Here is a 56,694-nt window from a genome sequence, read left to right as displayed (position 1 = left end):
CCCGGGGCTGTCTGGGCTCGGCGGCATGCAGAGCCTCGGAGCATTCCTCAGGAGCCGGCGCGACCGGGTCACCCCCGACCGGATCGGACTGCGCACGTACGGGACCGCCCGCCGGGTCCCGGGGCTGCGCCGCGAGGAGCTCGCCCATCTGGCGGGGGTCAGCGCCGGCTACTACACGCGCCTTGAGCAGGGACTGGCCGAGACCGCCTCCGAGCAGGTGCTCGGCGCCCTCGCCCGCGTACTGGAACTGGACGAGGTGGAGACCGCGCACCTGCACGACCTCGCCCGGCAGCCCTCCCGTCCCGCCCTGGCCGAGCCGCCGCGGGAGGAGCCCCATCCCCGCGTCCTCTCCCTCCTCGCGTCGCTGGCGGAGGCGACCCCGGCGGTCGTGCTCGGCAGGCGCGGGGACGTGCTCGCCTGGAACCGTACGGGCCACGCCCTGTTCGCGGAGCACGTCGACTTCGCCGCGCCCCACCGTCAGGACACCCGTCCCTCGGTTCCGAGGATGTTCTTCCTCGACCCCGGCCCGGGACCTGTACCGCAACCGGGAGGAGCTCGCCCGTGTCCACGTCGCCTACCTCCGGCTCACGGCCGGACGGTTCCCGACCGACGCGCGCCTGGCGCATCTCGTCGGTGAGCTGACCATGCGCAGTGACGCGTTCGCCACGATGTGGGCGAGCGGGGAGGTCGCCGACTGCACCATCGGCGACATGCGTCTGCTGCACCCGACCGTCGGCGCCCTGAGCGTCTCGTACCAGGTCTGGCTCCAGCCCGACAGCCCCGACCACCGCCTGGAGATCTACACGCCCCACGACGCCCCGTCCGCCGACGCGCTGCAGCTTCTCGGCCGCGGGCGAGACGGTGCGTCAGCTCGTCAGGAGCGAACAGCGGTTAACAGTGCGCTAAGATCACGTATGGCGTAATGGAAGTCAACGCCTGTGCAGAACCGCGGAATTCGGACCCGTCGTGCCTTCGCCGTCGGTCCGCCGTGTGTGTCCGCACTGCCCCGCCGGGCGCGCCCGCTCTCCGGTTGTCCCAGAGCGACTTCTTCCACCAGTGCGCTACCGGCCGGCATCGATCCGCACTGCCCGTACGAGCCCCGTCGGTCCGCCGTTGCCCGACGCGCAGGCTCCTTGCTGGAGACGATGTGAAAATCCTTCCCGAGATCTCTCGTACGCTGAGTGAGTACCTCCTCATTCCCGGCCTGACCACGGAAGACTGCACACCCGACCATGTGGATCTCGGCGCGGCGCTGGTGCGTCACCGGGTCGGCGAGGAGGCGGGAATCCGGATCGCCACCCCGATGGTGAGCGCCATCATGCAGGCGGTGTCGTCGCCGACGCTGGCGGTGGCGCTCGCGCAGGTCGGCGGTCTTTCGTTCATCCATCAGAACCAGCGGATCGAGGAGCAGGCCGCGGACGTGCTGGCCGTGAAGCGGCACAAGGCCGGCTTCCGGACCAGCGAGGTCACCGTGGCGCCGACGACGCCGCTCGGCGAGGTCTCCCGGCAGCTGACCGACACCGAGCAGGGCGTGGCCGTGGTCACGCGGAGCGGGGAGCCGGACGGCGCGTTCCTCGGGATCATCAGCCTCGACGACTTCCATCTGGAGCGCCACGGGGCCTACGAGACCGCCGGCAACCGGATGCGGGGCCGCGACAACCTGGTCACCGCGCCGGCCACGGTCTCCCTGTCCGAGGCGAACGAGCTGATCTGGCAGCACCATCTGGACGTCCTCCCGGTGATCGAGGACGACCGGGTCGTCTCCCTGGTCCTCAAGCGGGACTACCAGGCCCACAAGACGTACCACCGGGCGACCGTGGACGGCGAGAAGCGGCTGCGGGTCGGCGCCGGCATCAACTCCCGTGACTTCAAGGACCGCATCCCCGCCCTGGTGGAGGCCGGTGCGGACGTGCTGTGCCTGGACTCCTCCGACGGCTATTCCGTGTACCAGGCGCGGACCGTGGAGTTCGCCCGGGAGACGTACGGGGACGACGTGTACGTCGGCGCGGGGAACGTCGTCGACGGTCGGGCCTTCCGTTACCTGGCCGACGCGGGCGCGGCGTTCGTGAAGGTCGGGATCGGCGGCGGGGCCATCTGCACCACCCGGGCCCAGAAGGGCATCGGCCGCGGGCAGGCCTCCGCGCTGCTCGACGTGGTCGAGGCCCGCGACGCGTACGCGCAGGAGACCGGGGTGTACGTGCCGCTGTGCTGCGACGGCGGTCTGCTCAACGACTCGCACATGGCGATGGCCCTGGCGATGGGCGCGGACTTCATCATGCTCGGCCGCTACTTCGCCCGGCTCGACGAGAGCCCGTCGCGGAAGATGCAGATCGGCGGCCAGTGGTACAAGGAGTACTGGGGCGAGGGCTCGCGGCGCGCGCAGAACGCGGCCCGGTACGGCCAGCGCGGCCAGATGGTCTTCGAGGAGGGCGTCGACGGCTACGTGCCCTACGCGGGCAGCCTGTACGACAACGTGGAGCGGACCCGGGCGAAGCTCACGTCGACGATGATCAGCTGCGGGTCGACGAACCTGCGGGACTTCCACCGTGACGCGGTGCTCGTCCCGGTGTCGGCGGAGTCCTTCAAGCAGACCGGCGCCGAGGTGCAGTTGCGCCGGCCGACCATCGACTCCGGCGAGTGATCTGACCGGACCGTGCCCCGTGCCCCGGCCCCGGTGAGGGCCGGGGCACGGGGCCGCCCGGCCGGGTGTCGGCGTCCGCCGGGCAGGATGGTGTCCATGAGCCCCTTCTTCGAAGCGTCCCGGCCCCGGCAGGTGCCTCTCGGTGAGTACCCGCTGTGGGACGAGGCCCTCGCCCTCGTCAACCGGGATCTCGCGGCGACCCTGCCGGACCGGAAACCCCTGCGCCTGCTGGGACTTCCCGCGGACGACGGTGACGAGACCGAGTACGTCTACGTCGCCATGCCGAACGGCGAGTGGCAGGGCAACTCCCTGGATCCGTGGACGGCGGACGACCCCGCTCAGGCCCTGGCGGCCGTCGCCGACGCGGCACAGGAGACGGTGACCGAGCTCCTCTGGCAGGCGTGGCCGCTCTGCGGGGAGCACGGCATCGGCATGCATCCGCACGAGGCGGACGGGCAGGTGTCCTGGTGGTGCGCGGGCGGGAGGGTCCCGCGCGAACCGGCCCACGTCCACGCGGCGGTGGGCGGTCTCGACGCCTTCGTCCGCCCGCGCCGGCCGAACCGCAAGCATCGGCGTCAGGACTGATCCACGCGCGTCCGCCCTGCCGGGCACCTCACGGCCGGCCTCGCCCCGGGGTGGATAGGCTGACGATCATGACTTCGGCCCTCCCCCATGACGCCACCGCTCAGCCCGTCGTCCTCGATGCCCTGGGCCTCGCGTCCGATCCGGATCTGCACGAGCGCTTCGCGGACTCGGCCCACCGGATCCTGGCGGACCTGGTGGGCCGAGGCGCGGCGCTCGGCTGGGTCGAGCCGCCCTCGCGGGACGAGGTGGCCGAGATTCTGGAGCACGTCGCCTCCGCCGTACGCGCCGGGGACGCGGCCCTCCGCGTCGCCTACCTCGACCGCCGGCTCGTGGGCCTGGGGTACTGGCTCCGCTACGCCCGGCCGACCCATCGGCCGCACGCCGACCTCGAAAAGGTGGCGGTGGACGCCTCCGCCCAGGGTCTCGGTGTCGGCCGGGCGCTGACGGCCGCCCTGATCGAGGACGCTCGGGAGGCGGGGATCGAGGTCCTCACCCTGGACGCCCGGGGCGACAACACCCACGCCCTGCGCCTCTACCGGTCGCTGGGCTTCACCGAGTACGGCCGTCTGCCCGACTTCGTCGCCGTCGGCGAACGCCGCTACGACAAGGTCTTCTGCATGCTCGACCTCCGCCACCGGGACTGACCCCCTACTCGGGTACGGGGTCGTCCTGGCACCGTGGTGTGACGTGCCGGACGACATCTCCTCCCTACCGTTCCGGGCGTCGGCAACGGCCGGCGTTCACGAGAACGGGGACGGTCATGTCCTTCCTCGCGTCACGGCGCGCCCACGACGAACGGCCTCCGGGTTCCGGTTCCCCTGCCCTCCCCTCGCGGTTCGCGAGCCGGGTCGGGTACGCCGCCGCGCTGCTGCCGGCCGCCGTGCTGACGCTGGGGGCGGTCGCGGTCGGGCGTACGGACAGGGCACTTGCCTGGTGGGCGCGCGCCGGTGAGCAGGAACCGGCAGCGCGCTCGTCGCCCCGGCAGCCCGGCGCGTGGCGACTCCTTGCGCACGCCCTGTGGTGCGTGCCGCTCGGCCTGGTGGCCCTGATCCCCGTGGGCATCGAGGTGCTGTTCGTCCTCCGCGGCGCGCTCTACCCCCTCGTCGACCACGGCCCCTACGACCATTCCTGGGGCGGCCCGAGCCGGGGCGGGGCGTGGCTCGTGCACTTCCTCGTCGCCCTGCCGTTCGCGGCCGCCGCCCTGGGAGCCCTCTGGCTGCTGAACCGGCTGCACGCCCGCCTGGCGGGCGGGATGTGGGGCCGCGGGGTGGGGCCGTGGCCCGTCCTGGCCCTGCTGGGTTCCTCCGTGGCCGGCACCGTGTTCGTCATCTCCTGGATCCACCAGTGGTGAATCCCCCCGGGGGCCGGCCCGGCGTCGTGGTCAGTCCTTCACGCGCAGCAGCAGCTTGCCCGTGGAGCTGCGGCCGCCCAGGAGCTCGTGGGCTCCGGCCGCTTCGGACAGGGGGAACTCGGCGGTGACGGGGAGGGTCACCGCGCCCTCGGAGACCGTGCGCAGGGCGCGTTCGGTCAGGGCGCGCGCGGCGTCGGGGGCCGTCTGGGCGAGGGACAGGACCGAGAAGCCCGTCACGGAGTGGCCCTGGCCGTACAGTTCGGCCTGGCCGACCTGCCAGGGTGTGCCTCCGCCGGCGTTGCCGAAGGAGACCAGGCGCCCGAAGACGGCGAGGGCGCCGAGGCCGCGGCGCAGCGTGTCACCGCCCAAGGGGTCGAGGACGAGGTCGACCCCCCGGCCGCCGGTGGCCCGCCGGACGTCCTCGTCGAAGGTGTCGGGCCGGAAGACCTCGTCGTAGCCGTACTTCAGGGCGTACGCGGCCTTCGCCTCGGTGGAGGCCACTCCGTAGACGGCTCCCGCGCCCGCCGCCCGGGCCAGTTGGCCGACCGCCGTGCCGATGCCTCCCGCCGCCCCGTGCACCAGCACGGTCTCCCCCGCCCGCAGCCGTCCCACCTCGTGGATCAGGGCGTGTGCGGTCGGCAGGACGGTGGGGAGGGTGGCCGCGGTCCGCAGGTCAAGGCCCTCGGGGAGGGGGAACACGGCCGAGGCCTCGGCGAGGACCACCTCGGCGTATCCGCCGCCGGCGACGAGGGCGGCGACCTCCTGGCCCACTTCGAGACCGCCGACCCCCTCGCCGAGGGCCCGGACGTGGCCGGAGACCTCCAGGCCGGGGCGGTAGGGCAGTTCGCCGACCCGGTATCCCTCCGCCCGCGCCTTGACGTCGGCGAAGTTCACCCCGGCCCAGGCGACGTCGATGGCCACCTGGCCCGGTCCCGGCCGAGGCGCCGTGACCTCGACGAGTCGCAGGACCTCGGGAGCGCCGTACTCGTGGAACTCGATCGCGCGCATGGACGAACCACCCTTCGAGGAGGGCTCGGACGGGGAGCCCGGACGGAGTGTTCAACGGGAAGCGAACACTCGCACTGTATGATGGTCATCGAACAATGGGCAAGCGGATCTCGGCGGAGGAGTGGACGGAATGCCGGAGCAGACCGGGAGCACGGGGCACCGTCCGGCCCCCGTGCACACGCACCCCGACGACGTCGCCCTCCTCACCGCGCTCTCCGCGCTCGCGGACCCCGTGCGCATCCAGCTGATCCGCGAACTGGCCGCCCAGCCCGACTGGACGCTCAGCTGCAGCAACTTCGACGTGCCCGTCGGCAGGGCCGCCAAGAGCCACCACTTCGCCGTCCTGCGCGGCGCCGGCCTCGTCGAACAGCGCGACCAGGGGCCGAAGCGGCTCAACCGCCTGCGCCGCGAGGAATTCACCGCCCGCTTCCCCGGCCTCCTCGAACTCACCCTGCGCGCCGACGCGTCGTGACAGCCCCTCAGACCTTCACCCCCGTGAGCCCGTGGAGGTTGCGCACGCGGTAGACGGCCGTCACGACGCCGTCGCGGACCTCGATCGAGGCCACCCGGTCGAACACGTCGCCGATGAGCACGGCCGGCGACCGCAGCGCCTCCTGGGGCTGGAGGATCACGGCGGCGAGGGCCGCGCGGACGGTCTCCGGCCGGCTGTCGAGACAGCGCTCGGCCCGACCCGGTTCCATCGCCAGGCGGACAAGGCGCCGCTGGGGCCGTCGTGGACGTCGCGTTCGAGGGGGCGCAGCGTGGCCGCCTCGGCCGTGACGGCGGCGAGGGTCCGCGCCCGGGTCGTGTCCCGCTCCTGTTCGAGCCCGCTGACGCGTCGGAGAGCAGCACGAGGCCGACGGCGGTTCCGAAGACGGCGTGGGCCGCTTCGCATCACGCACCGCGCGCGGGCCCCTTCAGGGCTCCCTTCCGGCTCCTCGCCCAGGGCCACCGGACGCACCTGGGCGATGCGCCGTCGTTCCGGGTCGGCGCACCACCGTGCCGGGGCCGGCGCGCGGGCCACGATCGGTGGACCGCCGGGCAGCAGCAGACCGACCGTGGCGGCGAACGGTCCGCCGAGTGCCGGCAGGAGTCCGGCCGCGGCGGTCACGGGGGGGGCGGGCGGCGTCAGCCGACCCGGTCGGTCGCCGTGACCCGGTGGGCCTCCAGGCCGGGCGCGGCGAGCAGGTCGGCGATCAGTTCCTCGGATCCGCAGACGTAGGTGCTCGCCAGGTCGGTGTCGCCGCCCACGCACCAGGCGCGGTCCTGCGGCCACCACAGGTCGGGGAGTTCGGCGAACTCTTCCAGGAGTTCCGGGGACACGACGTCGGCCAGCGTTCCGGACAGCAGGATCTCCTCCCTCTCGGGAGTCGGGAAGGTGGGGACCCCGTGCCAGTCCCAGCGCCCGTACCCCTCCCACAGCCCGAACCAGCACCGTTCCGGCGTGGTCGTGTGCCGCGCGAGGACGGGGATCAGGGCACGCGCGACGCCGCCGGGCGTGGGGCCTTCGCCGGGGTGCTCGTCCCATACGCCGGGCAGGCCGTAGTACCCCAGGTTCTGCTGGAACCGCTCCGCGCCGATCACCTCGTGCCAGTCCGTCAGCGCCTCGACCTGCCGCCCGTAGGCGGTGGCGACGGTGTCCCAGCGGACCGGGGCCTCGTCGAGAGCCGCGGGATGCAGGACGCGCGCGTACGCCGGGAAGCCGGGGGCGGCGACACCGGCGACGGTACCGAAGTCACCGTGACCGGGATGGCGTTCGGCGAGCCAGCGCGCCGGCCCGAGGCCCTCGGTCTCGACGCGCAGGCGTCCGTACAGTGCGGGACCGGGTTCCGTGCCCGATCGGGTCCATCCGTCCATGCGTACAGTCTGCCCCGGCGTTGGTCCGGGACGGTCGATGACCCGATCGCGGGCGTCGCGTTGCCGGGCGGGGACGGGTGGCGGGGTTACGGTCGGCGGCATGGTGGGTGATCGTCAAGGGTGGCTCCGGTGTCTGCTCGCCGGGGCCGTGTTCGTCGTGGGGATGACCGGCACCACGCTGCCGACGCCGCTCTACCCCCTGTACCAGGAGAAGTTCGGCTTCTCCGAGCTGACGGTGACCGTCGTGTACGCCGTGTACGCCTTCGGGGTCATCGGCGTGCTGCTTCTCGCCGGCAACGCCTCGGACACGGTCGGCAGGCGGCCGACGCTGCTGTGGGGGCTCGGATTCGCGGCGGCGAGCGCGATCTGTTTCCTGTCCGCCGACGGGCTGGGCTGGCTGTACGCGGGCCGGCTGCTCTCGGGCCTGTCCGCCGGCCTTTTCACGGGGGCCGCCACCGCGTACGTCATGGACCTCGCCCCGCCCGGCGGCCAGTCGCGGGCGACGTTCGTGGCGACGGCCGCCAACATGGGCGGGCTGGGCTGCGGGCCTCTGCTCGCCGGGCTGCTCGCGGAGTACGCCCCCGAGCCGCTGCTCCTCCCGTTCGCCGTCCACCTCGCCCTGGTGGCCGTATCGGCCCTCGTCCTCCTGCGGCTGCCGGAGACCGTGCGGGCGCCTCGGCCCCTGACCGCCGTACGGCCGCAGCGGCCGGCCCTGCCCGCGCAGGTGCGTCCGGTGTTCGTGCCGGCGGCGATCGCCTCGTTCGCGGGCTTCGCCCTGTTCGGGGTGTTCACCTCGGTCAGTCCCGCCTTCCTCGCCCGGTTCCTGCACGTGGACAACCACGCCGTGAGCGGTCTGATCGTCGCGCTGGCCTTCTTCGCCTCCACCGCCGGACAGCTCGCCGTCGACCGCCTCGGAGTCTCCCGCTCCCTGCCCCTGGGCTGCGCCGTGCTCTTCGCCGGCCTGGCCTTCCTCGCGGGAGCGCTCTCCACGGAGCTCCTCGCCCTCGTGGTCCTCGCCGCCCTCATCGGCGGCGCCGGCCAAGGCCTCTCCTTCCGTGCGGCCCTGTCCGCCGTCGCCGCGGCCGCGCCCGTGGACCAGCGCGCGGCGGTCATCTCGACCCTGTTCGTGGTCGCCTACACGGGCATCTCCATCCCGGTCATCGGAGTCGGCCTCCTGTCCGAACCCCTCGGTCTGGAACAGGCGGGCCTGGCGTTCACCGCCTGCATGCTGGTCCTGGTCGCCTCGGCCGCCGCGTACCTGCTGCGCAGGCCGGTGAGAACGGGAGGCCGGTGAGGCCTCACATGGGGAGGGAGAGGAGGCGGACCTCCCCGGCCGGCCAGGCCGCACCGTCGTGGAGTGGCGTCCACATGGTCCTCAGCGGCACGATCACGGCCCCCTCGGGTTGTTCGACGTGGACGTCCTGCTCGACAGTCCGCCAGCCGAGTCGCCGGTAGAGCGGGACGAGCGGTGGGCGGCAGAAGAGAAGCCCGTACCGCGGCCCCATCGCCCGCGCGTGGTCCAGGGCCGCCGACACGACCGCCCGCGCCAGTCCGTGCCCCCGTAGGTCCGGAGCGACGGCCACGCCGCCGACGCCCACCGCCTGTGTCCCGGCGCCGTCGATCGACAGGGGGATTCGGAGCAGGCCCGCGTGCGCGACGAGGCGGCCGTTCCGCCTGATGCCGAAATGCTCCTTCTTGGGCAGCCACGTCAGTCCGGCGTCCGCTACGCCGAAGGGATCGGCACCGTCGCCGAGGATTTCGGTCTGGTCGCTCTTCGAGTAGTCCGCGAGCCGCACCACGGTCGGCGAAGCGGGAGGGTGACGGTCTGTCATCGTGGCCTGTTCCTTTCATGTCGGCACGCGCGCTCAGGTCAGCTTCGAGGATCGGCCGGTTGCCTGGGCAGACGCACCGGCGCGTCGTCACCCGCGGAGGCCACCCCGAGGTCCCGGCGCATCAAAGTCCTCAGGGTCTTCAGCAGTTCCCAGACCTCCGCCTGGGCGCGGAACGCGGTGGCGATCGTCTCCCCGGGCTTGGGCTCTTCTCGGTCGAGGCGTTTGACCTGCCCGTACACCCTGTTCAGGGCTTTGTTGACCGCGCTCGCGCAGGAGAGGACGTCGTCGGGGACGATCAGCTGCGCTTGGGAGTACGTGTCGCGGTGGGTTCTTTTCGCCTCGTCGAGCTCCACGCGATCGGCCTCCTCGACCCTCCGTTCCTGCATGACGTGCAGGAACTGGCTGAGCGCCGTGGTGAACTGACGTGCGTCCCGATTGAGCTCCACGTAACTGGTGCGTCGGAGAGCCAGGTTCTCGCTGACCTCCTCGTGGTCCCGGACCAGCTCTATCTCCCGGCGTTTCGCCCGTTCGGAGGCGCGTTGGGTGAGCAGCGAGCCGCCCAACGTGCCGGCCACACCTGCCACCGCGATGAACACAGAGCCGAGATCCACAGCACCCCTCGAAGCCGTTTGCAGTCCACTGATCGATGTCGATATCCGGTCGCCTTCCACAGCGGACGTTAGGCGACGAGCCTAGGGAGGATCCAGGGGGAACCGCACCGTGCCGAACCACGTCCCTCCGGACATTCGCGAGATCACGAACCTGTCGAAGGAGCCGAGCATGACGGGAACCGCTGCCCGCTACCTGTACCTGGCGCGTCACGGTGAGGCGTCCGAGGACGAGAGCACGTTGACGGACGGCGGCCGCCGCCAGGCCGTTCTGCTCGGAGAGCGGCTCCGGAAGGCTCCGCTCGCGGCGATCCACCACGGGCCGCTCGCGCGCGCGGAGCAGACGGCTCGGCTCGTCCACGACCAGCTCGACGGGGTTCCCCTGCGGATGTCCCCGGCGGTCGGCGACTACATCCCGTACGTGCCTCGGCGCGAGGAGCTGCCGGCGGAGTCGGCCGACGCCATGCTCGGGTTCCTGGCACAGTTCCCGGCGGAGGAGCGCGAGCAGGGCCCCGGGCTTGCGGCGGAGGCCGTCGCCCGCTTCACCGGCCCCGTCGACGGCGATCGGCCGCGCCACGAGCTCGTCATCACGCACAACTTCCTGATCGCCTGGCTCGTCCGGGAGGCCCTCGACGCACCGAAGGCGCGCTGGATGGGCATCAACCACGCCAACGCCGCCCTGACCGTCCTGCGCTACGCGCCCGGCCGCGCCCCGGCCGTCCTCTTCTTCAACGACACGGGCCACCTTCCCGCCGAGCTGCGCTGGACCGGGTTCCCGTCCGAGCTGCACATCTGACGCGGTGGCGGGTGCCCCGGGGGGTCACTTCTCCTCCGCGCACCACAGGGCCGGAAAGATCCGTATCACCTTCATCGGCTCCTGGCAGGAGACCGTGTCGGCATACACCTTGCTGCGCACCTCGTACTCCGCCGCGCCCGCCCGGCAGGGCACCGCCACATAGCCGGGTGGCTGCTCTCGGGTATCGAGGTAGACGCAGTCGCCGCTCGCGATCGACGCCGTGGAGCCGTGCAGGTAGTGGCTGACCCAGCCGGAGAAGCCGGCACTGCCGAAGTACCCCAGGCCGGCGAGGAGCAGCGCGAGGACCACGACGCCGCCCCATACGCCATCGCCGGAGGACGGTTTCGACGTGGTCTCGGGCTTCGGACTCCGGGCGGTCGGAGCGGCGGGGCGCACCGCGGGTCGGGGCTTCTCGCGCGCCCGTGGAGCCCGTAGCACGATCCCGACGCCGGTCACGACCGGCCGGCCGTCCTCCACGGTGACGGTGAGGTGCACGGGGCGGTCGGGCCGGAGCCGGAGGACGTGGGACACGCCGGCCAGATCCCCGGTGCTCACCCTCAGCGTGCGGGCGTCGGTGGGCTCGGTCTCGAAGTCTGCGGTCCCGCCCCCGGGAACCAGCCCGAGGTGATCGGTACCGAGGTGGAGGCGGAGCGGGGCGTCCCAGTCGTTGGTGACCTTGAGCTTCGCCTTGGGGGACGCAGCCCCGGGGGGCTGCGGCGGCACGACCTCCGTCGGAGTCCTCGGCCGCGACGGGCCCTGCCCCTCCAGGAGGGCCGACGCCTCCGCGATCGTCGGACGGGCCGCCGGATCCTTGGCCAGGAGGGCGGTGATCAGGGGTTCGAGGCGGCCGGCGCCGCGCATCGGCGGGGCCGCTTCGAAGCGGACGGCGTCGGCGGTGGCGGCCCAGGTGTCCCGCAGGAACGGTGAGACGCCTTCCACCGCCTCGTACAGGGTCACCCCCAGCGAGAACAGGTCGCTGCTCGCCTTGCCGGGCAGTCCGGCGGCCCGCTCAGGGGCGAGGTAGGGCGCCGAGCCGATGACGGCCCCGGTGGAGGTGAGGCCGGTGCCGGTCTCGGGTGCGGCGATGCCGAAGTCGCCGAGCAGGATCCTGCCGTCCTGTCCGATCAGGACGTTCGCGGGTTTGACGTCGCGGTGCACGATGCCGTTGCGGTGCGCGGCGTCGAGGGCGTCGAGCAGGGCCGAGGCGATCGCCTCGACGTCGGCGACGGGCAAGGGGCCCGTTCTCAGGCGCTGCTCCAATGTCCCGCCGGAGATCAGCTGCATCACGATCCAGGGGACGCCGTTCTCGACGACGACGTCGTGGACGGTGACGATGTTGGGGTGGTCGCGGAGCCGCACCGCGTTCAGCGCCTCCAGCTCGGCGCGCTTGAGCAGTTCGTCCCGTTGTCCGGGCGGCAGGGGCCCGGTCAGCCAGAGTTCCTTGAGCGCCACATCGGTCTGGAGGCGCTCGTCGTACGCCTTCCAGACGCGGCCCATGCCGCCTGCGGCGATCGACTGGACCAACTGGTAGCGGCCGCCGACGACATCGCCCGCCCGTGCCCCCTCCGTCACCGTGCCCCCGCTCAGTGAGACTGCGTGTCAGCGATCATTACAGCACTGTTGTGCCGTGCGGGACGGGCGGCCCGGGAAGCAGGGCCCGGAGTCGTTCCGTCCGGATTCCGGTCGCCCGGGGCACTTGATCGCGCCCCCTGCGGCGACCATGATCAACAAGACGAGACGCAACTCCGAAAGGTGCTGAGCCCATCATGCGAGTCAAAGCCTTCGATCACCTCGTACTCAACGTGACCGACGTCGACAAGGCCCTGGAGTTCTACACCGACCGTCTGGGCCTCGCGCCCGAACGGGTCGAGGAGTGGCGGGCCGGAGAAGTGTCGTTCCCGTCCGTGCGCATAGACGAGAGCACCGTCATCGACCTCTTCTCCCGTCCCCGGGGCGAGTCCAACGTCGACCACATCTGCCTGGTCGTGGACCCCCTGGACTGGCAGGAGGTCATCGACTCGGGCAGGTTCGACGTCCTCGAGGGCCCGGTGCCGCGCTGGGGCGCGCGCGGTTCCGCCCAGTCGGTCTACGTGAAGGACCCCGACGGCAACACGGTCGAACTGCGCTGGTACCCGCAGGACGTCGAGGCCTGAGCCGCCCCACCGGTCCGGCATCGCGTACGGGCGAAGCGGCCGGGACGCGTCCTGTCGATCATGACGGCGGGAACCCGGGACAGGCGGTCCGCGCTCCCGCTAACGTACCGACCGGTAACAGATGAGCAGGACGAGGGGAGCGGGCGATGGATCGGCAGTGGAGCCTGGAGGAGAGCACGGTCGTCGACGCGCCGCCGGCGGTCGTCTACCGGCTGGTGTCGGACCTGCGGAACATGGGGCGCTGGAGTCCGGAGTGCCGGTCCGTGTGGGTGCTGCGGCCTCCGGCGCGGACCGGGAGCCGGTTCGTCGGCCTCAACCGGCGCGGGCCGTTCCTCTGGCCGACCCTCGGACGCGTCACCCGGATGAGCCCGGACAGCGAGTTCGTCTTCGACGTCGGCGTCTTCGGACTGCCGATCGCCCGCTGGGGCTACCGGTTCGAGCCGGAGGGTTCGGGAACGCGGATCACCGAGTTCTGGGAGGACCTGCGGACCGGCGGGGCCCGGGGCCGGGTCGCCGAGCTGCTGGGAACGGTCTTCGCCGGGTCGAACCCCGCCCGCCGGATCGCCCTCAACCGGGCCGGGATGCGCACCACCCTCGCACGCATCGCACAGACCGCCGCCGGGAGTTGAGGGGCGGCGACACCACCGACGAGCCGACGTGCGGTCCGGCCGGACGCCGACCGTGCGCCACCCCGAGGTGTTCGACGGCCGGGGACGGCGCCGAGCGGAAGCTCGTCGCCGTCCCCGGCCGGCAGACGCTGATCCACGTGAACGGAGCAGAGCAGTGAGCCCGCAGACCGGAGCCGCACGACCCGTGGGTCGGCAGCCTTCCTCTCCGCCGTCGCTGCCGCCCTGGGCGGTCTGGTGGCAGAGGCCGTTCCCCGATGCCAACACGCTCCTGCTCCCCGGGGAGCAACCGGCCCTGGTCGACTCCGGGTTCGTCGGCCACGCCGAACAGACCGCCGCATGGGCCCGCGCCCGGGCCGGGAAGGTCGGCCTGGTCGTGAACACGCACTGGCACTCCGACCACGTCGGCGGCAACGCCCTGCTCCAGGCCGCCGGCGCGGGCATCGCCGCCGGGGCTCCCGAAGCCGAGGCGATCTCCCGCCGGGACCCCGGCTGCTGCGCGGCGGAGTACCTGGACCAGCCGGTCGCCCCGTACACCGTGGACGTGCCGCTCGACGACGGCCAGGTCCTCCGGCTCGGCGACGCCGACTGGGAGGTCGTCCGCACGCCCGGTCACACCCCGGGCCATCTGGCCCTGTGGCAGCCGGAGGAGCGGCTGCTCGTGGTCGGCGACGCGCTGTCGGACTACGACGTCGGCTGGGTCAACCTCGCCCTCGACGGACCCGACGCCGCCACCACCGCGCTGGCCTCGCTCCAGCGGATGGCCGATCTCGACCCGCGGGTGATCCTGCCCTCCCACGGCCCGGTCCCGACCGACCCCGGGGCCGCCTTCGCCGCCGCCCTGCGCCGGGGCCGACGGCTCGTCGACGACCCCGACGGGGCCGTCTGGTACGGCATCCGCCGGATCTTCGCCTTCGCCCTCATGATCCGCGACGGCATCCCGTACGAGGAGGTCGAACCGTACCTCCACGCGCGCGCGTGGCTGACCGACGCCGCACGCCTCCTGCGTCTCACGCCCGAGGCGCTCGCCACCGAGCTGGTGACGTCCATGCTCGCCGGCGGCGGCATCGTCCGGCGCGACGGGCGGCTGCGCGCAGCGGCCGGCCACACCCCCGTGGCGGCCGAGTCGCTGCACGTGCCCTACCCGCGCGCGTGGCCTGCCTCGGAGCCGCGCTGACGGCCGAGAAGCCACGGGGGTCCGCCGTGGGGTCACCAGTCGACGTGCTCGGCGATCCACGCGGTCAGGCCGTCCTCGTCCCCGGCGGGCGGGAGTTCGGGACCGCAGTCGAGCGGGGTGGAGGACAGCTGCAGGTGGGTGAGGTAGCCGTACGGGCCGTTGTCGGCCGCCGGTCCCAGCACCAGCGCGTGGGTGGCGGTGCGCCAGACGCGGTGCGTCAGGGGCGGCCCGGTGACCAGGCTCTCGGCGGACAGGACGGTCCTTTCGGGAGCCGCGCCGAGGTGTTCGGTCACCACCTGCGCGGCCTGCGCGAGTACGGCCTCGCACGCCTCGGCCGTACTCGGCCTGCTGCCGCTCCAGCCGGGCTGCTCCTGCCAGCGGTCGACGAGGCCGTACAGCCATGAGGCGTTGGCCATGTCCTCGTCGTGCGGGTCGACGGGGTAGACCTCCCCGAAGACCAGGAAGGTCCGGGCCTCCGGGCACCCGAAGGGGCTGACGACGTCGGTGCAGAGCACGTGACCGTGCGCGGTGCGGAAGGACTCGCAGACGAGCCCGTCCTCCCAGACCCAGCCCCGGAGCCGCACCTCCTCGTCGACGGCGTCGGAGTCGTCCGGGACGGGCGGCACGGCCGGCAGCCCCACCAGTTCGGCGACGGCCTCGGTCGTCAACGGCCGGTGGGCGAGGGCATGAACGGGAACAGGAGCAGGAACAGACATGTGGATCACAGTAGAGCGGTCCCCCGCGCGCGAGGGCGGTCGGGGCGCGGCCCGGGCGGTCGCTACCGCTGTCGCGTGCCGGATCGTTCCTGCCGCCGGGCGGTGAGGGTCTGCCCCAGCGCCAGCACGCTCAGGCCGAACATCAGGACGCCCAGCGGGACATGGAGGGCCGGCTTGTGCGCGATGCCCAGCACGACCTGGACCGAGGAGAGGGCGAGGAAGCCGGTCGAGTACAGGACGGGGCGGGGCGAGCCACCGCCCGGCCGCCAGGCCAGGACCGCCGCCAGCACGTACAGCATGGTCGCGCCGTACGTGACGCGCGCGCCGACGCTGTGCAGCACCTCGGTGTGGGGCGAGGCCAGCAGCAGTCCGGCGGTGGTCGCCTGGAAGAAGAGCGTGAGGGTCTGCAGGGCGATCGAGACCCGGACGAAGGTGCGACTGCCGGTGCCCCGTACCGCCGTGGTCCGTGCGGTGGTGGTCTGTGCGGTGGTGGCCATGACTCGGTCCTCTTCTTCTGCCTCGCGGCGGTGGCTCGGTACTGTCTCGTCTGTCCGACGACACAGGCCCGTGAAATGTGAGGCGGAGGCCGACCCGTTCTCCGGTGCGGTGTCCGTCGACGGGACGGATCGGACGAGCCGGAACGAGCCAGGGGGAAGCCGCCATCATGAGCACCATCACCGAGCCGGGGCACGACCGGTCGGAGCCGGACCTGAGCGTGGTCGTCGGCGAGCGGCGCCACCTCGTCAACATCGGCTACCGGCTGCTCGGTTCGCTGGCCGAGGCCGAGGACGCCGTACAGGAGACGTACGCCCGCTGGTACGCGATGTCTCCGCGACAGCGGAAGGCCGTCGAATCGCCCGGGGCCTGGCTGACGACGGTGGCCGGCCGCGTCTGCCTCGACATGCTCGGCTCGGCGCGGGTCCGGCGCGAGCGCTACGTCGGGCCGTGGATACCCGAGCCGCTGCCCGACCATACGGAGTGGTCCAGCGTGCGGGCGGACGGCGCGGGATCCGAACCGGACGACCCCGCCGACCGGGTCACCCTGGACGAGTCGGTGAACATGGCGTTCCTCGTCGTACTGGAGTCGATGACGCCGGCCGAGCGCGTGGCGTTCATCCTGCACGACGTCTTCCGGTACCCCTTCGCCGAGGTCTCCGAGATCGTCGGCCGCTCCCCCGCGGCCTGCCGGCAGCTCGCCTCCTCGGCCCGTCGGCGTGTCGACGCCTCCCGGACCCCGGCCGTGCCGGTGGCCGGACAGGCCGCCCTGGTACGGCACTTCAAGGAGGCGTGGGAGGCCAAGGACATCAAGGCCCTCGTCGGCCTGCTCGACCCCGACGCCACGATGACGGCCGACGGCGGCGGCCTGATCGGCGCCGCGCTCCGTCCGGTCGTGGGCAGCGGGCTCATCGCCCAGTACCTCATCCACATCGCCGACAAGGCCCCCGGTCTCACGCTCCTGGAACGGACGGTCAACGGCCGGCCCGGTCTGGTCGCGCAGAACGCGGGCGTCACCGCGACCGTGGCGGCGTTCGACCTCGCCGACGGCCGCATCACCCGCATCTGGGCGGTCCGCAACCCGGAGAAGCTCCGCCCGTGGACGGAGAACGGACCGAGCTGACCCGTCACACGGAGGGCGAGAGGTTCTCGCGCACCCATCGGGGGTCGGGGTTGACGAACGGCCGGCCGTCCACGAAGACGGTCGGCACGGTCTCGTTGCCGTCGTTGGCCGCCCTCACGACCGCCGCTCCCTCCGGGTCGCGCCAGATGTTCACCCAGTACGACCGGTGGGCGCCGCGGCCCAAGCGGATGCGCAGCCGCAGACAGTACTTGCAGCCCGGCCGCCAGAAGACGACCGGTCGGCCGTCGACCGCGCTGCGGCGCTGCGCTTCCACCGCGCCGATCGACCTCGGGAAGACCAGCGGCGAGTTCACCCCCGCGAGCAGCAGGAACACCAGCAGCAGCACGGCGCCTTCGCCGATGCCGCCCCTGGCGATCTCCCCTGCCGCGACGAGCGAGCCGCTGAGTACGAGCAATATCGGCAAGATCCAGGCACGCATCATGATGCAACAGGCTACCGGCAGGAACTCACCGGAGCTCTCCGGGATTTACCCTTCGTTCTCCCTCTCCACGGCGTCCACGGCGTCCATGGCGTCCATGGCGTCCATGGCGAGAAGACCGGTGGCACCCGGCGGGCGGAGCCGGGTGCCACCGGGGATCGGGGCTGTTACTTCGCCAGGGCGGCGGCGCCGGCCTGGGCGAACTTCTCGTCGAGGTCGCCCGAGGGGGCTCCGGCGACGCCGATGCCCGCGATCGGGGCGCCCTTGGCGGTGACCGGGGCGCCGCCGGCGAGGAAGAGGGTGCCGGGGATGTCCTTCAGGGTCGGCGCGTTGGTGAGGCGCTTGGCCAGCTCGGAGGTCGGGGCGTTCCAGGAGACCGCCGTGTACGCCTTCTTCACGGCCGACTCGTAGGACTGCGGGCCCGCGCCGTCGCCGCGCAGGGTGACGATCGTGTTGCCGTTGCGGTCGACGACCGCGACGGACACCCGCTGGTTCTCCTTCTCCGCGGCGTCCAGGGTCGCCCGCGCGGCCTTCGTGGCCGCCTCGATCGTCAGGTGCGTCGACGTCATGGTGTTGCCGTTGTCCGCGTCGGCCATGACGGCGGCGGGGGCGGCGGCCGGAGCGGCGGCGTTCGCGGAGACGGTGCCGAACAGGCCCGCGGCGAGCGCGCCGGCGGCGACGGTACCGGTCAGGACACGGGTGCGCAGGGTCATCTTCTTCACGGTCATCAGCTCCTTGGGCATCGACCCCCTCGGGGGCTCGGGAAGCGGGGCTCGGAAGGCTCTGCGTTCCCGCTCCGACATCCATCCTGGGGCCGGTCACGGCCCTCTCCGGTCGGCCTACAGGCTGCGTCCGGCACACCTGGCGGACGACACGGGGGTCAACCGATCGGTCGATGCGGAACAGGCTCGTCCGGATAGTCTGGGCTCCGGGAGAGCGGTCGGCGGCGAGGAGTGGGCGGTGCGGATGGACAGGCGGTCGCCGGTCGACGCGGAGGCGGCCGACCCGGACGCCGGCTGGCTCGCGACCGTGATGCACGTGGCGTTCTTCGTCCTGCTGTGCTCCTCGCTGACCCGGTACCTGCTCGTCCACCCCGGCGCCCCGGGCACCCCGTGGGTGATCGCCCTCGCCGTCGTACTGGCCCTGCTGTACGTGCTCGGTCCGGTGCTAGGCCCCCGCCAGACGGAGGGGCGCGGCGCCACCCCCGCCACGGCCCACGGGCTCTGGCTGGCGGCCGTCATCGGGACCTGGCTCGCGCTCGTGGTCCTGGCACCGAGCTTCGGCTGGTGCGCGGTGCCGCTCTTCTACACGGGCCTGCGGTCCCTGCGCACCCGGTCCGCGATCATCCTGGTCGCCCTGCTCACCGTGATCGTCGTGGGCGCGCAGGTGAAGCTGCGGCTGCGGTTCGGCTTCGACCCGAACCTGATGTTCGCGCCGCCGGCCGTCGCAGCCGTCGCCACCGCCGTCTTCATCCACTCCCAGCGGCAGGCCGACCGGCTGCGGACCGTCATCGTCGACCTCCTCCGCACCCGCAGGGAACTGGCCGCGACCGAGCGGCGCGAGGGCACCCTCGCCGAGCGCCAGCGGCTCTCCATGGAGATCCACGACACCCTCGCGCAGGGCCTGTCCAGCCAGCAGATGCTGCTCCAGGCCGCCGACCGGCTCTGGGACGGCGACCCGGCCGCCGCCCGCCGCCACGTCCGCACCGCCGAGTCCATCGCCGAGCGCAACCTCGCCGAGGCCCGCCGCTTCGTCCACGACCTCGCGCCCGCCGACCTCGCCGGGGGCGGCGGCCTCGACGACGCGCTGCGCGCCCTCGCCGAACGGGAGTCCTCCGACACCCTCCAGGTCCGCTTCCACCAGGACGGCACGCCCACGACCGCGCTCCCCGACCGTGTCCAGGCGGCGCTGCTGCGGATCGCCCAGGGCGCGCTGGCGAACATCCGCGAGCACGCGGACGCCGGCACCGCGGCGCTGACCCTCAGCCACCTGGACGATCAGGTCGTCCTGGACATCGCCGACGACGGCCGCGGCTTCGACCCGGTCGAGAGGCCAGGCGGCGTACGCGGGCACGGCCTGCCCGCCATGCGCGCGCGTGTCCGGCAGCTCGGCGGCACCCTCGCCATCGAATCGGCACCGGGCGAGGGGACGGTCCTGACCGCCGTCATCCCCCTGTCGCCGCCGGCCTGACACCGGCCTGACACCGGCCTCGGACCGCTGTTACCGCCATTCCGGCAGGAGACGGCGCCCGTTCCGGTGGAATGGCCGAACTGTGTGTAGACCGAATAGATGCCTGAGGCATGTAGTGGAGACGGCACCACCGCCCCTGCCACCTATTCGCACCCAGCGAGGCCCTTGTGACGAAAGCCGTGGCGTTCCCCCAGGACCGAACCTGCCCCTACCACCCGCCCGCCGCCTACCCCCGGACCGAGGAGGAGCGCCCGCTGTCGCGGGTCACCCTCTGGGACGGGCAGCAGGTGTGGTTCGTGACCGGCCACGCCGCCGCCCGCGCGCTCCTCGCGGACCGGCGGCTGTCCAGCGACTCCACCCGTGACGGCTTCCCGATGCCGACGGAACGCGCCACCGCCACGCGCAGGAACCGGCGCGCGGCGCTGCTCGGCTGGGACGACCCCGAGCACAACGCCCAGCGCCGGATGCTGATCCCGAGCTTCACCCTCAAGCGCGCCGAGAGCCTGCGTCCCCGCATCCAGGAGACCGTGGACCGGCTCCTCGACGCGATGGAGGCGCAGGGGCCGCCGGCCGAGCTGGTGAGCGCGTTCGCACTGCCCGTGCCCTCGATCGTCATCTGCGACCTGCTCGGCGTGCCGTACGCGGACCACGACTTCTTCGAGGAGCAGTCGCGGCGGCTGCTGCGCGGCCCGACGGGCGCGGACACCCAGGACGCGCTGGCGCAGCTGGAGGGCTATCTCGGCGACCTGATCGACCGCAAGCGCCTGAAGCGCGGCGAGGGCGTCCTCGACGACCTGGTGGCGCGCGCGTCCGAGGACGACGGTCCCGGACGCCAGGAGCTGGTGCAGTTCGCCTCGATCCTGCTGATCGCGGGCCACGAGACCACGGCGAACATGATCTCGCTCGGTACGTACACGCTGCTGCGCCACCCGGAGCGGCTGGCCGAGCTGCGGGCGGATCCCGGGCTCGTACCCGCCGCGGTCGAGGAGCTGCTGCGGTTCCTGTCGATCGCCGACGGGCTGCTCCGGATCGCGTGCGAGGACATCGAGGTCGCCGGGACGGTGATCCGCGCGGGTGAGGGCGTGGTCTTCTCGACCTCGGTCATCAACAGGGACGCGTCCGCCTACAGCGATCCGGACAGCCTCGACTGGGAGCGGTCGGCCCGCCACCACGTGGCGTTCGGTTTCGGCATCCACCAGTGCCTCGGGCAGAACCTCGCCCGCGCGGAGCTGGAGATCGCGCTCGGGACGCTCCTGCGCCGGCTGCCGGGGCTGCGGCTCGCCGTGCCCGCCGAGGAGATCCCGTTCAAACCGGGCGACACGATCCAGGGGATGCTCGAACTCCCCGTCACATGGTGAGAAGGAGAGACGCGGAACATGGCCGAGGAAGAGGAAGCGGTGCGGATGCGGGTGTCGATCGACGCCGACGTCTGTATCGGCGCGGGGCAGTGCGCGCTGACCTCCCCTGACGTCTTCACCCAGGACGACGACGGTTTCGGGACGGTCGTCCCCGGCCGGGAGGACGGCACGGGCACGCTGGTCCGAGAGGCGGTACGCGCCTGCCCCGTACAGGCGATCACCCTCCAGGAGGCCACCGGCCGGGCGAGTACGTGACGACGGGTCGGCACCGCCGCGCCGGCGGTGCCGACCCCGCCCTCCTCCGGGGGTCGGGCCCGCGGCGGACTCATCGATGTCCCTATGGGAGGCATTGGTTTCCTCATTGGAAACCAATGGATCCCCCACCTAGTGTCGAGGACATCGCCGCACAGGCCCACCACCCCCTGGAGCTCACGCATGTCGAAGATCCTTTTCGTGATGACCGGTGTCGACCACTGGACGCTGGCCGACGGCACCAAGCACCCGACCGGCTTCTGGGCCGAGGAGGCGATCGCCCCGTACGAGGCGTTCAAGGCCGCCGGTCACGAGGTCGTCGTCGCCACGCCGGGCGGCGTCGTCCCGACCGTCGACGCCGGCAGTCTCGAACCCGGGGCCAACGGCGGCCAGGAAGGCGCGGAGAAGGCCGCCGCGGCGCTCGCCTCCATCGAGGAGATCGAGAACCCGATCGATCTGGAAGACGTCCGCCCGGCCGATTACGACGCCGTCTTCTACCCCGGCGGCCACGGCCCCATGGAGGACCTGGCCGTCGACGCGACCTCCGGCAGGCTGCTCGTCGACACCCTGCGCTCGGGCAAGCCGCTGGGTGTCGTCTGCCACGCCCCGGCCGCGCTCCTCGCCGCCACGAACGCCGACGGTTCGAACGCCTTCGCCGGCCGCAAGGTCACCGCCTTCACCAATGCCGAGGAGACCCAGGCCGGCTTCGCCGACCGCGCGAAGTGGCTTCTCGAGACCCGGCTCGTCGAGGCCGGCGTCGACTTCCGGTCCGGCGAGCCGTGGGCGCCGCACGTGGTCGTCGACGGCAACCTGATCACCGGCCAGAACCCGTCCTCCTCCGCCCCGCTCGCCGCGGAACTCCTCAAGAAGCTGGCCTGACCCCGATCGGCCCGCCGTGCGCCCGCACGCCCGGATGCTCGTGCGGGCCTGGCGGCCGGGCGCTCGTGCGGGCCTGGCGGTCGGGCGCCCCTCCCCCAGGGCTGGACGCGTCCGTCCCGCACCACTACTCTCCCACCTACTCACTTAATTGACTAGGTGCGGAGATACGCATGAAGCCCTTCCGTCAGGCCGTCGAGGCGAACGATCACGCGGCGATCGAGGCCCTGCTCGCCGAGGACGTCGTCTTCACCAGCCCCGTCGTCTTCAAGCCCTACCCGGGCAAGCCGATCACCGCGGCCATCCTGCGCGCCGCCTCCCGTGTCTTCACCGACTTCCGCTACGTCCGGGAGACGGCCGGCGAGGACGGCCGCGACCACGCCCTCGTCTTCGAGGCCCGGGTCGGCGACCGCGCGATCACCGGCTGCGACTTCCTCCACCTGAACGAGCAGGGCCTCATCGACGACTTCATGGTCATGGTCCGCCCCCTCTCCGCCGCACAGGCACTGGCCGAGGCGATGGGCGCTCAGTTCGACCGCATCGCCGCCGAAGCGGCCGGCGCGGCGCGGGCGGACGGGGAGTAGGCGACGACGGCGCGAGGTCCCGTTCGGGGTGCCGCGGCGTGGCCTGGTCGGCCGTCTCTTCGGGGCGCCTTGCGTCCACGGGATCGGCACCGCGTACCGTTGGCCCGCACCGACCCGCCGTGACCTGGCTTTTTCGGTGCGATTGGTCTGCTGTCACCACCGCCCGCAAGGAGCAGGACCCTGAGTACGTCGTTCGCGGAAGCGCTGTCCATCGGGCTGTTGGTGCTGGTGCTGGTCTGTGCGGTGGTGCGGCCGTGGGGATGGCCGGAGGCCGTGGTCGCGGTTCCCGCGGCCGGGCTGGTCATCGTCACCGGCGCGCTCTCGCCGGCGGACGCGTGGGCCGAGGCGGAACGGCTCGGGCCGGTGATCGGGTTCCTCGCCGCCGTCCTGGTGCTGGCTCAACTGTGCGACGACGAAGGCCTGTTCCGCGCCTGCGGGGCGTGGATGGCCCGGACGTCCGCCGGGAGTCCGCGACGGCTGCTGGCGCAGGTGTTCGTGGTCGCCTCCGTGATCACGGCGGTGCTCAGCCTGGACGCCACCGTGGTGCTGCTCACCCCGGTGGTGTTCGTCACCGCGGCCCGGCTGGGCGCCCGGCCCAAGCCGCACGTCTACGCCTGCACCCACCTGTCGAACACCGCCTCGCTGCTGCTGCCGGTCTCCAACCTCACCAATCTGCTGGCCTTCGCCGCCAGTGGGCTGACCTTCACCCGGTTCGCCGCGCTGATGACGCTCCCGTGGCTGGCCGCCATCGCCGTCGAGTACGTGGTGCTGCGCCGGTTCTTCGCCGCCGACCTGGACGCGGGTGCCCCGCCCGCGGCCGAAGTGAAGGCGCCGGAGATGCCGCTGTTCGCCCTGGTCACCGTCGTCTGCACGCTCGCCGGATTCATCCTGACCTCGGTCATCGGTGTCGATCCGGCCTGGGCGGCCCTGGCGGGCGCGCTCGTGCTCGCCGTCCGGGCCCTGGTCCGGCGCAGCACCACCCCGGTCGCGATCGTCCGCTCTGCCGCCGTGCCGTTCCTGGCCTTCGTGCTGGCGCTCGGCATCGTGGTCCGGGCCGTCGTCGACAACGGACTGGCCTCCGCGCTCGGACACCTCGTCCCCGACGGCACCTCCCTGACCGCGCTGCTCGGCACGGCGGCGCTGGCCGCGGTGCTGGCGAACGTCATCAACAACCTGCCCGCCACCCTCGTACTGCTGCCGTTGGCCGTCCCGTCCGGCCCCGGGTCGGTCCTGGCGGTGCTGCTCGGGGTGAACATCGGCCCCAACCTCACCTACGCCGGGTCCCTGGCCACCCTGCTGTGGCGGCGCATCGTCCGCGAGCACGACACCGACATCGGCCTGGGCGAGTTCACCCGGCTCGGGCTGCTCGTCGTGCCCGCCGCCCTGACACTGTCCGTGGTGGCACTGTGGGGTTCGCTGCAGATCATCGGAACATGACGAGCACGAGGGAGTACGAGGACCTTGAGGAGGATGAGCCCGTGACCGTCGTCGTCTGGATCACCGAAGGCACCTGGCCCGCCTGTGTCGACGCCGCCCGCGCGCACGCGCCGCAGGGCGCGGAGATCGTCCTGCTCCACGTCAGCGGCGAGGAGGTGCCGGGCGTCGCGCACGGCGCGTTCGCCGGACTGCTCGGACGCGGCCATCGGGAGAGGGACCCCGGCACCCGGGTGGAGACCCTGGCGGCGGCCTCCGCGCAGCATCTCCTGGATGCCGCGGCCGACCGCCTCGACCGGCCCTGCGCCCATGTGGAGCGCACCGGACGCGTCGAGCGCGAGGTCGTCGCAGCGGCCGAGGGGGCCGAGTTGCTCGTCCTCGCGCGCGACGGCGACCGCACCCGCCTCGGACCGCACAGTCTCGGCCCCGCGACCCGTTTCGTCGTCGACCACGCGCCGTGTCCCGTACTGCTCGTCTGGCCGGAACCGGCACCGGGCACCGCCACGATCCCTCCCCCGCCCGACCGGCCGTAGCGGCGCCACCCGTTCACTGCCCGGTGTCCGGGTCCGGGTAGGAGAGCCGGTACCGGCCGCCTGCCGACAGGCGGGCCCGGAAGCGCCGAGCGTCGCCGGGCACCGCGACGGCCGCGGCCGGCCGGCCCTCGTGGTCGGTCAGGACGGGCCGGCCTTCGCGCTCGGGCAGGCGCAGGTCGACCGTCGCGTCCCGGGCGGCCCGCAGTTCGGCCCCTGTCAGCAGGCCCCGGCGCCAGCTCAGGCCGACCGTGAGCCCGCCCCGGGCGCGCAGGCCGTGTACGTCGCCGGAGGGCCAGGACGGCGGCAGGGCGGGCAGCAGCCGCAGGACACCGTTGTGGCTCTGGAGCAGTGCCTCGGCGATGGCGGCGGTGATGCCGAAGTTGCCGTCGATCTGGAAGAGCTGCGGAGGGTGCAGGTCGAAGAGGTTGGGGGCGATCGAGGTGGCGAGCAGGCGCTCGACGGCCTGCCCGGCGAGGCCTCCGTCGCCCAGGCGGGCGGCGAGCGCGGCGACCCAGGCGAGGCTCCAGCCGGTGCCGCCGCCACCGTGTTCCAGGCGGCGGTCCAGGGCGCGGCGGGCCGGGTCGAGGTGGGTGTCGTCGCCGAGCGGGTCGATGGCGGTGCCCGGGTAGAGGCCGTAGAGGTGGGAGAGGTGGCGGTGCCCCGGGTCCTCCTCCGGGAGGTCGTCCCGCCACTCGAGGAGGCGGCCGTCGGCCCCGAGGGCCGGGGGGCGCAGCCGGGCGCGGGTGCGCGTCAGTTCCTCCGCGAACGCGTGGTCGACCCCGAGCTCGCGGGCCGCGGCGACGGTGTTGTCGAGCAGTTCGGCGGCGAGCCAGTGGTCCAGGGCGCAGCCGGCGTCGACGGCGGCCAGGGCGCCGCCGGGCAGCCGGAAGTGGTGCTCGGGCGAGGTGGACGGGCAGGTCACGAGGGTGCCGTCGGTGTCCTCGGCCAGGAGGTGGGTGAGGAACCGGGCGGCCTCCCGCATGACCGGGTAGGCGCGGTCGGCGAGGAAGGCGGCGTCGCCGTGGAAGAGGTGGTGGTCCCACAGGTGGGCCGCCAGCCACGGGCCCGCCATGGGCCAGTGGGCCCAGACCGGGTCCCCCGACACGGGGTTGGTGGCGCGCCAGAGGTCGACGTTGTGGTGGCAGCACCAGCCCGGTGCGTCGTAGTAGGCCCGTGCGGTGGAGCGGCCCGCCTCGGCGAGGTCGGTGACCAGGGCGAACAGCGGCTCGTGGCACTCTGCCAGCCCGGTGGTCTCGGCGGGCCAGTAGTTCATCTGGAGGTTGATGTTCGACGTCCAGTCGGAGTTCCAGGGAGGGGTGACGTCGTTGTTCCAGATCCCCTGGAGGTTCGCGGGCTGGGTGCCGGGACGCGAGGAGGCGATGAGCAGGTAGCGGCCGTAGGCGAAGAGCAGGGCCGCGAGTCCGGGGTCCTCGGCGCCCGCGTTCGCGGCGGCGAGGCGTTCGTCGGTCGGCCGTGCCTCCGCTTCCTCCGGTCCGTGGAGCCGGAGTGCGGCCGCGTCGAAGAGCCGCCGGTGGTCGGCCACGTGGGCCGCTCGCAGTTCGTCGTAGTCCTGTCCGTCGACGAGGTCCAGGCAGCGGCGTGCCGCGTCGAGCGCCGTGTCGGGGCCCTCGGGGCGTCGGCGCCAGTCCCGGTACCCGGTGCCGACGGCGGCCAGGAGCACCACCTCGTCGGCGTCGGTGACGTCGATCGTGCCTTCTCCCGTCCTGACGTGGCCGTTCACCGTGCGCACGCGGAGGGCGGCCGCGAAGCCCGTGCCCTCGTCCGACCGGTACGTGGCGGGTCCGGGCCGCCCGCGCGGGACGTCCACGGGGGCGCGGCCGTGGATCGACAGGGTGGCGGTGTCGGGTTCGGCGGCCGGGGCCGCGGTGGGATGGGGCGTCGTGAGGCCGGCCCGGAAGGAGAGGGCGCCGGGGGTGTCCGCGCCGAGGCGGACGACCAGCACGCCGGCCGGGGCGGAGACGAAGCTCTCCCGGCGGTACCGGACTCCCCCGGCCTCGAACGACACGGTGTGCACGGCCTGGTCGAGGTCCAACGCCCGCCGGTAGTCGGCGGGGTCGCCCTCGCCGCAGGGCGGGAAGGTCAGCAGGAGGGTGGCCAGCGGCTGGTACGCCTCGGTGTCGGGCCCCGGGAAGTGGGTGGCGGCGATCGCGTGGGCGCGGGCGTGGTCACGGTCGCGCAGCACCGCCGCGCGCAGGGCGGGGAGGTGTTCGGCGGCGCCCGCCCGGTCCCGGGGGCCGGGACCGCCGGACCACAGGGTGTCCGCGTTGAGCTCGATCCGCTCGGTCCGGACGCCTCCGTACGTCACGGCGCCGAGCCGGCCGTTGCCGAGCGGCAGCGCCTCCAGGAGGCCGTCGGCCGGGCGCCGGTACCAGAGCGGATCCGTGGTGGGCTGCTGGGAGTGCGTCGGCACGGCGTCCATCCGATCGTGGGTGTGGCGGAGGCCGGCGTCCGGACGGCCGGGCCGGAAGAAGGTGGTCAGGGAGCGGTACCGGCGGTGGTGCGGTGGCCGGTGTCCGGAAGGGTCGGTGCGCGTCTCAGGCCTCCCTGGTGGCGGGCTGCCGCTCGTGGTCGAGCCGACCGGAGCGGATCCGGTCGGCCGGGCGGGGCGTGGCCGGTCCGTCCCGGGCCGGGAGCGACCGCGGTCGGCTGACGGCACGTACGTCGTCGTGGACGGGGTTGCCGCGGGTGGTGCCCCAGGTCGCCCGGGGGGCTCCGCCGCGCTTCGCGTCGTGCGGGACGAGCACGGTCTCCGGCCCGGCGGGACCCGGGGCCACCGGGTTCACCACGGCCTCCGGCCGGATGATCCCGTCGAGTTCGGCCGGGACGTCCGGGATCATCGGGCGGCGCGACTGCGGACGGGTGCCGTCGCGGGCCGGGATGGCCACCGTCTGCCCGGGCCTGACCCGTTGCCGCGCGGGCGGGCCGGTCATCGGGCGGCGCGACGCCTCCCGGAACGCGGCGGTCCCGTCGGCGGCGCCCGGGTGGTGCGGCGGTTCCACGGCGGTGGTGACGGCCGGGTCGGCCTCGGCGCCGAGCCCGGCATCGCCGTGCGCCGGTCGGACCTTCATGTCGGTTCCCTGCCGGTGTCGGAGGTCGTCGCGCCGTCCAGGCGGTAGACCCGGGCCGCCGTGGCGCCGAAGACCTGTGCGCGCTCGTGCGTCCCCAAGCCGTCGGTCAACCGGTCCGCGGTTTCGACGACTTGCTCGTACGAGGCGGCCGGCAGGCAGACCGGCCAGTCGGAGCCGAACATGACGCGGTCGGGCCCGAATGCCTCCAGGGCGGTCTCGGCGTAGGGGCGCAGATCGGCGACGGTCCAGTCGCCCCGCCGGGCTTCCGCGACCAGGCCGGAGAGCTTGCAGAAGACGTGGGGCTCGCGGGCCAGCTCTCGCAGTCGACCGGCCCAGGGCTCCTGCTCGCCGCGCGCGATCGGCGGCTTGGCGAGGTGGTCGAGGACGAACGGCTGGTCCGGCAGGGCGCGCACGGTCTCGACGGCGGCGGGGAGTTGGTGGGGCAGGACGAGCAGGTCGTAGCAGAGACCGGCGTCACCGACCGCGCGCAGTCCGCGCCGGACGGCCGGGCGGGCGAGCCAGGCCGGGTCGGCTTCGCCCTGGACGAGGTGGCGGACCCCGACCAGCCGCCCACCGCCCGGCCCCTGCCGCAGTTCGGCCAGGGTGTCGGCGATCCCGGGGCCGGTGAGGTCCGCCCAGCCGACGACGCCCGCGATCAACGGCTCGGCGTCGGCCAGGGCGAGGAACTCGCGGGTCTCCGCCAGGTCCGGCAGGACCTGCACCAGAACGGTGCGTTCGATCCCCGCCGCCCGGGCACGCGGGGCGAGGTCGGCCATCGTGAAGTCACGCCGGATGGCCGCCGACTCCGGCCCGTCGAGCCAGGTCTGCGGACGCCGGCCCAGCTCCCACAGGTGGTGGTGCGCGTCGACTCTCACGCGCGATCGCTCCTCGGTCAGTGGTTGACGGCGGGTCGGGTGGTACGCGGACGGTCCGGCCGCGGCCGGGCGGCGGGGATCGGTTCCCCCGCGGCCAGGTGGTCGCGCAGCCAGCGTTCGGTGGTGTTGACGTGCATCAGGGCCGCGGCCTGGGCGAGGTTCGGGTCGCGGGCGACGAGGGCCTGGTGGATCGCCTCGTGCTCGGCGATGGTCCGCCCGGCCGCGTCGGCGTCGGCCAGCCCCCGCCAGGCCCGGGCGCTCAGGGTGCGCCCGGAGATGTGTTCCAGCAGCGTGGCCAGGGTCTCGTTGCGGGTGGCGCGGATCACCGTCCGGTGGAAGGACGCGTCGTGCTGGAGCAGCAGCTCCACGTCGTCCCCCGCGTCCCGCATGGCCGACAGGTGGCGCTCGATCTCGGCGAGGTCCTCGTCGGTGACGCGGGAGGCGGCCAGCGCGGTGGCGGCCGGCTCGAAGAGCCTGCGCACCTCGGTGAGTTCCAGGACGGTGTCCCCCTGCAGCAGCTCGACCGCGCCGCCGAGCCCTTCCAGCAGCAGGCCGGGAGCCAGGCTGGTCACATAGGTGCCGTCGCCGCGCCGGATCTCCAGGACCCGTGCGACGACCAGCGTCTTGACCGCCTCACGCATCAGGTTCCGGGACAGTCCGAGCTCGGCCGCGAGCTGCTGTTCCGGGGGCAGTTTGGCCCCGGGGGGCAGTTCGCCTTCCCGGATCATGCGGCGGATGCGGGCGATGGCTTTGTCGGTCAGGGACACGGCGTCAACGTAACAAGGGATCCCATGTCTTGGAAGACGTCCGATCCCTTTTCCTCGTCCACCGGTCGGCACCATCAGGCACTTAACGGGCTTCAGCCGCATTCCGACCGACAGGAGGGACCATCCCTCCCTCTGACCCATCCCATGTATCGGTCATACCTGGCGCGGCCGCTACGAGCGGGGGCGAGTCGCGGCGTGACCGGACACCCGGCAGAAGTCATCGGATGACTGATGCGACAGGAGACATGGCGGGATGGAAATTCGGCGGGCAAGAGGGAGCATCCAGTGGGGAGCAAGCACAATCAGGACCCCCGGCCAGTGCCAGAAAGATGCCATAACAAGCCTTGCAACCTGCATAGTTGACCATCCGATCGAGCCTTGGCCGAGCAGACATCGGAGGAATCCTTGCGGCGGCCGATGAGCCCTCGTACGGTCTTGCCATCACGGATTCATCCGATGTGTTGAGGGGAGTCATCCATGAAACTCCTTCGGGTCGGCGAACCGGGCGCGGAGACGCCGGTCGTCCGCGACGCGGACGGAACCACCTACGCCCTCTCGGGCCTGACCGGAGACATCGACGGGCCGTTCCTCGCCTCGGGCGGGATCGAGCGGGTCCGGGCAGCCCTGACCGAGGGGTCGCTGCCCGCCGTGGACACGGCCGGCCGGCGCGTCGGGGCGCCCGTCGCCCGTCCGGGCAAGGTGGTGTGCATCGGCCTCAACTACCGGGACCACGCCGAGGAGACGGGCGCGGCCGTTCCCGAGCGGCCCGTCGTCTTCATGAAGGACCCGTCCACCGTCGTCGGCCCGTACGACGGGGTGCTGATTCCGCGCGGCTCGGTGAAGACCGACTGGGAGGTGGAACTCGCCGTCGTCATCGGCCGCGAGGCGCGCTACCTGGAGAGCCCCGCTCAGTCGTCCGACCACATTGCGGGCTACGCCGTCAGCAACGACGTCTCCGAGCGCGAGTTCCAGCTGGAGCACTCCACCCAGTGGGACCTCGGCAAGTCCTGCGAGAGCTTCAATCCGCTCGGCCCCTGGCTGGTCACCCCCGACGAGGTGGGCGACCCGCAGGCACTGGGACTGCGCCTGACCGTCAACGGCGAGCCGCGCCAGGACGGCCACACCAAGAACATGGTCTTCGACGCCCCGTACCTCGTCTGGTACCTGAGCCAGTACATGGTGCTGCGCCCCGGCGACGTCATCAACACCGGCACCCCGGCCGGCGTGGCCCTCGGCCTGCCCGGCACCCCCTACCTGCGCGAGGGCGACCTCGTCGAGCTCTCCATCGACGGTCTCGGCACCCAGCGCCAGAGCTTCCGCAACGCGTGAAAGGCATCCCCTTGTCCGCAACCACAGCGCGGATCACCGCCGTCGACACCTATGACGTCCGCTTCCCCACCTCGCGCGAGCTGGACGGGTCCGACGCGATGAACCCGGACCCCGACTACTCCGCCGCCTACGTCGTCCTGCGGACCTCCGAGGGCGGTCACGAGGGCCACGGCTTCACCTTCACCATCGGGCGCGGCAACGACGTCCAGGTGGCCGCCATCGACGCGCTCCGCCCTCACGTCGTCGGACGCCCGGTCGCCGGCCTGTGCGCCGACCCCGGCTCGCTGTACCGCGACCTGGTCGGCGACAGCCAACTGCGCTGGCTGGGACCGGAGAAGGGCGTGATGCACATGGCCATCGGGGCCGTCGTCAACGCCGTCTGGGACCTCGTGGCGAAGGAGGAGGGCAAGCCGCTCTGGCAGCTGCTCGCCGACGCCGCCCCCGAGTGGCTCGTCTCCCAGATCGACTTCCGCTACATCGCCGACGCCCTCGACCCGGCCGAGGCCCTGGACCTTCTGCGACGCGGGAAGGACGGAGCCGCCGAGCGCACCGCCGAGTTGCGCCACCGGGGCTACCCCGCCTACACCACGTCGCCCGGCTGGCTCGGCTACTCCGACGAGAAGCTCGGCCGCCTCGCCCGCGAGGCCGTGTCGGACGGCTTCCGGCAGATCAAGCTGAAGGTGGGCGCCGACCTGTCGGACGACATCCGCCGCTGCCGTGCCGCCCGCGCGGCCGTCGGCCCGGACATCCGGATGGCCGTCGACGCCAACCAGCGCTGGAACGTGGCCGAGGCCGTCGAATGGACCAAGGCGCTCGCGGAGTTCGACCCGTACTGGATCGAGGAGCCCACCAGCCCCGACGACGTCCTCGGCCACGCCACGATCCGCGCCGCCGTCGCCCCGGTCCGGGTGGCCACCGGCGAGCACGTGCAGAACCGCATCGTCTTCAAGCAGTTGCTCCAGGCCGGTGCCGTCGACGTCCTCCAGCTGGACTCGGCACGGGTCGGCGGCGTCAACGAGAACCTCGCCGTCCTGCTGCTCGCCGCGAAGTTCGGCGTCCCGGTCTGCCCGCACGCCGGCGGCGTGGGCCTGTGCGAGCTCGTCCAGCACCTGGCCATGTTCGACTACGTGGCGCTCACGGGCACCACCGAGGACCGCGTCATCGAGTTCGTCGACCACCTCCACGAGCACTTCCTCGATCCGGTGGTCGTCACCGGCGGCCACTACCGGGCCCCCACCGCGCCCGGATTCTCGGCGGCCATGCACCAGGCCTCGCTGGACACCTACCTCTACCCGCACGGCTCCTTCTGGGCGGCGGAGGCCACGCAGCGCCAGGAGGCGGGCGCATGACGGCGGAACTCGCGGGACTGACGGCGCTCGTCACCGGCGGCGCCTCCGGGATCGGCCTCGCCACCGCGTCCCTGCTCGCCGAGCGCGGCGCGCGGGTGGCCGTCCTCGACCTCCGCCCCGGACCGGTCCCGGAGCCGCTGCTGGGCTTCGCCGCCGACGTGACCGACGACGGCTCCGTCCGCACCGCCGTCCGGGAGGCGGCCCGCGTCCTCGGCGGGATCGACATCCTGGTCAACAACGCGGGCATCGGCGCGATCGGAACCGTCGAGGACAACCCGGACGAGCAGTGGCACCGCGTCCTCGACGTGAACCTGCTCGGCGTCGTCCGCACCACCCGGGCCGCACTGCCCCACCTGCGCCGCTCGGCCCGGGCCGCGGTGGTCAACACCTGTTCCATCGCCGCCACCGCCGGGTTGCCGCAGCGCGCGCTCTACTCGGCGACCAAGGGCGCGGTCCTGTCCCTCACCCTGGCCATGGCCGCCGACCACGTCCGCGAGGGAATCCGGGTCAACTGCGTCAACCCCGGCACCGTGGACACCCCCTGGGTCGGCCGGCTGCTGGACGCCGCCACCGACCCGGCCGCCGAGCGCGCCCTGCTGGGCAGCCGTCAGCCGCACGGACGCCTCGTCACCGCCGAGGAGGTGGCCGCCGCCATCGCCTACCTGGCCTCCCCTGCCGCCGGCAGCACCACCGGCACCGCCCTGCAGGTCGACGGCGGCATGGCGGGCCTGCGCCTGCGACCGGAGCCCGGGCCGTGACCCCGCGCCGCCGGCCGCTGGGGCGCAGCGAGGTACCGGTCGGCGAGCTCGCCTTCGGCGCCGCCGGCATCGGCAACCTGTTCACCCCGGTGACCGACGCCGAGGCCGAGGAGGCCGTGGACGCCGCATGGGATTCCGGTGTCCGGTACTTCGACACCGCCCCGCACTACGGACTCGGCCTGTCCGAACGCCGGCTCGGGAGGGCCCTGCGCGACCGCCCCAGGGACGCGTACACCCTCTCCACCAAGGTCGGCCGACTGCTGCGGCGGGCCCCGGGGCCTGCCGGCGACGACCTCGCCCACGGCTTCGCCGTCCCCGCGACCCACCACCGGGTGTGGGACTTCAGCGCCGTGGGCGTCCGCCGGTCGATCGAGGACAGTCTGGAGCGGCTCGGTCTGGACCGGATCGACATCGCCTACCTCCACGATCCCGACGACCACGCGGAGCAGGCACTCACCGAGGCGTATCCGGCGCTGGCACGGCTGCGCGCCGAGGGGCTGCTCGGCGCGATCGGCGTCGGGATGAACCAGGCCGGCCTCCTCGCCCGGTTCATCCGCGAGACCGACCTCGACGCCGTCCTGCTGGCCGGCCGCTACAGCCTGCTCGACCAACGCGGCCTCGCCGAACTCCTGCCGCTGGCCGCCGAACGCGGCGTCGGCGTCGTCATCGGCGGCGTCTTCAACTCCGGCCTGCTCGCCGACCCGCGCCCCGGCGCCACCTTCGACTACACCGCCGCCCCGACCGAACTCCTCCACCGAGCCCTGCGGTTGAAGGAGGTGTGCGAGCGACACGGCGTCCCGCTGCGCGCGGCGGCGCTGCGCTTCCCTTTCGGCCACCCCGCCGTGACGAGCGTCCTGGTCGGCGCCCGCAGCGCCGCCGAGGTCCGGGACGCCGCCGCCATGCTCCGGCACCGGATCCCGGACGGGCTGTGGGCGGAGCTGAAGGAACGCGAGCTGCTCCCGCCGGGCGTCCCGACACCGGAGGAGGCGCGCTGATACGCGTCGCGCGGCCCTCCCGGTCGGCATCGCCCGGCAGGACCTGTGCCGAGCGCGGGGCCCTGCCGCGGGGCCCGGAAGCACCGCGGTCGGGCCGGACGGAGCCCGTATGCTGCAAAGATCAGATGACCCCGAAAGGCGAAGCCGTGCCAGTCACCGACGAGGCGATCGAGAAGATCAAGGCCATGATCGTGAGCGGTGAGCTCCGCCCCGGCGCACGACTCCCGAAGGAGGCCGATCTCGCGGTCCGGCTCGGCCTGTCCCGCAGCTCCCTGCGGGAGGCGGTCAAGGCCCTGTCGCTCATCCGGGTCCTCGACGTGCGCCAGGGCGACGGCACGTACGTGACCAGCCTGGAGCCCGAACTCCTTCTGGACGCGCTCGGTTTCGTCGTCGACTTCCACCAGGACGACACGGTGCTGGAGTTCCTGGAGGTCCGGCGCATCCTGGAGCCCGCCGCCGCCGCGATGGCCGCCCGGCTCATGTCCGACGAGGAGATCGCCGGCCTGGGCCAGGTGCTGGCGAGCCTGGACGAGGACGCGTCCATGGAGGAACTCATCGCGAACGACATGGAGTTCCACCGCAGGATCGCGGCCGGGTCGGGCAACACCGTGCTCTGCTCGCTGATCGACGGCCTGTCCGGGCCCACCCTGCGGGCGCGGATCTGGCGCGGGCTGACCGAGGAGGGCGCGGTGGCCGGTACCCGTCTGCAGCACCGCGCGATCTTCGACGCGATCGCCGGCCGCCGCCCGGAACTCGCCCACTCCTGGGCCACCGTGCACATCGCCGGGGTCGAGCAGTGGCTCCGCGACACCCTCGGCGAAGCGGGATCACCCCTCGGCTGACGCTCCGCCGACGGCGCCGCGTCAGTCCACAGCGTTCATTCCAGGACGAACGGAGCATCCATGCCGTGTTCCATCAGCCAGAGACATCCGACCCCATCCGTCGCCGTCGAGGGCGACCCGCTGCCCCTCGTCCCGCTGCGCGTCCCGAGACTCGACCAGGGGACCCGGCAGCAGCCGAACCACAAGATCCAGTGGATGCGCGACAACAAGCTGGCCCTGTTCGTCCACTGGGGCGTCTACTCGGCACCGGCCCAGGGCGAGTGGCACATGTTCGCCGCGAAGACCAGGCCGACCTCGTACCGGTCGCGGTACTCCGGAGCCTTCGCCGCCCGGTCGCAGTCCTTCGACCCCGCCGCCTGGGCGCGGTCGGCCCAGGAACTCGGAGCCGGACGAGTCGTCTTGACCGCCCGTCACCACGACGGCTTCGCCCTGTGGCCCAGCCGCCACCCTCATGCCTGGACCTGCGCCGACGCCGCCTTCCCCGCCGGTACGGACTTCGTCGGACGCTTCGTGGACGCCGTGCGCGCGGCCGGACTGCGTGTCGGGCTCTACTACTCGCCGATCGACTGGCGCTACCCCGGCTACTACGACGTGACCGGGGCGCGACCGCCGAGCCCCGCGCTCCCCTCCGACTGCGTGCTGCCGGGCAGCCCGTACCCGTGGAACCACGAGGGCACCGATCCGGCCGGCTTCGACCACCACGAGAACGCCCGGATCATGAAGAACGAGGTGTACCAGTCCGTGAAGGAACTGGTCACCGACTTCGGCGCGGTCGACGACATCTGGTGGGACGGCGGCTGGCTGGCGCAGCAGGGTACCGACGCGGACGGGTCCTTCTTCTGGGAGCCCGGCCAGTACCGCGATCCGGGCAACGACTGGCCGGTGGACGCCGCGTACGGCGAGACCGAGCCGGGCACCGGCAAGCCGCTGGGGCTGACCGGCCCGGTGCGCCGGCACCTGCCGGACGCGGTGTCCAACTCGCGTTCGGGGTGGGTGGGCGACTACGACATCGACGAGGGGTTCGGCGTGCCGAGCGGGCCGATCCGCTTCGGCCGCCTGGTCCAGAAGGCGTTCAGCGTCTCCAGCGGCACCTGGGCGTACAGCGGCGACCACGCCATGCCCTTCTCCTCGGCGATGGCCCTGCCGGTCAACTCCTTCATCCGCGACATGTGCGTGATCGTCAACGTCGGCCCGGACGCGACCGGCGCGGTCCCGAGCGAGCAGGTGGCGGTCGTCCGCCGGCTCGGCGGGTTCATGAGCGCCAACGAGGAAGCCCTGTACGGCACCCGCGGCGGACCGTGGAATCCCGTGGACGGCCAGTTCGGCTTCACCTTCACCGGCAGGACCTTCTCCGCGCACCTGCTGGCCGGGTACGGCGGCGGCAGCGCCTTCACGACCCCGTCGCTGGGCGACGCGAAGGTCACCGCGGTCTACGACGTGGTCACCAAGGACCCGCTCCCCTACCGTACGGCCGGTGGCGACCGCGTCACCGTCACCGGCATCGACCGCACCCGCCACCCCGACGACACCGTCGTGGCGATCGTGCTCGACCGGCCGGTGGTCCCGACGGACATCGCCCGCGGCCGCCCGACCACCGCCGACAGCGTGGAGACCGCGCACGGCAACCTCGGGGCCGGCGCGGTGGACGGGGACACCTCCACCCGGTGGTGCGCGGCCGACGGCGGCACCGGCCACTGGCTCCAGGCCGACCTCGGCTCGGTCCGCCGGGTCACGGGCGCCCGGATCGCCTGGGAACTGCCCGGGAAGGCCTACCGCTTCCGGGTCGACGGATCCACCGACGGCTCCGACTGGTCGACGCTCGCCGACCTGAGCGGGAACACCACCGCCGCACAGGTGCAGACCGTGACGTTCACGGCCCGCACCCGCCACATCCGGGTGACCGTCACCGGTCTGGACACCGGCGCCTGGGCGTCGATCCGCTCGCTGGAGGTCTACGACCGTCCCTTCCGGGACCCGTCCGCGGGCCCGTCCCCGCGTGGCCTCGTCGATCAGTGAGACAGCACCGACGGGGCGGGTGATCCCCCTGTCCTGACCGGACACCCCGCACATCTCTCCCGATTCTCCCGATCCTCCCGACAGATCCGTGAGGCCCCTCCATGACCGGAGTCAATGTGAACGCTCACAGTCATCGTTTCCCGCGCCGCACCGTGCACCTGGACTTCCACACCGGCCCCGACGTCCCCGACGTGGGGCGGGACTTCGACCCGGCGACCTTCGCCCGGGCCTTCCAGGAGGCCCACGTCGACAGCGTGACCGTCTTCGCCAAGTGCCACCACGGCCACCTCTATTACGGGACCGACCGGCCGGAACGCCACCCGGGACTCGCCCCCGACCTCGACCTGCTCGCCGAGCAGGTCGAGGTCCTGCACGCCGTGGGCATCCGCGCGCCGATCTACCTGTCCCTCCAGGTCGACGAGTACGCCGCCCGGGAGCACCCCGAGTGGATCGCGCACGACGAGAAGCTGAAGATCACCAAATGGAGCGCCTCGGCCTTCGAGGCGGCCTGGAACATCCTCGACATGTCCAGCCCCCTACGCCGACTACTTCGCCGATCAGCTGGACGAGGTGCTGCGCCGCTTCGCCCCCGTCGACGGGATCTTCGTCGACATGTGCTGGAACCAGCCCGGCGCCGGCCGCTGGGCGGTCGACGGGATGCGCCGCGAGGGCCTCGACCCGGCCGACGCGGACCACCGGGCCCGTTACGCGGAGCTGGTGGCCCGGCGCTCCATGGCCCGCTACTCCGCGATGGTGGAGAAGGCCCTTCCCCCGGACGCCGTCCAGGGCGTCTGGTTCAACGGCCGGCCGAAGACCGGGCTGCCCGAGGAGCGGCAGTTCGTCCGGCACGTCGAGATCGAGGGGCTCCCCACCGGCGGCTGGGGCTACGCCTTCCTGCCGTACGTGGCCCGCTTCGTCCGCCCGCTGGGGCTGCCGACCCTCAGCCACACCGGGCGCTTCCACGAGAGCTGGGGGGACAACGCCGCCCTCAAGCCCCGGGCCGCGCTGCTCTACGAGAGCAGCCAGATGCTGAGTCACGGTCTGACCAGCGGCGTGGGCGACGTGCTGCACCCGCGGGGCGTTCCCGCTCCGGCGGTGTACGAGCTCATCGGCTCGGTCTACGGGCACATCCGGGAGTGCGAGCCCTTCCTCGACGGGGCCCGGGTCGTCAGCGAGGTCGCCGTGGTCGTCGACCCCGCCCTGGGCGACGACCCCGGTGCGAGCAACATCGGCGCCGTACGGGCGCTGCAGCAGCTCCGGGCCCAGTTCGACGTGGTCCCGCCGACAGCCGACCTGGACACGTACCGGGTGGTCGTGGTGCCGGAGAGCACGACGGTCGACGACGCGCTGGCGGAGCGCCTGCGCGCGTACCGGCGGGCCGGTGGCGCCGTGCTGCTGGTCGGGCCGGCGCTGCTCCGGAACGGCACCGGGCCCGCCCTCGCCGACCTCCCGGTGGAGGGCCTGGCACCGGCTCCGGCCGGCGAGTCCTTCCTCGCCTGCCGGGGCGTCCCCGGTGTTCCGGAGGACTTCCCGGTGATCAGCCACGGTGCCCGGCTCACCGCCCGTGCGCGGCCCGGCGCCGAGGTCCTGGCCCGGGTGGTGGCGCCCTACTTCCCGCGGTCCTGGGACCGGTTCTGCGGCCACTCCTACACGCCCCCGGCCGACCCGACCGACGAGGTGGCCGTCGCCGTCGCCGACGGGGTGGCCGCGGTGACCGTGCCGCTGCTCGAGGCCTTCCACGAGCACGGCCTCGAGGCGTACCGCCTGCTGCTCGGCGCGGCCCTTGACCGGCTCCTGCCCGCCCCGCTCGTCCGCGCCGGCGGGCCGGTCCACCTGGAGACCACCGTGCAGCGCACCGACACGGGCACCGTGGTGCATCTGGTCAGCTTCGTACCGGCCCGCGAGACCCCGGAGCTCGACCTGGTGCACGACCCCTTCCCGCTGCTCGACGTCCCCGTCGCCGTCCGGCTCGCCGCCGCGCCGCGCTCGGTGCGGCTGCAACCGGCGGGACAGGAGCTGCCCTGGGAGTACGACGGCGCGTACGTCCACGTGCGGGTCACCCCCCCCCGGACGGGCACGCGATGGTCGTGGTCGAGCACGACTGACCGCGCGCACCGGGCCTCGGATCACTCCGCCGGGAGCAGGGTGGGGTCCGCCATGATCCGGCGGATGGTGGTCTGCGCGGCGCCGAGGACGGGTCCGCGCCGCCCCAGGGCGGACGGGCGCAGCGCCTCCGGGGCCCAGGGCCGGACCCTGACCCGGTCGGCCAGTTCGGCGCGGACGGACGGCAGCAGCCACTCGGCCAGTTCGGCGTAGATACCGCCGAGGACGAGTCCGTCCGGGTCGATGAGGTCGACGGCGGACGCGAGGGCGAGGCCCAGGGCGCGGCCCGCGCGGTCGAGCGCCGCCAGGGTCGGGGCGTGCCCGGCACCCGCCCGCTCGGCGAGCAGGGTGACCGGGTCGCCCTGCCCGCCGTGCCGCGCGAGACCGGCCTCGCGCAGCACGGCCGCCTGGCCCGCGTACTGCTCCAGGCAACCGCGCGCGCCGCAGGCGCACCGGACTCCGTCCGGGTGGACGGGGATGTGGCCGAGTTCTCCGGCGAAGCCCCGGGCGCCCCGGAACAGCTGCCCGTTGATGACCAGGGCGGCACCGATCCCGGCCTCCGCGGAGACGTGCACGAAGGTCTCCTCGGCCTGCTCGGCGTTCCAGTACTCGGCCAGGGCTCCGAGGTTGGCCTCGTTCTCCGGCTCGGGCACGGTGTCCCGGTCGGGCCAGTGGTCGGCGACGCCGACGGAGCGCCAGTCGAGGTTGGGCGCGCGCTCGATCCGTCCGACCGCTTCGTCCGGCACCACCCCGGGCACGGCCAGGACGCGGCCCTCGACGCGCAGCCCGAGGTCGTGGGCCCCGGCCTCCGCCTCGGCGGCCAGCGCGGCGATCTCCGCCAGCACCTGTCCCGCAGGCCGCCCGGCGTTCGCCCGTTCCACGCGGCGCCACACCCGGGGTTCTCCGCGCAGGTCCACGACGCACGCGCCGAGGTGCGTGACGCCGATCTCCAGACCGAGGCCCGCGGGGCCCTCGTCGCTCACCGACAGCGCGCGCCCGGGGCGGCCGACCCGTCCGTCGGACGCGGTCTCCGCCTCGGTCAGCGCACCCCGCCCGATCAGTTCGTCGACCAGCGAGGAGACGGCCGCCCTGGTCAGACCGACGCGTGCGGCGACGTCCGCGCGGGACAGCGGGCGGGTGAGCGGGCTGTGCGCGGCGACCGCGCCGAGGACCACCGAGAGGTTCCGCCGTCGCATGTCCTGTTGCGACGCGGGCCCGCTCCCCCGGCCGTTCCCCGCTCTGCCGACCACTGCCACGCGCGTGCCCCTCTTACCGGTCCTCGGCCGGGGCTCCCTGCAAGGCCCCCGCCCGACGCAGGGTATCGCCGATCCGTTCGAGCGCGTCCGTGTCCCGTGGCACGGGCTCCAGGACCGGGCCCTCGGCGGTGCGCCACCGGCGTGCCACCGCGTCGGCGGGCTCGCCGGTGAGCAGGGCGGCGGCCTGGGCGGCCGCGCCGAGCGCGACCAGTTCCTGCGCGCCGGGCACCCGGACGGCCCGGCCCGAGAGCCGCAGGACGGTCCGCTGCCAGGCGCGGCCGCGGGCGCCGCCGCCGATCAGCAGCAGCGGCTCGTCGCCCGCCGGGTCCTCGCCGCCCGCGCGCAGGACGTCGTCCAGGGCGGTGAGCAGGGCGTGGGCGGCGCCGTCGTAGGCGGCCTGGAGCAGCTGCCCCGGTGTGGTGTCGTGGCGCAGCCCGTGGACCAGTCCGGAGGCGCCCGGGAGATCCGGCGTGCGCTCGCCGTCGAGGTAGGGCAGCACCACCGCGGAACCGCCGTCCTCGACCTCCTCGCGCCCGCGTCCGAGGAGGGCGGCGAAGCGGTCGACGGCGAGGGTGCAGTTCAGTGTGCAGGCGAGCGGCAGCCAGCCGCCGAGGGCGTCGGCGAAGCCCGCGACCGTCCCGCTCGGGTCCACCGGCCGGGTCCTGCCGACGGCGTAGACCGTCCCGGAGGTGCCGAGGCTGAGCACCGGCTGCCCGGGCCGCAGGCCGAGACCGAGGGCGGCGGCCATGTTGTCGCCGGTTCCGGCGGCCACCGGTGTCCCCGCGCGCAGCGCCGTCCCCGCGCGGACCACGCCGGCCCGCGCGCCCGGGGCGAGGACCTGCGGCAGCAGGGCCGGGTCGAGGCCGATGCGGTCGAGGACCTCCTTGTCGTAGCCGTCCGGCCCCCACCAGCCGGTGCCCGACGCGTCTCCGCGGTCGGTCACCGCCTCCCCGGTCAGCCGCTCGGTCAGGAAGTCGTGCGGGAGGCGTACGGCGGCAACGCGGTCGGCCGCGGCGGGCTCTTCGGCGCGCAGCCAGGCCCATTTGGGGGCGGTGAAGGCGGCGGTCGGGAGGCTGCCGGTGCGGCGGACGATCTCCGCCGGGCCGAGCGCGGCCCGCAGCTCGGCGGCCTGGGGAGCGGACCGGACGTCGTTCCACAGCAGCGCGGGGCGGACCGGCGCTCCGGCCGCGTCGAGGGTGACCAGGCCGTGCTGCTGGCCGGCGATCGAGACGGCGGCCGCGCGCTCGGCCCAGCCCGTCCGCGCGGCGGCCTCCTCGAACGCCCGCCACCACTGCTCGGGATCGCTCTCCCGGCCGGCTCCCGCGCTGACGGTGTGCGGGGCGCGTCCCTCGCCCAGGACCGTGCCCGTGTCGATGTCGACGGCGAGGGCCTTGGTGGACTGGGTCGAGCTGTCGACGCCGATCACGACACGCTGCTCAGTCATGCGTTCCTCCGATGGGGTTCCTTCTGACGTCCCGGCATACTAATTTGTTAAGCGCCATGACAAACACCCCTCGACACTGATCCGGAGCCGCTCCATGTCCAGCGTCCCGCTCGCCCCCACTCCCGCGCACAAGTTCACCTTCGGCCTGTGGACCGTCGGCTGGCAGGGGCGCGACCCCTTCGGCGACGCGACCCGCCCCGCCCTCGACCCGGTCGAGACCGTGCGGCGACTGGCCGAGCTCGGTGCCTACGGCGTCACCTTCCACGACGACGACCTGATCCCCTTCGGCGCGGACGACGCCACGCGCGAGGAGACCGTCAAGCGCTTCCGCGCCGCGCTGGACGCCGCCGGGCTGAAGGTCCCGATGGCGACCACCAACCTGTTCACCCACCCCGTCTTCAAGGACGGCGCCTTCACCGCCAACGACCGCGACGTACGGCGCTACGCGCTGCGCAAGACGATCCGCAACATCGACCTGGCCGTGGAGCTCGGCGCCTCGGTCTACGTCGCCTGGGGCGGTCGCGAGGGCGCGGAGTCCGGCGCGGCCAAGGACGTGCGCACCGCCCTTGACCGGCTGAAGGAGGCCTTCGACCTGCTGGGCGAGTACGTCGAGGAGCAGGGCTACGACCTGCGGTTCGCGATCGAGCCCAAGCCCAACGAGCCGCGCGGCGACATCCTGCTGCCCACGGTCGGCCACGCCCTGGCGTTCATCAACGAGCTGGAGCGCCCCGAGCGGGTCGGCCTCAACCCGGAGGTGGGCCACGAGCAGATGGCCGGACTCAACTTCCCGCACGGCATCGCCCAGGCCCTGTGGCACGACAAGCTGTTCCACATCGACCTCAACGGCCAGTCCGGCATCAAGTACGACCAGGACCTGCGCTTCGGAGCGGGAGACCTCCGGCAGGCCTTCTGGCTGGTCGACCTGCTGGAGTCGGCCGGCTACGACGGCCCGCGCCACTTCGACTTCAAGCCGCCGCGCACCGAGGACTTCGACGGCGTCTGGGCCTCGGCGGCCGGCTGCATGCGCAACTACCTGCTGCTGGCCGAGCGCTCCCGCGCCTTCCGGTCCGACCCTGAGGTGCAGGCCGCGCTCGCCGCCTCCCGGCTTCCCGAGCTCGCCCTCCCCACCGCGGAGGACGGCCTGACCGGGCTGCTCGCGGACCGCTCCGCCTTCGAGGAGTTCGACGTCGACGCCACCGCCCGGCGCGGCATGGCCTTCGAGCAGCTGGACCAGCTGGCCCTCGAACACCTCCTCGGCGCCCGCTGACCCCGGACGGAAAAGGGACGAGGCCCCGCGCGCTCATGAGTGGCGCGCGGGGCCTCGTGCCGGTTCCGGCTCAGGCCGGGAAGGGCAGGTCCGCCTCGTGGGTGCCGGCCGGGCTGACGTGCGGGACGGCGTCCGGGCCGCCGATCCGCAGCTGCCAGGGGTGCGGGCTGTCGGTGGTCACCCGGAGCCGGTCGCCGGTGCGGCGCAGGTGGAAGCGGGCGCTCTCGCCGGGGCCCTCGCCGCGCGGGATCACCACGGTGCGCTCGGCGCCGTCGGCGAAGGCGTGGACCCGCAGTTCGACGTCCTCGGCCCAGGCGGAGACCGGACGCTGGTCGTCCGCCCCGAGCGGGATGACCGAGTCGGGACGGGCGAGCAGCGGCAGGGTGTGGAAGCCGTGCTGTTCGCGCACCCAACGCGGGCCGTCGACCCGGTCGCCGGTCAGGATGTTGGTCCACCTCCCTTCGGGCACGTAGTACTCGACCGTGCCGTCCTCCGTGAAGACCGGGGCGACGAGCAGGTCGTCGCCGAGCAGGTACTGCCGGTCGAGCGCGGCGGCGGCCGGGTCGTCCGGGAACTCCAGCACCATCGCGCGCATCACCGGCACACCGGTGGCGTGCGCCTGCTGTGCGGCCCGCTGGAGATAGGGCGCCAGGCGGTGCTTGAGCAGGGTGAACTCGCGGGTGACCTCGACGGCCTCCTCGCCGAAGTCCCACGGCACGCGGTACGACTTGCTGCCGTGCAGCCGGCTGTGCGAGGAGAGCAGGCCGAACTGGGTCCAGCGCTTGAAGACCGCGGGGGTCGGGGTGCCCTCGAAGCCGCCGATGTCGTGGCTCCAGAAGCCGAAGCCGGACAGGCCGAGGGAGAGTCCTCCGCGCAGCGACTCCGCCATGGCGTTGAAGTGCGACTCGCAGTCGCCGCCCCAGTGCACCGGGTACTGCTGGCCGCCCGCGGTGGCGGACCGGGCGAACAGCAGCGCCTCCCCCTCCCCGCGCTCCTCGCGGAGCAGCTCGAACACGGTCTGGTTGTAGAGGTGGGTGTAGTAGTTGTGCATCCGCTCCGGGTCGGAGCCGTCGTGCCACACCACGTCGGTCGGGATGCGCTCGCCGAAGTCGGTCTTGAAGCAGTCGACGCCGACGTCGAGGAGGGTGCGCAGTTTGCCCCTGTACCAGTCGCGGGCGGCGGGATCGGTGAAGTCCACCAGGGCCATGCCCGGCTGCCACAGGTCCCACTGCCAGACGCTGCCGTCGGGGCGGCGCACCAGGTGGCCCTCGCGCATGCCCTCGGCGAAGAGCTCCGACTTCTGTGCGATGTAGGGGTTGATCCAGGCGGAGATCCGCAGTCCCCGCTCCTTGAGCCGGGCCAGCATGCCGGCCGGGTCCGGGAAGGTGTCCGGGTCCCACACGAAGTCGCTCCACTGGTACTCGCGCATCCAGAAGCAGTCGAGGTGGAAGACGCTCAGGGGGATGCCGCGTTCGGCCATGCCGCCGACGAAGCGGTTGACGGTGGCCTCGTCGTACCGGGTGGTGAAGGAGGTGGTCAGCCACGGGCCGAGGGCCCAGGCCGGGGGCAGCGCGGGGCGGCCGGTGAGCGCGGTGTAGCGCTCCAGGATCCGCTTGGGGGTCGGGCCGTGGACGACGAAGTACTCCAGCGACTGGTCCTCGACGCTGAACTGCACCTGGCCGACGGACTCGGAGCCGATCTCGTAACTGACCTTGCCGGGGTGGTTGACGAAGACGCCGTAGCCCCGGTCGGTCAGGTGGAACGGGACGTTCTTGTAGGCCTGCTCGCTGCTGGTGCCGCCGTCCGCCTGCCAGATGTCCACCACCTGGCCGTTGCGGACGAACGGGGTGAACCGCTCCCCCAGGCCGTAGACCAGCTCGCCGACTCCCAGGGAGAGCTGCCCGAGCATGTGGTGCCGGCCGTCGGCGTCGGTGACGAATCCGGTGCCGCGCTCCCCCACCGAGGTGAGCACCCGGCCGCCGGCGCGGAACTCCAGCTGCCAGGGCCGGGAGGTGTCCACCCGCAAGGTCAGTTCGCCGGCGCTCAGCTCGACCGCGTCGCCGTCCCGGATCACCTTCCCCCGGTCCTGCTCGGCGCCGGGCAGGGCGAACTCGGGACCGCGACGCGCCGAACCGGCGTGGTGGGTGGTGCGCACCCCGATCACGCCCTCGGCCGGGGACCAGCATTCGACGGTCAGCAGCGGGCTGTTGAGCGTGTCACCGCGGCCGTGCACGTGCTTCACGGGCGCGTAGAGGGTCATCCGGTCCTCGTCGGCGCGGACGTCGGCGACCTCGGTGGCGTAGCGCGCGGTGACCCCTGGGCGCATCAGCCAGTAGCCGTCGGTGAACTTCATCCGGACTCCTCTGTTCCTCGGGGGTTCGGGTCACAGCTCCGGCGTCAGTCCGCGCTCGTGCAGCCAGGCGAGCTGGACGGGCGGGTTGGCGCCGCAGCCGCCGCCGTGGTCGGCGAAGGGCCACACCGTCATGGTGCGGTCCTCGCCCGCGTAGTGGTTGAAGGCGGCGTAGACGGTGCGGGGCGGGCAGATCGGGTCCATCAGGGCGACGCTGAACAGCGCCGGGGCCGTGGCCCGCTGGGCGAAGTGCACGCCGTCGAAGTGGTCGAGGGTGTCGAAGGCCTGCCGCACGCGGTGCGGGCTGTGCCAGCGCAGGTACTTGACGATCTCCTGGTACGGCCCTTCCAGGGCGGTCTGCGCGCCCTGCCGGAAGTGGCACAGGAACGGCACGTCCGGCATCGTCGCGGCCACCCGGTCACCGCTGAGCCCGGCGACGGCGAGGGCCAGTCCGCCGCCCTGGCTGCCGCCGGCCAGCACGACCCGGTCGCTGTCCAGGCCGGGCAGTTGGGCGACGGCGTCCACGGCACGCACGCAGTCGGTGATCAGCCGCCGGTAGTAGTGGTTCTCCGGGGAGTCGATGCCGCGGGTCATGAAGCCTTCGACCCACTGGGTGCCGTCGCCCTCGCCCCGGTCCGGGGTGTCCCGGCCCTGACCCCGGCTGTCGACGACGAGTTGGGCGTAACCGGCGGCGGACCAGAACAGGTGCTCGGTGGGCAGTCCACGGCCGCCGCTGTAGCCGATGTAGGTGACGACGACGGGCAGCGGTCCGTCCACGCCACGCGGGCGCAGCAGCCAGGCGGCCACCGGCTCGCCGTTCCAGCCGGGGAACCGTACGTCGTCGACCTCGACGGTGCGCAGCGCGTACTGCGCGGTGACGCGTTCGGCCTTGACCGCTCCGTCGTGCGATCGGGCTTCGGCGAGGGTCCGGCGCCAGAACTCGTCGAAGCCCTGCGGGACGGGCGACTCGGGCCGGAAGCCGACGAGTTCGTCGAGACCGAGATCTGTGAACGGCATGGGGAACTCCTCCAGGTGGTGACAGGGTTCGGAACGGATCGGAACGGACTCGACAGCGGGCGGGGGATCCCGGAACCGGGCAGGGAAGGACGGCGGTCCGCCCTCCCCTGGGCGGACCGCCGGTCTGTGGGGCGAGGGGCCTCAGCCGGCCGCGCCGAAGCGGAAGGCCGAGAGCCGGAAGTCGCCGTGCAGGGTCAGGCTCAGGTCGTGCACGCCGTGGAGCGGGGCGGCGAGCTCGGCGGTGGTGCTCGTCCAGGTGTGGCGGTCGCCGGTCACGGGCACCTCGATCTCGGCCAGCGCCCGGCCGCCCGAACGGACTTCGAGCCGGCCCCCGCCCGCGCGGACGCCCGCGCGGGCGGTCTCGACCTCGATCACGGAGGCGCCGGAGAGGTCGACCTCGCGGAAAAACGAGTGCGTCTTTCAGCACGGGGGGTTCCGTTCCTTGCGGGACTACGGGAAAGCGGCGACGCCCGCCCGTGGGGGCAGGCGTCGCCGGTGCCGGCCGTGGCGGGGTCAGAACCCCTGGGCCAGGCGGTGGTAGGCCTGGTTCCAGCGCAGTTCCTTGGTGAACCGGCGGATGTTCGTGTCGTCGTCGATCACCAGCAGCTCCACGCCGATCATCTCGGCGAGGTCCTCCAGCGCCTCGACCCCGAGCGCGGCGGAGAGGACGGTGTGGTGCGGAGCGCCGGCCGTCAGCCACGCCTCGGTGGAGGTGCGCAGGTTCGGGCGCGGCTTCCAGACGGCGCGGGCGACGGGCAGGTGGGGCAGCGGCGCCGGCGGCTCGACCACGTCGACCTCGTTGGCGACCAGCCGGAAGCGGTCGCCGAGGTCGGCGAGGCCGACCACCACCGCCGGGCCGGGCTCGGCGTCGAAGACCAGACGGACCGGGTCCTCGCGCCCGCCGATGGCGAGCGGGTGGATCTCGCAGGAGGGGACGTCCGCCGCGATGCTCGGGCAGACCTCCAGCATGTGCGCGCCGAGGATCAGCTCGCGGCCGGGCTCCAGGTGGTAGGTGTAGTCCTCCATGAACGAGGTGCCGCCGGCCAGTCCGGTGGCGGCCGCCTTGAGGGTGCGCAGCAGGGTGGCGGTCTTCCAGTCGCCCTCGCCGCCGAAGCCGTAGCCGTCGGCCATCAGCCGCTGCACGGCGAGGCCCGGCAGCTGGCGCAGCCCGCCGAGGTCCTCGAAGTTGGTGGTGAAGGCCCGGAAGCCGCCCTGTTCCAGGAAGCCGCGCAGGCCGAGTTCGATCCGCGCGGCGTACCGCAGCGACTCGTGGCGCTCCCCGCTGGCCCGCAGCTCGGGTGCGAGCCGGTAGCCGTCCTCGTACTCCTTGACCAGCTCGGTGACGTCGCCGTCGTCCGTCGCGTCCACCGCGGCGACGAGGTCGTTCACGCCGTAGGTGTTGACGGAGACGCCGAAGCGGAGCTGGGCCTCGACCTTGTCGCCCTCGGTGACGGCGACGTCGCGCATGTTGTCGCCGAAGCGGGCGAGCTTCAGGCCGCGCAGTTCGGCGCGGCCGCCGGCGGCACGGGCCCAGGTGCCGATCCGGGCGGCGACTTCCGGGTCGGTGACGTGGCCGGCGACGGTCTTGCGCGGCACGCCGAGGCGGGACTGGATGTAGCCGAACTCGCGGTCGCCGTGGGCGGCCTGGTTCAGGTTCATGAAGTCCATGTCGATGGATTGCCAGGGCAGTTCGACATCGGCCTGGGTGTGCAGGTGGAGCAGCGGCTTCTGCAGGACGTCCAGGCCGGCGATCCACATCTTCGCCGGGGAGAAGGTGTGCATCCAGGCGATCAGGCCGATGCAGTCGTCGGTGGAGTTGGCCTCCAGGCAGACCCGGCGGATCTCCGCGGCGTCGGTGAGAACGGGCTTCCAGACGATCTCGACCGGCAGGAGCGGGTCGCGGTCCAGCGCTTCGGCGATCCGCCGGGACTGCTCGGCGACCTGGCGCAGCGTGTCCTCGCCGTAGAGTCCCTGGCTCCCGGTCAGGAACCAGACCTGGCGGCCCTCCAGTGGCTTCTTCATGGGGTGGCTCCTCACCGGGCCTGGGGCTGGCCGTAGACGTTCTGGTAGCGGAAGTTGAGGCTGTCGATGTCCGCCTGGGCGATCGGCAGGGGCTCGCCGAGCTGGCGGGAGAGGTGGACGGTGCGGGCGACGTCCTCGCACATCACGGCGGCCTTCACGGCGGCCTTGGCGTCCTTGCCGATGGTGAACACACCGTGGTTCTGCATCAGGACGGCGGGCGAGCGGTGGCCCTTGAGGGTGTCCACGATGCCCCGGCCGATCGAGTCGTCACCGATGAGGGCGAACGGGCCGACCGGGATCTCGGCGCCGAACTCGTCGGCCATCGCGGTGAGGACGCAGGGGACGGCCTCGCCCCGGGCCGCCCAGGCGCAGGCGTAGGTGGAGTGGGTGTGGACCACTCCGCCGACCTCGGGCAGGTGGCGGTACACATGGGCGTGCGCGGCCGTGTCGGAGGAGGGCGCGTGGTCACCCTCGACGACGTTCCCGTCCAGGTCGCAGACGATCATGTTCTGCGGCGTCAGCTCGTCGTAGGAGACGCCGCTGGGCTTGATCACGAGCAGGTCCTCGCCGGGGACGCGGGCGGAGACGTTGCCGGCGGTCCAGACCACCAGGCCGTAGCGGACCAGCTCCTGGTGCAGGTCGCTGACCTGGCGGCGGATGAGGTCGGTGGTGCTGTTCACATGGCCTCGCTCGGTGTGTTGAGGGCGTTCCGGATGTCACGCAGGCGGTGCAGGAGCTTGTCGGCGCCGAGGCCGAAGTGGTCGTGCAGGGCGCGGTACTCGGCGAAGAGCCGGTCGTACGTGTCGGCGGCGGCCCGGTCCGGCTGGTGGGCGCCCCGGTGCACCCGGCCCATGGCGTCGGCCGCGGTCCGTACGTCCGGGTACGCCCCGGCGGCGACGGCGGCGTGGATCGCCGAGCCGAGCGCCGGGCCCTGCTCCGACTCGGCGACCGAGACCGGACGGCGCAGCACGTCGGCGTAGATCTGCATCAGCAGGGCGTTCTTCTTCAGCCCGCCGGTGACGATGAACTCGGTGACGGGGACCCCGCCCCGCTCCAGGGCCTCGACGATGACCCTGGTGCCGAAGGCGGTGGCCTCCAGCAGGGCCCGGTAGATCTCCTCGGGGCGGGTGGCGAGGGTGAGTCCGACGATCACGCCGGACAGGTGGTGGTCGACCAGGGTGGAGCGGTTGCCGTTCATCCAGTCGAGGGCCACCAGGCCGTGCGCGCCGACGGGCTGGGCGGCCGCCTTGCGGCTGAGCAGCTCGTGCAGGTCCTCCCCGCTCGCGTCGGCCTCGGCCAGGTAGTCGGCGGGCACGCCCTGGCGCAGCCACCAGGCGAAGATGTCGCCGACGGCGCTCTGCCCGGCCTCGTAGCCGTAGGAGCCGGCGACGATGCCGTCCTCGACCACGCCGCAGACGCCGGGGACGTCGGCGAGCGTCGCGCCGTTGACGACGTGGCAGGTGGACGTGCCCATGATGGCGAGGAGCCGGCCGTCGTCGACGGCGCGGGCGGCCGGTGCGGCGACGTGGGCGTCGACGTTGCCGGCGGCGACCGCGATGCCCTCCGGCAGGCCGGTCCACTCGGCGGCCCGCGCGGTGAGCGAGCCGACCCGGGAGCCGAGCGGGGAGAGCGGGTGCTCCAGGCGGGTGCGGGCGAAGTCGGCGAAGTCCGGGTGGAGCGCGGCGAGGTAGTCCTCGCTCGGGTAACTCCCGTCCTGGTGGATGCCCTTGTAGCCGGCCGTGCAGGTGTTGCGGCTCTCGGCGCCGGTGAGCTGCCAGACGATCCAGTCGGCGGCCTCGATCCAGCGTACGGTCGCGGCGTAGACGGCCGGGTCCTCCTCCAGGACCTGGAGGGCCTTGGCGTACTGCCATTCGGCGGAGATCCGGCCGCCGTACCGGGAGATCCATTTCTCGCCCCGGGCGTGGGCCAGGGCGTTGATCCGGTCCGCCTGGCCCTGGGCCGCGTGGTGCTTCCAGAGCTTGGGCCAGGCGTGCGGGCGGGTCGCCCACTCGGGCGTCTCGGCGAGCGGGGTGCCGTCCGCGAGCACCGGCAGGACGGTGCAGGCCGTGAAGTCGGTGGCGATCCCGATCACGTGCGCCGGGTCGACGCCGGCCACGGCGAGCGCGGCCGGCACCGCGGTGCGCAGCACCTCGCGCCAGTCTCCGGGGTGTTGCAGCGCCCAGTCGGGCGGGAGCGGCCGGCCGGTGCCGGGCAGTTCGCGTTCGACGACGGCGTGCGGGTAGTCGTGGACGGCGGTTCCCCTCTCCTCGCCGTCCCGTACGCGGACCACCACGGCGCGGCCGGAGAGGGTACCGAAGTCGATGCCGACCACATAGCGGTCCGGATCAGGGGCGGCGGGGGTGACGGTCACGTGCTCATCCTTCGGCCGGGCGTGAGGTCTTGTTAACGCTCACAAAATTGTTAGCGCTCACAAAATCCATGTCAAGGGAGGTTCCCCGGTCGGTGACAACCCGCGGAACGAGGGGGGATCAGGGGCGTGGCAGCGCACCCCGTCGGCGGTTCAACGCCGGGCCGGGGGGCCCACGCTGCGGCGCAGCACCATCTCCGGAGAGATCTGCACATGGGCCGGGGAGGGCGTGGCACCCTCCAGCTCCCCGACGAGCAGTTCCAGGGCCTGCCTGCCGAGTTCGCCGAAGTCCTGCCGCACGGTGGTCAGCGGCGGGATGAAGTAGGCGGCCTCCGGGATGTCGTCGAAGCCGACCACGCTGATCTCGTCCGGGACCGACCGGCCGGCCTCGTGCAGGGCCCGCAGCAGGCCGAGGGCCATGTGGTCGTTGGCGCAGAAGACGGCGGTGACGTCGGGCAGCCGCGCGATCCGCAGACCCGCCTGGTAGCCCGAGCGGGCGCTCCAGTCGCCGCGCTCCACCTCCGGCACGGGGGCGCCGGCCGCCCGCAGCGCGCTGCGCCACCCCTCCTCGCGGTCCTGGCTCTCCAGCCAGTTGACCGGTCCCGCCAGGTGGTGCACGGTGCGGTGCCCCAGGTCGAGCAGGTGCCCCGTGGCCTCTCCGGCACCGAAGCGGTTGCCCACCGACACCATGGGCACCCGCGTCTGGTTGCCCGATCCGACCGCGACGACCGGCACCGAGCTGGAGAGCCGGGCCACCGCGCTGACGCTGGAGGTCTGCGGCGCGATCACCACGACGCCTTCCACCCCCTGGTCGCGCAGCCGGTCGACGGCCTCCTGGACCGAGCGGCCGTCCAGCGAGCGCAGGCTGGTCACGCTGACGAAGTACCCGGCGCTGCGCGCGGCCTGCTCGATGCCGTCCAGCATCGAGGCGGGCCCGTAGAGCGTCGAGTCGAAGCTGACCACGCCGAGGGTCTGCGAGCGGCGGGTGACCAGGGCGCGGGCGGCGGAGTTGGGCCGGTAGTCCAGCTCCCGGATGGCGGCCAACACCCGGTCCCGGGTGTCCGGCCGGACGTGCGGTGCGCCGTTGAGCACCCGGGACACCGTCTGGTGGGACACGCCCGCCAGTTTCGCCACGTCCGCCATCACGGGCTGGCGCTGCTCCGTCCCGGCACTCTCGGTTCCCACGCGTCGTCCCCTCCTCGGCTGCCGACCACAGTACGCGACCGGGTCCGGACCGATCCGTCACCCTCCGTCCGGCGGGCGGCCGGGGCACAGCACCGAGGGCCGGGACCGGGGAACCGCATGCCGCGCCCGGCTGCGCCGTCCGGACCGCACAGCCGGGCGAAGCGTCCGCGCCCGGCTCCGCCCGGCGCGGAATCGGGGCGCGGACGGTGGTCCCGCGCCCCTTGACGCCACTCTTGTGAGCGTTAACACTTCATGTCACGCCAGGCCAGAGCTATCGCCGCCCCGACGTTCCACAGCGCGAGGGACCGCTCCGGCCGGCCCCGCTCGACCGCTCCCAGTCACCCAGCAGGGGTGTTCTGTGCCCGGTCGCGGAACACCACTGGAGGAACTGTGCGGAAGATTTCGGCGGGTCTGGTCGCCGCGGGCCTGGCGCTCTCGCTGGCGGCCTGCGGCCAGAGCGCCAACGGTGCCGGTGACGGCGCGGCCAAGGGTGACGCCAAGGGCGCGCTCGTCGGCATCGCGATGCCGACCAAGTCGTCGGAACGCTGGATCAACGACGGCGACAACATGGTCAAGGAGTTCCAGGCCAAGGGCTACAAGACCGACCTGCAGTACGGCGACAACGTGGTGGAGAACCAGGTCTCCCAGGTGGAGAACATGATCACCAAGGGCGCCAAGCTGCTGGTGATCGCCGCCATCGACGGCTCCTCCCTCACCAACGTGCTGCAGAAGGCCGCCGACGCCCACATCCCGGTGATCTCCTACGACCGGCTGATCCGGGGCACGGCCGACGTCGACTACTACGCGACCTTCGACAACTACAAGGTCGGTGTCCTCCAGGGCAGTTACATCGTCGACAAGCTCGGCCTCAAGAGCGGCAAGGGACCGTTCAACATCGAGCTGTTCGCCGGTTCGCCGGACGACAACAACGCCGGCTTCTTCTTCAAGGGTGCGATGAGCGTCCTCAAGCCGTACATCGACGAGAAGAAGCTGGTCGTGCGGAGCGGCCAGACCGAGTTCAACCAGGTCGCCACGCTGCGCTGGGACGGCGGTGTCGCCCAGTCACGGATGGACAACCTGCTGAGCAAGGCCTACACCTCCGCCCATGTCGACGCCGTGCTCTCACCGTACGACGGCATCTCGATCGGCATCCTGTCCTCGCTCAAGGGCGTCGGCTACGGCACCGCCAAGCCGCTGCCCGTCGTCACGGGTCAGGACGGCGAGCTGGCCTCCGTGAAGTCGATCATCGCGGGCGAGCAGACCCAGACCGTCTACAAGGACACCCGCCAACTGGCCAAGGCCGCCGTCCAGATGGGCGACGCGCTGCTGACCGGCGGAAAGCCCGAGGTCAACGACACGACCCAGTACAACAACGGCGTGAAGACCGTCCCGGCGCAGCTGCTCCAGCCGGTCAGCGTCGACAAGGACAACTACCAGAAGGTCCTGGTCGACGGCGGTCAGTACACCGCGGACCAGCTCAAGTAGCCCGCGGGGCCCGGGCGACGGGCCCCGTGCCGAACCGGCGGTGCGGAGCCCGGGGCCTCCCCCACCGCACCGCCCCGAACGATACGGACGCACAACCATGGCTGGACCCGTTCTCGAAATGCGGTCGATCAGCAAGTCGTTCCCCGGCGTCAAGGCGCTCTCCGAGGTCAACCTGAGCGTCGCCGCCGGCGAGGTGCACGCCGTCTGCGGCGAGAACGGCGCCGGCAAGTCGACCTTGATGAAGGTGCTCAGCGGCGTCTACCCGCACGGCAGCTACGAGGGCGAGATCCTCTTCGAGGGCGAGCCCTGCCGGTTCAGGGACATCCGGGCCAGCGAGCAGCGGGGCATCGCCATCATCCACCAGGAACTGGCGCTGGTGCCGTACCTGTCCATCGCCGAGAACATCTTCCTCGGCAACGAGCACGCCTCCCGCGGCGTCATCAACTGGCACCGGACGCTCACCCACGCCGCCGAACTGCTCCGCCAGGTCGGCCTCGACGAGAGCCCGCACACCCGGATCGCCGACCTCGGCGTGGGCAAGCAGCAGCTCGTCGAGATCGCCAAGGCACTGGCCAAGAAGGTCAAGCTGCTCATCCTGGACGAGCCCACCGCGGCGCTGAACGACGAGGACAGCCGCAAGCTGCTCGATCTGATCCTCGAACTCAAGGCGCAGGGCATCTCCTGCATCATCATCTCGCACAAGCTGAACGAGATCGCCCGGGTCGCGGACGCCGTGACCATCCTGCGCGACGGGCAGACCATCGAGACCCTCGCGATCGGCTCCGAGGGCATCTCCGAGGACCGGATCATCCGCGGAATGGTCGGCCGCGACCTGGAGCACCGCTACCCCGAGCGCACTCCCGACATCGGGGAGGTCGCCTTCGAGGTCGAGGACTGGAGCGTCCGGCACCCGATCGACCAGCAGCGCATGGTGGTGGACGGCGCCTCGCTGAACGTGCGGCGCGGTGAGATCGTCGGCATCGCCGGCCTGATGGGCGCCGGCCGCACGGAACTCGCGATGAGCGTCTTCGGCCGCTCGTACGGGCGGTGGGCCGCCGGCCGGGTGCGGCTGCACGGCCGGGAGATCCGCACCCGCACGGTCCCCGAGGCGATCGGGCACGGCATCGCGTACGTCACCGAGGACCGCAAGCAGCTCGGCCTCAACCTCATCGACGACATCAGCCGGAACATCTCGCTGAGCGCGCTGGGCAAGGTCGCCCGGAACGGCCGGGTCGACCGGCACGAGGAGACCCGGGTCGCCGAGTCCTTCCGCCGGAGCATGAACATCAAGGCCCCGACGGTGTTCACGGAGACCGGCAAGCTCAGCGGCGGCAACCAGCAGAAGGTCGTCCTCAGCAAGTGGATCTTCGCCGAGCCGGAGGTGCTGATCCTCGACGAGCCCACCCGCGGCATCGACATCGGCGCGAAGGCGGAGATCTACACGGTCATCGCCGAGTTGGCCGCCCAGGGCAAGGCCGTGCTCGTCATCTCGTCCGAACTCCCCGAACTCCTGGGCCTGTGCGACCGGATCTACACCATGGCCGAAGGCCGGATCACCGGCGAGGCGGCCCGCGCCGACGCCACCCAGGAATCCCTCATGCGGCTCATGACCATGAGCGCCGCATCCAGCAACGAGCAGGTGTGAGGCATGGCCCAGACCGAGATCATCCCGGATTCGTCCCCGAAGGCACCGCAGGCCGGCCCGAGCCCCTCCCCCGGCGGCGTGCTGGCCCGCGCGCTGCGCGGCAACGTGCGCCAGTACGGCATGCTGGTCGCGCTCGCGCTGATCGTGCTGCTGTTCCAGATCTGGACGGACGGCATCCTGCTGCAGCCGCTCAACATCACCAACCTGATCCAGCAGAACGGCTACATCCTCATCCTGGCGATCGGGATGATGATCGTCATCATCGCCGGGCACATCGACCTGTCGGTCGGCTCGCTGGCCGCCTTCGTCGGGGCCGCCGCCGCGGTGATGATGGTCGAGCACCACGTGCCGTGGCCCGTGGCGATGCTGGCCGCGCTGGTGATCGGCGCCCTCGCCGGCGCCTGGCAGGGCTTCTGGATCGCCTACCTCGGCATCCCGTCCTTCATCGTCACCCTGGCGGGCATGCTGCTGTTCCGCGGAGGCACCCAGATCCTGCTCCAGGGCCAGTCGGTGGCGCCCTTCCCCAAGGGCTTCCAGAACATCAGCAGCGGCTTCCTCCCCGAGGTCGGACCGCACACCGACTACCACAACCTCACCCTGCTGCTCGGCCTCGCGGTGCTGGCCGTCGCGATCCTGCAGGAGGTGCGCGGCCGACGGCGGACCGCCGCGTACGGTCTCGAACCGCTCCCGCTCGGACTGTTCCTGGCCAAGCTGGCCGTGATCACCGCGGCCGTGGCCGTCTTCACCCTGCTGCTGGCCAGCTACCACGGCGTGCCGATCGTGCTGCTGATCCTCGGCGCGCTGCTGGTCGGCTTCGGCTACCTGATGCGCAACTCGATCATCGGGCGGCACACCTACGCCATCGGCGGCAACGAGGCGGCGGCCAAGCTGTCCGGGGTGAAGAGCAAGCGGGTCGTGTTCCTCGCCTTCACCAACATGGGCGTCCTCGCGGCGCTGGCCGGGCTGGTCTTCGCCGCCCGGCTCAACGCGGGCACTCCGCAGGCCGGCATCAACTTCGAGCTGGAGGCGATCGCCGCCGCCTTCATCGGCGGCGCCTCCGCCAGCGGCGGCGTGGGCACGGTCCTCGGCGCCATCATCGGCGGCCTGGTGCTCGGCGTACTCAACAACGGCATGTCCCTGGTCGGCGTCGGCACCGACTACCAGCAGGTCATCAAGGGCCTGGTGCTGCTCGCTGCCGTCGGCTTCGACGTCTACAACAAGCGCCGGGCCGGCTCCTGACCCGGCCGCTCGAAGGGAACGGGCCCAGCGCTTCGGCGCTGCGGCCCGTTCTGCCGTTCTCCGCCCCGGTGCGGACAGGTTCCGAGGTCGGCGACGCCCACGGGCACAGGCGGTGCGGGCGATCGGACCAGGAGCAGCTGTCTGCAGACACCGCCTTCCCGAGCACACCAACTACCCCCGGTTGCATATATAGCGCGCATGCAATTATTGTGAAGGCACACAAAGAGCTCACTCAAGCAATTACGGAAGGGTTGAGCCATGCCTCTCGCGCTCCTCGCCCTGGCCATCGGGGCCTTCGGGATCGGCACGACCGAGTTCGTGGTCATGGGCCTGCTGCCCGAGATCGCCGGCGACTACGGGGTGTCCATCCCCTCCGCCGGACTCCTGGTCACCGGTTACGCGATCGGCGTCGTCATCGGCGCCCCGCTGATGACGGTGCTCGGCACCCGGATCAGCCGCAAGACGATGCTCATGATCCTCATGGGCCTGTTCGTGGCGGGGAACCTGCTCTCCGCCGCGGCACCGACCATGGGCGTGATGCTCGCCGGCCGCATCGTGGCCTCCCTCGCCCACGGCGCGTTCTTCGGCATCGGCTCGGTGGTCGCCGCCGACCTCGTGGCCCCCGACAAGAAGGCCGGCGCCATCGCCACCATGTTCAC

The 56,694-nt window shown here is 72.7% G+C and carries 51 protein-coding genes and 4 pseudogenes; 32 read left to right on the top strand and 23 right to left on the bottom strand.

Going from position 1 to position 56,694, the window contains the following annotated elements; translation table 11 throughout:
- Nucleotides 1-25: 25 nt before the first annotated feature.
- From ACFYUS_RS21575 to ACFYUS_RS21555, 5 genes and pseudogenes are all read left to right on the top strand, one after another.
- Nucleotides 26-923, top strand: a pseudogene (locus ACFYUS_RS21575) (helix-turn-helix transcriptional regulator).
- 224 nt (nt 924-1,147) lie between these two features.
- Complete coding sequence (locus ACFYUS_RS21570) at nt 1,148-2,641, top strand: IMP dehydrogenase (RefSeq protein ID WP_388854307.1); 1,494 nt, start codon at nt 1,148-1,150, stop codon at nt 2,639-2,641.
- A gap of 96 nt (nt 2,642-2,737) precedes the next feature.
- The gene (locus ACFYUS_RS21565) at nt 2,738-3,226 is read left to right on the top strand and encodes a hypothetical protein (protein WP_388854304.1); all 489 of its coding nucleotides are present in this window, start codon (nt 2,738-2,740) and stop codon (nt 3,224-3,226) included.
- A 68-nt stretch (nt 3,227-3,294) separates the two neighbouring features.
- On the top strand, nt 3,295-3,870 hold the full coding sequence (locus tag ACFYUS_RS21560) for a GNAT family N-acetyltransferase (protein ID WP_388854301.1): 576 nt from the start codon (nt 3,295-3,297) through the stop codon (nt 3,868-3,870).
- A gap of 116 nt (nt 3,871-3,986) precedes the next feature.
- The gene (locus ACFYUS_RS21555; RefSeq protein ID WP_388854298.1) at nt 3,987-4,577 is read left to right on the top strand and encodes a hypothetical protein; all 591 of its coding nucleotides are present in this window, start codon (nt 3,987-3,989) and stop codon (nt 4,575-4,577) included.
- 30 nt (nt 4,578-4,607) lie between these two features.
- Here the strand turns inward: ACFYUS_RS21555 and ACFYUS_RS21550 are convergent, their stop codons facing one another.
- On the bottom strand, nt 4,608-5,585 hold the full coding sequence (locus ACFYUS_RS21550) for a zinc-binding alcohol dehydrogenase family protein (protein ID WP_388854295.1): 978 nt from the start codon (nt 5,583-5,585) through the stop codon (nt 4,608-4,610).
- A gap of 130 nt (nt 5,586-5,715) precedes the next feature.
- On the opposite strand from ACFYUS_RS21550, the gene ACFYUS_RS21545 reads away from it, so the two are divergent.
- Entirely contained in the window at nt 5,716-6,057 is a 342-nt protein-coding gene (locus tag ACFYUS_RS21545) for an ArsR/SmtB family transcription factor (protein ID WP_388854292.1), read from the top strand.
- A gap of 7 nt (nt 6,058-6,064) precedes the next feature.
- Here ACFYUS_RS21545 and ACFYUS_RS21540 read toward each other — a convergent pair whose 3' ends face one another.
- Both ACFYUS_RS21540 and ACFYUS_RS21535 read right to left on the bottom strand, forming a co-directional pair.
- Nucleotides 6,065-6,286: a hypothetical protein gene (locus ACFYUS_RS21540; protein ID WP_388854289.1), complete on the bottom strand. Its 222-nt coding sequence runs from the start codon at nt 6,284-6,286 to the stop codon at nt 6,065-6,067.
- Between the two features lie 427 nt (nt 6,287-6,713).
- Nucleotides 6,714-7,442 carry a hypothetical protein gene (locus ACFYUS_RS21535; protein ID WP_388854286.1) on the bottom strand — a complete coding sequence of 243 codons (729 nt, stop codon included), beginning with the start codon at nt 7,440-7,442 and terminating at the stop codon, nt 6,714-6,716.
- A gap of 100 nt (nt 7,443-7,542) precedes the next feature.
- Here ACFYUS_RS21535 and ACFYUS_RS21530 point away from each other — a divergent pair, with 100 nt between their 5' ends.
- Entirely contained in the window at nt 7,543-8,736 is a 1,194-nt protein-coding gene (locus ACFYUS_RS21530) for an MFS transporter (protein ID WP_388854283.1), read from the top strand.
- A 4-nt stretch (nt 8,737-8,740) separates the two neighbouring features.
- Here the strand turns inward: ACFYUS_RS21530 and ACFYUS_RS21525 are convergent, their stop codons facing one another.
- Complete coding sequence (locus ACFYUS_RS21525; protein WP_388854280.1) at nt 8,741-9,274, bottom strand: GNAT family N-acetyltransferase; 534 nt, start codon at nt 9,272-9,274, stop codon at nt 8,741-8,743.
- Between the two features lie 38 nt (nt 9,275-9,312).
- A complete protein-coding gene (locus ACFYUS_RS21520) occupies nt 9,313-9,849 on the bottom strand; it encodes a hypothetical protein (RefSeq protein WP_388854277.1) in 537 nt (178 codons plus the stop codon).
- Nucleotides 9,850-10,054: 205 nt separating this feature from the next.
- On the opposite strand from ACFYUS_RS21520, the gene ACFYUS_RS21515 reads away from it, so the two are divergent.
- Entirely contained in the window at nt 10,055-10,678 is a 624-nt protein-coding gene (locus ACFYUS_RS21515; RefSeq protein ID WP_388854274.1) for a histidine phosphatase family protein, read from the top strand.
- A gap of 24 nt (nt 10,679-10,702) precedes the next feature.
- Here ACFYUS_RS21515 and ACFYUS_RS21510 read toward each other — a convergent pair whose 3' ends face one another.
- Entirely contained in the window at nt 10,703-12,250 is a 1,548-nt protein-coding gene (locus ACFYUS_RS21510; protein WP_388854271.1) for a protein kinase, read from the bottom strand.
- 194 nt (nt 12,251-12,444) lie between these two features.
- Here ACFYUS_RS21510 and ACFYUS_RS21505 point away from each other — a divergent pair, with 194 nt between their 5' ends.
- The 3 genes from ACFYUS_RS21505 (at nt 12,445) to ACFYUS_RS21495 (ending at nt 14,634) form a co-directional block, all read left to right on the top strand.
- Entirely contained in the window at nt 12,445-12,831 is a 387-nt protein-coding gene (locus tag ACFYUS_RS21505; protein ID WP_388854269.1) for a VOC family protein, read from the top strand.
- 146 nt (nt 12,832-12,977) lie between these two features.
- Nucleotides 12,978-13,460: an SRPBCC family protein gene (locus ACFYUS_RS21500; RefSeq protein ID WP_388854266.1), complete on the top strand. Its 483-nt coding sequence runs from the start codon at nt 12,978-12,980 to the stop codon at nt 13,458-13,460.
- Nucleotides 13,461-13,644: 184 nt separating this feature from the next.
- On the top strand, nt 13,645-14,634 hold the full coding sequence (locus tag ACFYUS_RS21495) for an MBL fold metallo-hydrolase (RefSeq protein ID WP_388854263.1): 990 nt from the start codon (nt 13,645-13,647) through the stop codon (nt 14,632-14,634).
- A gap of 32 nt (nt 14,635-14,666) precedes the next feature.
- Here the strand turns inward: ACFYUS_RS21495 and ACFYUS_RS21490 are convergent, their stop codons facing one another.
- Together ACFYUS_RS21490 and ACFYUS_RS21485 are read right to left on the bottom strand one after the other, a co-directional pair.
- The gene (locus tag ACFYUS_RS21490; protein WP_388854260.1) at nt 14,667-15,350 is read right to left on the bottom strand and encodes a hypothetical protein; all 684 of its coding nucleotides are present in this window, start codon (nt 15,348-15,350) and stop codon (nt 14,667-14,669) included.
- Nucleotides 15,351-15,412: 62 nt separating this feature from the next.
- Complete coding sequence (locus tag ACFYUS_RS21485) at nt 15,413-15,847, bottom strand: hypothetical protein (protein WP_388854257.1); 435 nt, start codon at nt 15,845-15,847, stop codon at nt 15,413-15,415.
- A 167-nt stretch (nt 15,848-16,014) separates the two neighbouring features.
- Between ACFYUS_RS21485 and sigJ the strand changes: the two genes are divergently transcribed.
- Nucleotides 16,015-16,968, top strand: a complete 954-nt coding sequence (sigJ, locus tag ACFYUS_RS21480) for an RNA polymerase sigma factor SigJ (protein WP_388854254.1) — start codon at nt 16,015-16,017, stop codon at nt 16,966-16,968.
- 4 nt (nt 16,969-16,972) lie between these two features.
- Here the strand turns inward: sigJ and ACFYUS_RS21475 are convergent, their stop codons facing one another.
- Together ACFYUS_RS21475 and ACFYUS_RS21470 are read right to left on the bottom strand one after the other, a co-directional pair.
- Complete coding sequence (locus ACFYUS_RS21475) at nt 16,973-17,410, bottom strand: glutaredoxin domain-containing protein (RefSeq protein ID WP_388854251.1); 438 nt, start codon at nt 17,408-17,410, stop codon at nt 16,973-16,975.
- A gap of 164 nt (nt 17,411-17,574) precedes the next feature.
- Nucleotides 17,575-18,129 carry a heme-binding protein gene (locus ACFYUS_RS21470; protein WP_388855119.1) on the bottom strand — a complete coding sequence of 185 codons (555 nt, stop codon included), beginning with the start codon at nt 18,127-18,129 and terminating at the stop codon, nt 17,575-17,577.
- A 244-nt stretch (nt 18,130-18,373) separates the two neighbouring features.
- Between ACFYUS_RS21470 and ACFYUS_RS21465 the strand changes: the two genes are divergently transcribed.
- From ACFYUS_RS21465 to ACFYUS_RS21435, 7 genes are all read left to right on the top strand, one after another.
- Entirely contained in the window at nt 18,374-19,597 is a 1,224-nt protein-coding gene (locus ACFYUS_RS21465) for a sensor histidine kinase (protein ID WP_388854248.1), read from the top strand.
- A 167-nt stretch (nt 19,598-19,764) separates the two neighbouring features.
- Nucleotides 19,765-20,955, top strand: a complete 1,191-nt coding sequence (locus ACFYUS_RS21460; RefSeq protein ID WP_388854245.1) for a cytochrome P450 — start codon at nt 19,765-19,767, stop codon at nt 20,953-20,955.
- 45 nt (nt 20,956-21,000) lie between these two features.
- Nucleotides 21,001-21,210 (top strand): ferredoxin, encoded by a 210-nt coding sequence (locus ACFYUS_RS21455; protein ID WP_388855116.1) that lies wholly within the window; start codon nt 21,001-21,003, stop codon nt 21,208-21,210.
- 180 nt (nt 21,211-21,390) lie between these two features.
- Complete coding sequence (locus ACFYUS_RS21450; RefSeq protein WP_388854242.1) at nt 21,391-22,086, top strand: type 1 glutamine amidotransferase domain-containing protein; 696 nt, start codon at nt 21,391-21,393, stop codon at nt 22,084-22,086.
- Nucleotides 22,087-22,256: 170 nt separating this feature from the next.
- The gene (locus tag ACFYUS_RS21445; protein WP_388854239.1) at nt 22,257-22,667 is read left to right on the top strand and encodes a nuclear transport factor 2 family protein; all 411 of its coding nucleotides are present in this window, start codon (nt 22,257-22,259) and stop codon (nt 22,665-22,667) included.
- 180 nt (nt 22,668-22,847) lie between these two features.
- Nucleotides 22,848-24,104, top strand: a complete 1,257-nt coding sequence (locus ACFYUS_RS21440; protein WP_388855113.1) for an arsenic transporter — start codon at nt 22,848-22,850, stop codon at nt 24,102-24,104.
- Between the two features lie 41 nt (nt 24,105-24,145).
- Nucleotides 24,146-24,634, top strand: coding sequence for a universal stress protein (locus tag ACFYUS_RS21435; protein ID WP_388855110.1), 489 nt, complete (start codon nt 24,146-24,148; stop codon nt 24,632-24,634).
- 13 nt (nt 24,635-24,647) lie between these two features.
- Here the strand turns inward: ACFYUS_RS21435 and ACFYUS_RS21430 are convergent, their stop codons facing one another.
- The 4 genes from ACFYUS_RS21430 to ACFYUS_RS21415 form a co-directional block, all read right to left on the bottom strand.
- Entirely contained in the window at nt 24,648-27,074 is a 2,427-nt protein-coding gene (locus ACFYUS_RS21430; RefSeq protein ID WP_388854236.1) for a glycoside hydrolase N-terminal domain-containing protein, read from the bottom strand.
- A gap of 115 nt (nt 27,075-27,189) precedes the next feature.
- Nucleotides 27,190-27,723 (bottom strand): hypothetical protein, encoded by a 534-nt coding sequence (locus ACFYUS_RS21425; RefSeq protein WP_388854233.1) that lies wholly within the window; start codon nt 27,721-27,723, stop codon nt 27,190-27,192.
- Nucleotides 27,720-28,598, bottom strand: a complete 879-nt coding sequence (locus ACFYUS_RS21420; RefSeq protein WP_388854230.1) for an amidohydrolase family protein — start codon at nt 28,596-28,598, stop codon at nt 27,720-27,722. Before ACFYUS_RS21420 ends, ACFYUS_RS21425 begins: the two co-directional genes overlap by 4 nt.
- Before the next feature lie 17 nt (nt 28,599-28,615).
- Nucleotides 28,616-29,365, bottom strand: a complete 750-nt coding sequence (locus tag ACFYUS_RS21415; RefSeq protein ID WP_388854227.1) for a FadR/GntR family transcriptional regulator — start codon at nt 29,363-29,365, stop codon at nt 28,616-28,618.
- A gap of 477 nt (nt 29,366-29,842) precedes the next feature.
- Between ACFYUS_RS21415 and ACFYUS_RS21410 the strand changes: the two genes are divergently transcribed.
- From ACFYUS_RS21410 to ACFYUS_RS21375, 8 genes and pseudogenes are all read left to right on the top strand, one after another.
- A complete protein-coding gene (locus tag ACFYUS_RS21410) occupies nt 29,843-30,694 on the top strand; it encodes a fumarylacetoacetate hydrolase family protein (RefSeq protein ID WP_388854224.1) in 852 nt (283 codons plus the stop codon).
- An 11-nt stretch (nt 30,695-30,705) separates the two neighbouring features.
- Nucleotides 30,706-32,043, top strand: a complete 1,338-nt coding sequence (locus ACFYUS_RS21405; RefSeq protein ID WP_388854221.1) for an L-fuconate dehydratase — start codon at nt 30,706-30,708, stop codon at nt 32,041-32,043.
- Complete coding sequence (locus ACFYUS_RS21400; RefSeq protein WP_388854218.1) at nt 32,040-32,801, top strand: SDR family NAD(P)-dependent oxidoreductase; 762 nt, start codon at nt 32,040-32,042, stop codon at nt 32,799-32,801. Before ACFYUS_RS21405 ends, ACFYUS_RS21400 begins: the two co-directional genes overlap by 4 nt.
- Nucleotides 32,798-33,796 (top strand): aldo/keto reductase, encoded by a 999-nt coding sequence (locus ACFYUS_RS21395; protein ID WP_388854215.1) that lies wholly within the window; start codon nt 32,798-32,800, stop codon nt 33,794-33,796. The genes ACFYUS_RS21400 and ACFYUS_RS21395 overlap by 4 nt, the downstream gene beginning before the upstream one ends.
- Before the next feature lie 146 nt (nt 33,797-33,942).
- The gene (locus ACFYUS_RS21390; RefSeq protein ID WP_388854212.1) at nt 33,943-34,638 is read left to right on the top strand and encodes a FadR/GntR family transcriptional regulator; all 696 of its coding nucleotides are present in this window, start codon (nt 33,943-33,945) and stop codon (nt 34,636-34,638) included.
- A gap of 60 nt (nt 34,639-34,698) precedes the next feature.
- Nucleotides 34,699-36,654, top strand: a complete 1,956-nt coding sequence (locus tag ACFYUS_RS21385) for an alpha-L-fucosidase (RefSeq protein WP_388854209.1) — start codon at nt 34,699-34,701, stop codon at nt 36,652-36,654.
- A gap of 101 nt (nt 36,655-36,755) precedes the next feature.
- Nucleotides 36,756-37,064: pseudogene (locus ACFYUS_RS21380) on the top strand (hypothetical protein); the annotation flags it as partial.
- Nucleotides 37,065-37,266: 202 nt separating this feature from the next.
- Nucleotides 37,267-38,040 (top strand): annotated as a pseudogene (locus tag ACFYUS_RS21375) (beta-galactosidase trimerization domain-containing protein); the annotation flags it as partial.
- Between the two features lie 740 nt (nt 38,041-38,780).
- On the opposite strand, the gene ACFYUS_RS21370 reads toward ACFYUS_RS21375, so the two are convergent.
- Nucleotides 38,781-39,953 (bottom strand): ROK family protein, encoded by a 1,173-nt coding sequence (locus ACFYUS_RS21370; protein ID WP_388854206.1) that lies wholly within the window; start codon nt 39,951-39,953, stop codon nt 38,781-38,783.
- A gap of 73 nt (nt 39,954-40,026) precedes the next feature.
- The gene (gene xylB / locus ACFYUS_RS21365; protein WP_388854203.1) at nt 40,027-41,457 is read right to left on the bottom strand and encodes a xylulokinase; all 1,431 of its coding nucleotides are present in this window, start codon (nt 41,455-41,457) and stop codon (nt 40,027-40,029) included.
- A 94-nt stretch (nt 41,458-41,551) separates the two neighbouring features.
- Here xylB and xylA point away from each other — a divergent pair, with 94 nt between their 5' ends.
- Nucleotides 41,552-42,724 carry a xylose isomerase gene (gene xylA / locus ACFYUS_RS21360; protein WP_388854200.1) on the top strand — a complete coding sequence of 391 codons (1,173 nt, stop codon included), beginning with the start codon at nt 41,552-41,554 and terminating at the stop codon, nt 42,722-42,724.
- A 70-nt stretch (nt 42,725-42,794) separates the two neighbouring features.
- Here xylA and yicI read toward each other — a convergent pair whose 3' ends face one another.
- The 7 genes and pseudogenes from yicI to ACFYUS_RS21325 form a co-directional block, all read right to left on the bottom strand.
- The gene (yicI, locus tag ACFYUS_RS21355; protein WP_388854197.1) at nt 42,795-45,077 is read right to left on the bottom strand and encodes an alpha-xylosidase; all 2,283 of its coding nucleotides are present in this window, start codon (nt 45,075-45,077) and stop codon (nt 42,795-42,797) included.
- A 30-nt stretch (nt 45,078-45,107) separates the two neighbouring features.
- Complete coding sequence (locus ACFYUS_RS21350; RefSeq protein ID WP_388854194.1) at nt 45,108-46,091, bottom strand: acetylxylan esterase; 984 nt, start codon at nt 46,089-46,091, stop codon at nt 45,108-45,110.
- 141 nt (nt 46,092-46,232) lie between these two features.
- Nucleotides 46,233-46,484 (bottom strand): annotated as a pseudogene (locus tag ACFYUS_RS21345) (carbohydrate-binding protein); the annotation flags it as partial.
- Nucleotides 46,485-46,604: 120 nt separating this feature from the next.
- Nucleotides 46,605-48,113 carry an L-arabinose isomerase gene (gene araA / locus ACFYUS_RS21340; protein ID WP_388854191.1) on the bottom strand — a complete coding sequence of 503 codons (1,509 nt, stop codon included), beginning with the start codon at nt 48,111-48,113 and terminating at the stop codon, nt 46,605-46,607.
- A gap of 11 nt (nt 48,114-48,124) precedes the next feature.
- Complete coding sequence (locus ACFYUS_RS21335; protein ID WP_388854188.1) at nt 48,125-48,793, bottom strand: L-ribulose-5-phosphate 4-epimerase; 669 nt, start codon at nt 48,791-48,793, stop codon at nt 48,125-48,127.
- Complete coding sequence (locus tag ACFYUS_RS21330; protein WP_388854185.1) at nt 48,790-50,484, bottom strand: ribulokinase; 1,695 nt, start codon at nt 50,482-50,484, stop codon at nt 48,790-48,792. The genes ACFYUS_RS21335 and ACFYUS_RS21330 overlap by 4 nt, the downstream gene beginning before the upstream one ends.
- Nucleotides 50,485-50,634: 150 nt before the next feature.
- A complete protein-coding gene (locus ACFYUS_RS21325; RefSeq protein ID WP_388854182.1) occupies nt 50,635-51,666 on the bottom strand; it encodes a LacI family DNA-binding transcriptional regulator in 1,032 nt (343 codons plus the stop codon).
- 390 nt (nt 51,667-52,056) lie between these two features.
- On the opposite strand from ACFYUS_RS21325, the gene chvE reads away from it, so the two are divergent.
- The 4 genes from chvE to ACFYUS_RS21305 form a co-directional block, all read left to right on the top strand.
- Nucleotides 52,057-53,151 carry a multiple monosaccharide ABC transporter substrate-binding protein gene (gene chvE, locus ACFYUS_RS21320; protein ID WP_388854178.1) on the top strand — a complete coding sequence of 365 codons (1,095 nt, stop codon included), beginning with the start codon at nt 52,057-52,059 and terminating at the stop codon, nt 53,149-53,151.
- 97 nt (nt 53,152-53,248) lie between these two features.
- Nucleotides 53,249-54,796, top strand: a complete 1,548-nt coding sequence (mmsA, locus tag ACFYUS_RS21315; RefSeq protein WP_388854175.1) for a multiple monosaccharide ABC transporter ATP-binding protein — start codon at nt 53,249-53,251, stop codon at nt 54,794-54,796.
- A 3-nt stretch (nt 54,797-54,799) separates the two neighbouring features.
- Nucleotides 54,800-56,035 carry a multiple monosaccharide ABC transporter permease gene (gene mmsB / locus ACFYUS_RS21310; RefSeq protein ID WP_388854172.1) on the top strand — a complete coding sequence of 412 codons (1,236 nt, stop codon included), beginning with the start codon at nt 54,800-54,802 and terminating at the stop codon, nt 56,033-56,035.
- Between the two features lie 258 nt (nt 56,036-56,293).
- A partial coding sequence (locus ACFYUS_RS21305) for an MFS transporter (protein WP_388854169.1) occupies nt 56,294-56,694 on the top strand: 401 nt, incomplete at its 3' end.

The sequence above is a fragment of the Streptomyces sp. NPDC004284 genome (genome assembly GCF_042874035.1).
GTDB lineage: Bacteria > Actinomycetota > Actinomycetes > Streptomycetales > Streptomycetaceae > Streptomyces.
Note: the sequence above shows the minus strand (reverse complement) of the source record. Positions and strands in the feature narration are given on the sequence as shown.

Bases quoted from the DNA above. Each gene is read 5' to 3' on its own strand.
- ACFYUS_RS21400 (WP_388854218.1), top strand. From the start codon at position 32,040: ATGACGGCGGAACTCGCGGGACTGACGGCGCTCGTCACCGGCGGCGCC.
- ACFYUS_RS21385 (WP_388854209.1), top strand. From the start codon at position 34,699: ATGCCGTGTTCCATCAGCCAGAGACATCCGACCCCATCCGTCGCCGTC.
- xylA (WP_388854200.1), top strand. From the start codon at position 41,552: ATGTCCAGCGTCCCGCTCGCCCCCACTCCCGCGCACAAGTTCACCTTC.
- ACFYUS_RS21500 (WP_388854266.1), top strand. From the start codon at position 12,978: ATGGATCGGCAGTGGAGCCTGGAGGAGAGCACGGTCGTCGACGCGCCG.
- ACFYUS_RS21535 (WP_388854286.1), bottom strand. From the start codon at position 7,442: ATGGACGGATGGACCCGATCGGGCACGGAACCCGGTCCCGCACTGTAC.
- ACFYUS_RS21505 (WP_388854269.1), top strand. From the start codon at position 12,445: ATGCGAGTCAAAGCCTTCGATCACCTCGTACTCAACGTGACCGACGTC.
- ACFYUS_RS21410 (WP_388854224.1), top strand. From the start codon at position 29,843: ATGAAACTCCTTCGGGTCGGCGAACCGGGCGCGGAGACGCCGGTCGTC.
- ACFYUS_RS21475 (WP_388854251.1), bottom strand. From the start codon at position 17,410: ATGATGCGTGCCTGGATCTTGCCGATATTGCTCGTACTCAGCGGCTCG.
- ACFYUS_RS21515 (WP_388854274.1), top strand. From the start codon at position 10,055: ATGACGGGAACCGCTGCCCGCTACCTGTACCTGGCGCGTCACGGTGAG.
- ACFYUS_RS21525 (WP_388854280.1), bottom strand. From the start codon at position 9,274: ATGACAGACCGTCACCCTCCCGCTTCGCCGACCGTGGTGCGGCTCGCG.
- ACFYUS_RS21450 (WP_388854242.1), top strand. From the start codon at position 21,391: ATGTCGAAGATCCTTTTCGTGATGACCGGTGTCGACCACTGGACGCTG.
- araA (WP_388854191.1), bottom strand. From the start codon at position 48,113: ATGAAGAAGCCACTGGAGGGCCGCCAGGTCTGGTTCCTGACCGGGAGC.
- ACFYUS_RS21560 (WP_388854301.1), top strand. From the start codon at position 3,295: ATGACTTCGGCCCTCCCCCATGACGCCACCGCTCAGCCCGTCGTCCTC.
- ACFYUS_RS21490 (WP_388854260.1), bottom strand. From the start codon at position 15,350: ATGTCTGTTCCTGCTCCTGTTCCCGTTCATGCCCTCGCCCACCGGCCG.
- ACFYUS_RS21425 (WP_388854233.1), bottom strand. From the start codon at position 27,723: ATGAAGGTCCGACCGGCGCACGGCGATGCCGGGCTCGGCGCCGAGGCC.
- ACFYUS_RS21555 (WP_388854298.1), top strand. From the start codon at position 3,987: ATGTCCTTCCTCGCGTCACGGCGCGCCCACGACGAACGGCCTCCGGGT.
- sigJ (WP_388854254.1), top strand. From the start codon at position 16,015: ATGAGCACCATCACCGAGCCGGGGCACGACCGGTCGGAGCCGGACCTG.
- ACFYUS_RS21550 (WP_388854295.1), bottom strand. From the start codon at position 5,585: ATGCGCGCGATCGAGTTCCACGAGTACGGCGCTCCCGAGGTCCTGCGA.
- ACFYUS_RS21530 (WP_388854283.1), top strand. From the start codon at position 7,543: ATGGTGGGTGATCGTCAAGGGTGGCTCCGGTGTCTGCTCGCCGGGGCC.
- yicI (WP_388854197.1), bottom strand. From the start codon at position 45,077: ATGAAGTTCACCGACGGCTACTGGCTGATGCGCCCAGGGGTCACCGCG.
- ACFYUS_RS21545 (WP_388854292.1), top strand. From the start codon at position 5,716: ATGCCGGAGCAGACCGGGAGCACGGGGCACCGTCCGGCCCCCGTGCAC.
- ACFYUS_RS21430 (WP_388854236.1), bottom strand. From the start codon at position 27,074: ATGGACGCCGTGCCGACGCACTCCCAGCAGCCCACCACGGATCCGCTC.
- xylB (WP_388854203.1), bottom strand. From the start codon at position 41,457: ATGACTGAGCAGCGTGTCGTGATCGGCGTCGACAGCTCGACCCAGTCC.
- ACFYUS_RS21455 (WP_388855116.1), top strand. From the start codon at position 21,001: ATGCGGGTGTCGATCGACGCCGACGTCTGTATCGGCGCGGGGCAGTGC.
- mmsA (WP_388854175.1), top strand. From the start codon at position 53,249: ATGGCTGGACCCGTTCTCGAAATGCGGTCGATCAGCAAGTCGTTCCCC.
- ACFYUS_RS21445 (WP_388854239.1), top strand. From the start codon at position 22,257: ATGAAGCCCTTCCGTCAGGCCGTCGAGGCGAACGATCACGCGGCGATC.
- ACFYUS_RS21565 (WP_388854304.1), top strand. From the start codon at position 2,738: ATGAGCCCCTTCTTCGAAGCGTCCCGGCCCCGGCAGGTGCCTCTCGGT.
- ACFYUS_RS21485 (WP_388854257.1), bottom strand. From the start codon at position 15,847: ATGGCCACCACCGCACAGACCACCACCGCACGGACCACGGCGGTACGG.
- ACFYUS_RS21540 (WP_388854289.1), bottom strand. From the start codon at position 6,286: ATGGAACCGGGTCGGGCCGAGCGCTGTCTCGACAGCCGGCCGGAGACC.
- ACFYUS_RS21350 (WP_388854194.1), bottom strand. From the start codon at position 46,091: ATGCCGTTCACAGATCTCGGTCTCGACGAACTCGTCGGCTTCCGGCCC.
- ACFYUS_RS21465 (WP_388854248.1), top strand. From the start codon at position 18,374: ATGGACAGGCGGTCGCCGGTCGACGCGGAGGCGGCCGACCCGGACGCC.
- ACFYUS_RS21370 (WP_388854206.1), bottom strand. From the start codon at position 39,953: ATGCGACGGCGGAACCTCTCGGTGGTCCTCGGCGCGGTCGCCGCGCAC.
- mmsB (WP_388854172.1), top strand. From the start codon at position 54,800: ATGGCCCAGACCGAGATCATCCCGGATTCGTCCCCGAAGGCACCGCAG.